The 43606-nt window shown below is 74.0% G+C and carries 32 protein-coding genes; 11 read left to right on the forward strand and 21 right to left on the reverse strand.

From position 1 onward, the window contains the following. Positions 1-122: 122 nt before the first annotated feature. The 5 genes from sucD to ACZ4UB_RS35705 form a co-directional block, all read right to left on the reverse strand. Entirely contained in the window at positions 123-1016 is an 894-nt protein-coding gene (gene sucD, locus ACZ4UB_RS35685) for a succinate--CoA ligase subunit alpha (protein WP_354383076.1), read from the reverse strand. Positions 1017-1037: 21 nt separating this feature from the next. Continuing rightward, positions 1038-2231, reverse strand: coding sequence for an ADP-forming succinate--CoA ligase subunit beta (sucC, locus tag ACZ4UB_RS35690; protein ID WP_468076807.1), 1194 nt, complete (start codon positions 2229-2231; stop codon positions 1038-1040). 298 nt (positions 2232-2529) lie between these two features. After that, the gene (locus ACZ4UB_RS35695) at positions 2530-3714 is read right to left on the reverse strand and encodes a VWA domain-containing protein (protein ID WP_468076864.1); all 1185 of its coding nucleotides are present in this window, start codon (positions 3712-3714) and stop codon (positions 2530-2532) included. Between the two features lie 23 nt (positions 3715-3737). Beyond that, positions 3738-6101, reverse strand: a complete 2364-nt coding sequence (locus ACZ4UB_RS35700; RefSeq protein ID WP_468076809.1) for a DUF5682 family protein — start codon at positions 6099-6101, stop codon at positions 3738-3740. After that, entirely contained in the window at positions 6098-7204 is a 1107-nt protein-coding gene (locus ACZ4UB_RS35705; protein WP_354383073.1) for an ATP-binding protein, read from the reverse strand. Before ACZ4UB_RS35705 ends, ACZ4UB_RS35700 begins: the two co-directional genes overlap by 4 nt. A 134-nt stretch (positions 7205-7338) precedes the next feature. On the opposite strand from ACZ4UB_RS35705, the gene ACZ4UB_RS35710 reads away from it, so the two are divergent. Further along, entirely contained in the window at positions 7339-8682 is a 1344-nt protein-coding gene (locus ACZ4UB_RS35710) for an SWIM zinc finger family protein (protein WP_468076811.1), read from the forward strand. 287 nt (positions 8683-8969) lie between these two features. Continuing rightward, the gene (locus tag ACZ4UB_RS35715) at positions 8970-10625 is read left to right on the forward strand and encodes a DUF5691 domain-containing protein (RefSeq protein ID WP_468076813.1); all 1656 of its coding nucleotides are present in this window, start codon (positions 8970-8972) and stop codon (positions 10623-10625) included. 48 nt (positions 10626-10673) lie between these two features. Here the strand turns inward: ACZ4UB_RS35715 and ACZ4UB_RS35720 are convergent, their stop codons facing one another. Next, on the reverse strand, positions 10674-11081 hold the full coding sequence (locus ACZ4UB_RS35720) for a cobalamin B12-binding domain-containing protein (protein WP_467965248.1): 408 nt from the start codon (positions 11079-11081) through the stop codon (positions 10674-10676). A gap of 183 nt (positions 11082-11264) precedes the next feature. Here ACZ4UB_RS35720 and ACZ4UB_RS35725 point away from each other — a divergent pair, with 183 nt between their 5' ends. Next, positions 11265-12071, forward strand: a complete 807-nt coding sequence (locus ACZ4UB_RS35725) for an esterase/lipase family protein (RefSeq protein ID WP_468076815.1) — start codon at positions 11265-11267, stop codon at positions 12069-12071. Positions 12072-12292: 221 nt separating this feature from the next. After that, a complete protein-coding gene (locus ACZ4UB_RS35730; RefSeq protein WP_468076817.1) occupies positions 12293-13813 on the forward strand; it encodes a M23 family metallopeptidase in 1521 nt (506 codons plus the stop codon). A gap of 94 nt (positions 13814-13907) precedes the next feature. Here ACZ4UB_RS35730 and ACZ4UB_RS35735 read toward each other — a convergent pair whose 3' ends face one another. Then, a complete protein-coding gene (locus ACZ4UB_RS35735) occupies positions 13908-16493 on the reverse strand; it encodes an ATP-dependent DNA helicase (RefSeq protein WP_468076819.1) in 2586 nt (861 codons plus the stop codon). Positions 16494-16630: 137 nt separating this feature from the next. On the opposite strand from ACZ4UB_RS35735, the gene ACZ4UB_RS35740 reads away from it, so the two are divergent. Together ACZ4UB_RS35740 and ACZ4UB_RS35745 are read left to right on the forward strand one after the other, a co-directional pair. Further along, positions 16631-17713 carry a C40 family peptidase gene (locus tag ACZ4UB_RS35740; RefSeq protein ID WP_468076821.1) on the forward strand — a complete coding sequence of 361 codons (1083 nt, stop codon included), beginning with the start codon at positions 16631-16633 and terminating at the stop codon, positions 17711-17713. A 348-nt stretch (positions 17714-18061) separates the two neighbouring features. Beyond that, positions 18062-19114: a C40 family peptidase gene (locus tag ACZ4UB_RS35745; protein WP_354383065.1), complete on the forward strand. Its 1053-nt coding sequence runs from the start codon at positions 18062-18064 to the stop codon at positions 19112-19114. 16 nt (positions 19115-19130) lie between these two features. Here the strand turns inward: ACZ4UB_RS35745 and ACZ4UB_RS35750 are convergent, their stop codons facing one another. Then, positions 19131-19826, reverse strand: coding sequence for a LuxR C-terminal-related transcriptional regulator (locus ACZ4UB_RS35750; protein ID WP_468076824.1), 696 nt, complete (start codon positions 19824-19826; stop codon positions 19131-19133). Then, positions 19823-21130 (reverse strand): ATP-binding protein, encoded by a 1308-nt coding sequence (locus ACZ4UB_RS35755; protein ID WP_468076826.1) that lies wholly within the window; start codon positions 21128-21130, stop codon positions 19823-19825. The genes ACZ4UB_RS35750 and ACZ4UB_RS35755 overlap by 4 nt, the downstream gene beginning before the upstream one ends. Positions 21131-21261: 131 nt before the next feature. Between ACZ4UB_RS35755 and ACZ4UB_RS35760 the strand changes: the two genes are divergently transcribed. After that, entirely contained in the window at positions 21262-22602 is a 1341-nt protein-coding gene (locus ACZ4UB_RS35760) for a PspC domain-containing protein (protein WP_468076828.1), read from the forward strand. Further along, complete coding sequence (locus ACZ4UB_RS35765; protein WP_468076830.1) at positions 22589-22813, forward strand: hypothetical protein; 225 nt, start codon at positions 22589-22591, stop codon at positions 22811-22813. Before ACZ4UB_RS35760 ends, ACZ4UB_RS35765 begins: the two co-directional genes overlap by 14 nt. On the opposite strand, the gene ACZ4UB_RS35770 is transcribed toward ACZ4UB_RS35765, so the two are convergent. The 6 genes from ACZ4UB_RS35770 to ACZ4UB_RS35795 all read right to left on the reverse strand — a co-directional run bounded on the left by ACZ4UB_RS35770 (position 22759) and on the right by ACZ4UB_RS35795 (position 28993). After that, positions 22759-23262, reverse strand: coding sequence for a DoxX family protein (locus tag ACZ4UB_RS35770; protein ID WP_468076832.1), 504 nt, complete (start codon positions 23260-23262; stop codon positions 22759-22761). The genes ACZ4UB_RS35765 and ACZ4UB_RS35770 overlap by 55 nt on opposite strands. Before the next feature lie 73 nt (positions 23263-23335). Beyond that, a complete protein-coding gene (locus ACZ4UB_RS35775; protein WP_468076834.1) occupies positions 23336-24586 on the reverse strand; it encodes a hypothetical protein in 1251 nt (416 codons plus the stop codon). 165 nt (positions 24587-24751) lie between these two features. Further along, positions 24752-25546, reverse strand: a complete 795-nt coding sequence (locus ACZ4UB_RS35780; protein ID WP_354383058.1) for a class II aldolase/adducin family protein — start codon at positions 25544-25546, stop codon at positions 24752-24754. A gap of 146 nt (positions 25547-25692) precedes the next feature. Next, positions 25693-27285 carry a glutamine-hydrolyzing GMP synthase gene (guaA, locus tag ACZ4UB_RS35785; RefSeq protein ID WP_354383057.1) on the reverse strand — a complete coding sequence of 531 codons (1593 nt, stop codon included), beginning with the start codon at positions 27283-27285 and terminating at the stop codon, positions 25693-25695. Positions 27286-27375: 90 nt separating this feature from the next. Next, positions 27376-28224, reverse strand: coding sequence for a helix-turn-helix domain-containing protein (locus ACZ4UB_RS35790; protein ID WP_468076837.1), 849 nt, complete (start codon positions 28222-28224; stop codon positions 27376-27378). Between the two features lie 22 nt (positions 28225-28246). Beyond that, the gene (locus ACZ4UB_RS35795; protein WP_468076839.1) at positions 28247-28993 is read right to left on the reverse strand and encodes a DUF6879 family protein; all 747 of its coding nucleotides are present in this window, start codon (positions 28991-28993) and stop codon (positions 28247-28249) included. Between the two features lie 172 nt (positions 28994-29165). Between ACZ4UB_RS35795 and ACZ4UB_RS35800 the strand changes: the two genes are divergently transcribed. From ACZ4UB_RS35800 to ACZ4UB_RS35810, 3 genes are all read left to right on the forward strand, one after another. Continuing rightward, complete coding sequence (locus tag ACZ4UB_RS35800; RefSeq protein ID WP_468076841.1) at positions 29166-29360, forward strand: hypothetical protein; 195 nt, start codon at positions 29166-29168, stop codon at positions 29358-29360. Continuing rightward, positions 29354-29620: a DUF7848 domain-containing protein gene (locus tag ACZ4UB_RS35805; RefSeq protein ID WP_468076843.1), complete on the forward strand. Its 267-nt coding sequence runs from the start codon at positions 29354-29356 to the stop codon at positions 29618-29620. The genes ACZ4UB_RS35800 and ACZ4UB_RS35805 overlap by 7 nt, the downstream gene beginning before the upstream one ends. 200 nt (positions 29621-29820) lie before the next feature. After that, entirely contained in the window at positions 29821-30090 is a 270-nt protein-coding gene (locus tag ACZ4UB_RS35810) for a chorismate mutase (protein ID WP_468076845.1), read from the forward strand. A gap of 271 nt (positions 30091-30361) precedes the next feature. On the opposite strand, the gene ACZ4UB_RS35815 is transcribed toward ACZ4UB_RS35810, so the two are convergent. The 6 genes from ACZ4UB_RS35815 to ACZ4UB_RS35840 form a co-directional block, all read right to left on the reverse strand. Then, entirely contained in the window at positions 30362-32041 is a 1680-nt protein-coding gene (locus ACZ4UB_RS35815) for a peptidase (RefSeq protein WP_468076847.1), read from the reverse strand. A gap of 150 nt (positions 32042-32191) precedes the next feature. Further along, positions 32192-34021, reverse strand: a complete 1830-nt coding sequence (locus tag ACZ4UB_RS35820; RefSeq protein WP_468076849.1) for a GMC oxidoreductase — start codon at positions 34019-34021, stop codon at positions 32192-32194. A 10-nt stretch (positions 34022-34031) separates the two neighbouring features. Then, positions 34032-35660: a succinic semialdehyde dehydrogenase gene (locus ACZ4UB_RS35825; RefSeq protein ID WP_468076851.1), complete on the reverse strand. Its 1629-nt coding sequence runs from the start codon at positions 35658-35660 to the stop codon at positions 34032-34034. A 181-nt stretch (positions 35661-35841) separates the two neighbouring features. Continuing rightward, positions 35842-37488: a serine/threonine-protein kinase gene (locus ACZ4UB_RS35830; RefSeq protein ID WP_468076853.1), complete on the reverse strand. Its 1647-nt coding sequence runs from the start codon at positions 37486-37488 to the stop codon at positions 35842-35844. Positions 37489-37612: 124 nt separating this feature from the next. After that, on the reverse strand, positions 37613-40909 hold the full coding sequence (locus tag ACZ4UB_RS35835; protein ID WP_468076855.1) for a protein kinase: 3297 nt from the start codon (positions 40907-40909) through the stop codon (positions 37613-37615). 169 nt (positions 40910-41078) lie between these two features. Then, positions 41079-43606: serine/threonine-protein kinase (locus ACZ4UB_RS35840; RefSeq protein WP_468076856.1), on the reverse strand; the 2528-nt coding region annotated here is incomplete at its 5' end.

The following is a 43606-nucleotide window of genomic DNA, read 5'->3' on the forward strand; positions in this document are numbered from 1 at the left end:
CCTCGCTCCCCCACCCCCCCCCCCCCCCCCCACCCCCCCACCCCCCCCCCCCCCCCCCCCCCCCCCCCCCCCCCCCCCCCCCCCCCCCCCCCCACGCCCGTACGCGTACTGCTGGGCCCGGATCAGGCGCCCGAGGCGCTCAGGATCTCGCGCGCCAGCTTCGCCGTCTCGGTCGGCGTCTTGCCGACCTTGACGCCGGCGGCCTCGAGGGCCTCCTTCTTCGCCTGCGCGGTGCCCGAGGAGCCGGAGACGATGGCGCCGGCGTGGCCCATGGTCTTGCCCTCGGGGGCGGTGAAGCCCGCGACGTAACCGACGACCGGCTTGGTGACGTGCTTGGCGATGTAGTCCGCCGCACGCTCCTCGGCGTCGCCGCCGATCTCACCGATCATGACGATCAGGTCGGTGTCGGGGTCCGCCTCGAACGCCTCGAGGGCGTCGATGTGCGTGGTGCCGATGACCGGGTCGCCACCGATGCCGACGGCGGACGAGAAGCCGAGGTCGCGCAGCTCGTACATCATCTGGTAGGTCAGCGTGCCCGACTTGGACACGAGACCGATGCGGCCGGGCTTGGTGATGTCGCCCGGGATGATGCCGGCGTTGGACTGGCCCGGCGTGATCAGACCGGGGCAGTTCGGGCCGATGATCCGCGTCGTGTTGCCCTTGGCGGTCGCGTACGCCCAGAAGGCGGCGGAGTCGTGCACCGCGATGCCCTCGGTGATGACGACGGCCAGCGGGATCTCGGCGTCGATCGCCTCGACCACGGCGGCCTTGGCGAAGGCCGGCGGGACGAAGAGGACGGAGACGTTGGCGCCCGTCTTCTCCATCGCCTCGGCGACGGAGCCGAAGACCGGGACCTCGGTGCCGTCGAAGTCGACGGTGGTGCCGGCCTTGCGCGGGTTCACGCCGCCGACGATGTTGGTGCCGTCAGCCAGCATCAGCTTGGTGTGCTTCATGCCCGTGGCACCGGTCATGCCCTGGACGATGACCTTGCTGTCCTTGTTGAGGAAGATAGCCATGTGAGTCTGTGACCTCTGCCCTTACTTCGCAGCCGCGAGCTCGGCGGCCTTGTCGGCCGCGCCGTCCATGGTGTCCACGCGCTGGACCAGCGGGTGGTTGGCGTCCGAGAGGATCTTGCGACCCAGCTCGGCGTTGTTGCCGTCGAGGCGGACGACGAGCGGCTTGGTGACCGCCTCGCCCTTGCTCTCCAGCAGCGCCAGGGCCTGGACGATGCCGTTGGCGACCTCGTCACACGCGGTGATGCCACCGAAGACGTTGACGAACACGGACTTGACGTCCGGGTCACCGAGGATGATCTCGAGGCCGTTCGCCATCACCTCGGCGGACGCGCCGCCGCCGATGTCGAGGAAGTTGGCGGGCTTGACGCCGCCGCCATTCACCGACTTGTACGCCTCGCCGGCGTAGGCGACGACGTCGAGGGTGCTCATGACGAGACCCGCGCCGTTGCCGATGATGCCGACCTCACCGTCGAGCTTGACGTAGTTGAGGTTCTTGGCCTTGGCGGCCGCCTCGAGCGGGTTCGCGGCGGCGTGGTCCACGAACGCCTCGTGGCCCGGCTGGCGGAACTCGGCGTTCTCGTCGAGAGACACCTTTCCGTCCAGGGCCAGGATGCGGCCGTCCTTGGTCTTGACCAGCGGGTTGACCTCGACGAGGAGCGCGTCCTCGGCGACGAAGGTGTCCCACAGGGTCACCATCGCCTCGGCGACGCCCTCGGCCACGTCGGCCGGGAACTTCGCCTGGGCCACGATCTCGCGGGCCTTGACGATGTCGACACCGTCGACCGCGTTGACCGGAACCTTCGCGAGGGCCTCGGGGGTCTTCTCCGCGACCTCCTCGATGTCCATGCCGCCCTGCACCGAGGCCATGGCCAGGAAGGTGCGGTTGGTGCGGTCGAGGAGGTACGAGACGTAGTACTCCGCCTCGATCTCCGGGGACAGCTCGGCGATCATCACCTTGTGGACCGTGTGGCCCTTGATGTCCATGCCGAGGATGTCCGTCGCACGGGCGACGGCCTCGTCCGCGTTGGCGGCCAGCTTGACGCCGCCGGCCTTGCCGCGGCCTCCGACCTTCACCTGCGCCTTGACGACCGACTTGCCGCCCAGCCGCTCGGTCGCCTCGCGGGCTGCCTCAGGCGTGTCGATCACTTCACCGGCCAGCACCGGTACACCGTGCTTGGCGAAGAGGTCCCTCGCCTGGTACTCGAACAGGTCCACGCGCGTCCGTCCCTTGTCTTCAAAGATTCGCAGTGATTCGCGGTTTTCTGCTATCTGCGTGGGCGTGCCGCGGAGGGCAACGTGACGGCGCTGTCACAAGGGAGGCGCACACGGTGACCGTGGACGCGGCATGTCCGTCTCGCAGGTTATCCCCGCGGGCCGTAGGTCCCTAAATCGCAGATCACACCTGAGCGGTGATACCTGTCACAGATCACCTCACGCTTGATCTGCGAATTCGTGCGATCCGCCCCTGTGCAGCGGACGGGAGCGTGGTCCACGGGTCGGCCGATCGGCCCCTTCACTCCGGGACCGGCAGCGGCTTCTTCTCGATCGCGGCGGCCATCACCTCCGGGAAGAGGTCGGGGGTGCAGGCGAAGGCCGGGGCGCCGAGGGCCGCGAGGGCCGCCGCGTGTTCCCGGTCGTAGGCGGGGGCGCCCTCGTCCGAGAGCGCGAGCAGGGTGACGAACTGGACGCCGGCCGCCTTCATCGTCGCGACCCGGCGCAGCATCTCGTTGCGGATGCCGCCCTCGTAGAGGTCGCTGATCAGGACGACGACGGTGTCCGCGGGCCGGGTGATCTTCGACTGGCAGTAGGCGAGGGCGCGGTTGATGTCCGTGCCGCCGCCGAGCTGGGTGCCGAAGAGGACGTCGACGGGGTCGTCCAGCTGGTCGGTGAGGTCCACGACGGCGGTGTCGAAGACGACGAGGCGGGTGGCGATCGAGCGCATGGAGGCGAGGACGGCGCCGAAGACCGAGGCGTAGACGACGGAGGCGGCCATCGAACCCGACTGGTCGATGCAGAGGATCACCTCCTTCTTCACCGATTGCGCCGCCCGGCCGTAGCCGATCAGCCGTTCGGGGACGACCGTGCGGTGTTCCGCCAGGTAGTTCTTGAGGTTGGCCCGGATGGTGCGGTCCCAGTCGATGTCCCGGTGCCGGGGGCGGCTGATCCGGGCGGAGCGGTCGAGAGCCCCGCCCAGGACGGCCCGGGTCCGGCCGGAGAGCTTCTTCTCCAGCTGCTCCACCACCGCGCGGACCACCATGCGGGCGGTCTCCCGGGTGGTGTCGGGCATCGCCTTGTTGAGCGAGAGCAGGGTGCCGACCAGGTGGACGTCCGGCTCGACCGCCTCCAGCATCTCCGGTTCCAGCAGCAGGGCGGAGAGGCCGAGCCGCTCGATGGCGTCGCGCTGCATGACCTGGACGACGGAGGCGGGGAAGTACGTACGGATGTCGCCGAGCCAGCGGGCCACGGCCGGGGCGGAGCCGCCGAGGCCGGCGGAGCGCTCCCCGGTGCGGCCGGGCGCCTTGCGGCCGCCGCCCGCGGGGCCGCCGTAGAGGGCGCCGAGGGCGGCGTCCATCGCCGCGTCCCGGCCGGTCAGGGCGTGTCCCGTGCCGTCCGCCTCGCCCCCGCCGAGCACCAGCCGCCAGCGCCGCAGCCGCTCCCCCGCCGGGTCCGCCGCATCCGTCGCGTCCGTCGTGTGCATCGTGTCCGTCGTGTCCGTCGTGTTCACCGGGCCACCCCCACCAGCTCGTCGTCTTCGCCGCGGGCGCCCGCCAGCAGCATCCTGACCATGGCCACCACCGCGTCCGCCCGCTCCGCGTCCAGCTCCGGTGCGAAGCCCTCGGGCGCCGACCCGGCCGTGGCCGCGGCGCCGCCCGGCGCGGCGGGTCCGCGCCGCACCAACTCGCCCAGGGTCCGCTTCACCCCCGGCTCATAGGCGCCGAACGTCCGCCGCAGCAGCGGCAGTACGTCGACGAACGCGCGCTCCGGCACCCCGGCCAGCCAGCCGTCGATCAGGCCGAGCAGGCGTTCGTCGTGCACCAGCAGCGTGCCGCCACCGGACGCCCCGCCCGCGAAGCCCTCGATCCAGCCGGCCGCATCGGCGGGCCCGGCCGCCGGGGAGAGCGCGAGGCCCATCAGCCGCGCGGTCTCCTCGGCGGTGAGGGCGCCGTCGTCGAGCAGCAGCCGGACCGCCCGGCCGCGGATCAGCCCGGGCACCGTGTCCCGGCCCGCCAGCGTCCGCAGCACCCCGGACCAGCGCCCGCGCAGCCCGTCCGCGGCGTCCGCGGCGTCCGTGGTGTCCGTGGTGTCGTCGCGGTCGAGCATCCCGATCGCCCCGTGGACCGCGTCCACGTGGCCGCGCAGCTCGGCCGCGGCGTCGGCGTCGAGCCCGGTGGCGCAGGCGGGCGGCAGCGCGACGCAGATCCGCTCGGCGAGCCCGGCCGCGACCGTGCCCAGCGCGGCCGTGTCCGTACCGCGCACGTCGCCGTAGCGCAGCGACCGGGCGAGGGCGGGCAGCGCCCGGGCGAGCCGGGCCACGTCGGTGTCCAGCGCGGCCCGGTCGGCCAGCGCCCGCAGCACGGCCGGCAGTGCCTGCCCCAACCCGGCCAGCAGGCACTGCTCTGCCAGGGCCGTCACCTCGCCCAGCTCCGCCGCGGCCGCCGCGTCGGCCTCGGCCTTGGCGGTGGCCGCGGCGAGCACGGTGGTGCCCCAGATCCCGGCTTCGGCGACCCGTACCGACAGTTCCGGCTCCCACCGCAGCCGCCAGCTCTCGCGGAAGGTGCCGGTGCTGCTCCGGGAGGCGGTGGGCGCGCCCCACCCGATGCCCAGCAGCCGCAAGCGGTGCAGCAGCAGGCTCTTGGCGCCGTCGGTGTCCTTGCGCAGGTCCAGCTCCAGGTCGCGCTGCTGGGCCTCCGCCTTCAGGCGCAGGGAGCGCTGGAGCCGGGTCAGGTCCCGTTGCAGCGGTACGACGGGCGCCCCGTCCGGGACCTCGCCGAGCACGTCGCCCACGACCAGCCGGTCCTCGATGAGCCCCAGGGGCACGGTGGAGCCCTCGCACATCACCGCGGTGGCCGCTTCGAGGGTTTCGCCGAGCCCGGCCAGCGGGCGGCCGCGCAGCGCGGCCAGGGTCTCCGCGAGCCGGACCGCCTCGATCACGTGCGCCGAGGAGACCTGCCGGTCCGCTTCGCGGAGCAGCCCGGCGACCTTCGTCAGCCAGCGCTCCACGGGCCGGTCGCGGGCCGCGAAGAGGTGCGCGTACCAGCCGGGGGAGGTGATGCCCGCTCCGTAGCCGCCGGCCCGGGCCAGCCTGCGGTGGGTCCAGGGCACCCAGGTGGTCTCCACCTTGACCTTGGGCAGGCCGGTGAGCAGCGCCTTGTCGGCGGCCGCCGTGGTCTTCGCGCGCAGCGCGGGCACGTGCCAGGCCCCGCACACCACCGCGTAGTCGTCGCCGAACTCGCGGCGGGCGGCCCGCATCCGCTGGCGCATGTACGCCTCGCGGACCGCGTCACGGGGGTGGCCGCCGTCGCCGTACTCCTCGCGCAGGGCGGCCATGGCCTCGCCGAGAGCCTGGAAGGCGGCCAGCGGCTCGGCCCCGCCGCCGCTCCCCCGGTGTTCGACGACGTCCTCCCACCACTGCTCCGGGTCCTCGTAGCCGGCGGCCCCGGCGAGCGCCGCGAGCGGGTCGAGCCGGATGCCGGGGACCGGCGCCCCCTCGGTCCCCGGCCCGGACTCCGGCTCCGCATCGGCCCCCGGCACGACCGCGAGGGAGTGGGCGGCCGGCAGGTCGATGAAGCGGACCGGGATCCCGCGGGTCTGCGCCCAGCGGATGGCGACCCACTCCGGGGAGAAGCCGGCCAGCGGCCAGAAGGCGGCCCGGCCCGGGTCGTCGGCGGCGTGGGCCAGCAGAGCCACGGGCGGCCGCATCCCCGGGTCGGCGGCCAGCGGCAGCAGCGCGTCCCCCTCCGGCGGGCCCTCGATCAGCACGGCCCGCGGCGCCGCCGCGTCGAGGGCGGCGCGCACCGCCCGGGCGGAGCCGGGCCCGTGGTGCCGCACGCCCAGCAGGAGCGGGCCCACGGCGTGCGGGCTCACGCCGTCACCTCCCGGCAGGCGCGGTAGAAGTCCTTCCAGCCCTCGCGCTCGCGGACCACGGCCTCCAAGTACTCCTGCCAGACCACCCGGTCGGCGGCCGGGTCGCGGACGACCGCGCCGAGGATGCCGGCGGCCACGTCCGAGGGGCGCAGTACGCCGTCGCCGAAGTGGGCCGCCAGGGCGAGTCCGTTGGTGACGACGGATATCGCCTCGGCGGTCGACAGGGTCCCGCTCGGCGACTTCACCTTGGTGCGGCCGTCGTCGGTGATGCCGCCCCGCAGCTCGCGGAAGACGGTGACGACGCGGCGGATCTCGTCCAGGCCCTCGGGGGCGGGCGGCAGGTCCAGGGCGCGGCCCATCTGGTCGACCCGGCGGGCGACGATGTCGACCTCGGCGTCGGCGGTCGCGGGCAGGGGCAGGACGACGGTGTTGAAGCGGCGGCGCAGCGCGCTGGAGAGCTCGTTGACCCCGCGGTCGCGGTCGTTGGCGGTGGCGATGAGGTTGAAGCCGCGGACGGCCTGCGCCTCCTGGCCCAGTTCGGGGATGGGCAGGGTCTTCTCGGACAGCACGGTGATCAGGGAGTCCTGGACGTCCGCCGGGATCCGGGTCAGCTCCTCGACGCGCGCCGTCATGCCCTCGGTCATGGCCCGCATGATCGGGCTGGGGACGAGCGCCTCGCGGCTCGGGCCGTGGGCGAGCAGCCGCGCGTAGTTCCAGCCGTAGCGCATCGCCTCCTCCGGGGTGCCCGCGGTGCCCTGGACGAGCATCGTGGAGTCCCCGCTGACCGCGGCGGCCAGGTGTTCCGACACCCAGGTCTTGGCGGTGCCGGGGACGCCGAGCAGGAGCAGGGCGCGGTCGGTGGCCAGGGTGGTGACGGCGACCTCGACGATGCGGCGCGGGCCGACGTACTTGGGCGTGATCACGGTGCCGTCGGCGAGTTCGCCGCCGAGCAGGTACGTCGCGACGGCCCAGGGCGAGAGCTTCCAGCGGACCGGGCGGGGCCGGTCGTCGGCGGCCGCGAGGGCTTTCAGTTCGTGGGCGAAGGCGTCTTCGGCATGCGGGCGCAGCACCTCGGCGCCGGCGCCGTTCTCGGGCATGGTCATGGTCCCCCTCCAATGCTCGGCAGCCGCTCCCGACTGCTGTGACCACGGTGCACCACGCCACTGACAACACCCCTTGTCCAGCACGTCGTTGCAGGTCAGGGCGATTGTCAGTGGGGGTGCCTACGGTGGAACACATGACTGAGCAGGGGGTCCGCTGGACAGCGGAACAGGTACTGGCTCTGGCTCCTGACGTGGCGTCACGCAAGGCGGGGGCCAAGCTGGGCGGGGCGGGTCCGTGGTCACAGACCGGAGGTTCCGCTTCCGGTGCGGTGTGGGGGTGGTGCAAGGGCAGCGGCAGTACGCCGTACCGGACGGTCGTGGACCTGACGGGCCCGGCGTACACGTGCTCCTGCCCGAGTAGGAAGTTCCCGTGCAAGCACGCGTTGGGGCTGCTGTTGCTCTGGGCGGCGGAGGGCTTCGGCGAAGCGGTGGAGGCTCCGGAGTGGGCCTCGACCTGGCTGACCGAGCGGGCGGCGCGGGCCGCCCGGTCCGCCGCCCCGGGGGCCGCCGCGGCGGTCGCCGACCCGGAGGCGGCCCGCCGGCGCGGCGAGCGCAGAGCGGCCCGGATCGGCGCGGGCGTGAGCGAATTGGAGCAACGGCTGGCCGATCTGCTGCGCGGCGGTCTGGCCGGTCAGGAGCACGCCGGATATTCCCTGTGGGAGGAGACGGCGGCCCGTATGGTCGATGCACAGGCACCCGGACTGGCCTCCCGCGTAAGGGAGTTGGGAACCATACCGACCTCCGGTCCGGGTTGGCCCGGCCGGATGCTGGAGGAGTGCGCGCTCCTCCATCTGCTGGACCGGGCCTGGCTCGGGGTGGGGGAACTTCCCGGGCCGCTGGCCGCCACGGTCCGGGCCAGAGTGGGCATCACGAGCACCGCGGAGGGGGACGCGGTGCGCGACCGCTGGCTGGTGCTGTCCCAGTACGACACCGTCTCGCCGGACGGCCGGCTCACCACGCGCCGGATCTGGCTGCGCGGGGCGGAGAGCGGACGGGCGGCGCTGGTCCTGGACTTCGGTCCGCCCGGGCGGCCGCCGGGGCTGGCACTGCCGGTCGGCCTGGCACTGGATGCGGAAGCCCGCTTCCGGCCCGGGTCGGCGGGGCTGCGGGCGGATCTCGGGGAGCGGTTCGCCGCGCCCGTGCCGTGGCCGCTGGCCCCGGCGGGGATCTCTACGGGGGCCGCGCTCGACGCCTATGGAAGGGCGCTGCGCGAGGACCCGTGGCTGGACGCCTGGCCGGTGGTGCTCGGCCCGGTGGTTCCGGTCCCCGGAGAGCGCGGCTGGCAGCTGGCGGACGCCCGGGGAACGTCCGCCCTGCCCGTGCCGGCGGCCGCGGGACGGTCCCGTTCGGGGCTGTGGCAGCTGGCGGCGCTGTCCGGGGGCGACCCGGTGACGGTGTTCGGCGAGTGCGGACACCGCGGGTTCACTCCACTGACCGCCTGGGCCGCGGGCTCCGACGAGCCCGTCGCCCTGGGCTGAACGACGGCGCGGCGCGAGCCGCGCGCAGTACCGGTGGCGCGGGGGCGCCAGCGGGCAACGAGCAAGCCGGGGGGCTTCTGTGAACGACAACCACGCCAGCTAGCGGGCCGAAAAGGCCGGCGGACGGCACGACACGTACGACACATACGACACGACACGACCACACACGGGGAGGACTGCTCCGGTCCCGCGGAGGGGGCGGGACCGGAGCGCACCACCCACCAGCAAGGCCGAGGCCGAGGCCGAGGCCGAGGCCGAGGGCAAGCACAAGCACGAGGGAGGGGCACGTGAACGGGAACGGGCACGGGGACGAGCACGGGGCCGGGCAGGCGCCCGGGGGCGAGGCGTGGGAGGAGCTGGTCAGCGCCGCACTGCTCGGCACCGAGCGGCGGCGCGGCAGCGGGGCGACCGGTTCGCCGCAGGCCCTGCTGGACGCGGCGGCCGTCGCGGCGGTGCGCCGCCGGGCCGGGCTGCGTCCGGCCGAGGCGGGCCCGCGGCCCGAGCCCGCGGCGCCGGATCCGCGCCCCGCGCCGCCCGATGCCGCGCGGCGGCGGCTCGCGCAGCTGCTGGCGGGCCGCACGGGCGGGGGCGGCGGGAGGCGCGGATCGGCGCCGGACCTGACCGAGCTGCTGCCGCAGTGGCTGGCCGCCGCCGTGCGGCACGGCTACCGGGCGCCCGCCGCCCAGGTGCCCGCGCTACTGGACGCGGCGAAGGCCCGTACGGATCTGCGCCCGCAGGCCCTGGCGCTCGCCGGGGGGCGGGGGCGGTGGCTGGCCCGGCTCAACCCGGAGTGGCGGTTCGCGCTGCGCAGCGGGGCCGGGGGCGGCGAACTGCCCGCCCCCGACGATCCGGTGGCCGTGGCACGGCTGTGGCAGGAGGGGCTGTTCGCGGAGCGGGTGGCGCTGCTGGGGGCGGTCCGGGCCCATGAGCCGGCGGCCGCGCCGCTGCTCCTGGCGACCACGTGGTCCACCGAGCGGGCCGAGGACCGACTGATGTTCCTCGATTCGCTGCGCTCGGGGCTGTCGGAGGCCGACGAGCCCTTCCTGGAGCGGGCGCTGGGCGACCGCAGCCGCAATGTCCGGGCGACGGCGGCCGAGCTGCTCTCCGCGCTCGTGGGGTCCGCACTGGCGGGCCGGATGGCCGAGCGGGCCCTGGCCTGCGTGGGGCCGGAGGGCGTGGTCCCGCCGGCCGCCTGCGATGCCGGGATGCAGCGGGACGGCGTGGTCGAGCGCCCGCCGGCCGGTCGCGGGGAGCGGGCCTGGTGGCTGGGGCAGCTGGTGGAGGCGGCTCCGCTGTCGTGCTGGCGGGAGCGCTTCGCCGGCCTGGACCCGGCCGGGATCCTGGCGCTGCCGGTGGCCGAGGGCTGGGCCGAGGAACTGCACGCGGCCTGGTGCCGGGCGGCGGTCCGCCAGCGTGACCCGCTCTGGTCGAAGGCCCTGCTCGGCTCGGCGTCCGCGCCGCCCGCGGCGGGCCCGGCCACCGCCTCGCTCGCCGAGCGGGCGAAGCTCCTGGAGACCCTGCCCGAGGAGGAACGGGCGGCGTGGGTCGCCGAGTTCGTCCGGGCGCACGGGCTGTCGGAGGCGTTCCAGCTGCTCGGGGTGTGCGTGGTGCCGTGGGCCGCCGAGCTGGGCGACGCCGTGGTGGACGCGCTGGACTCGGCCCGCTTGGCGGGGAGTTACCCCTGGAGCTTCAGCGGGGTGATGGGGCTCGCGGAGCGCTGCCTGGACCCGGCGGCGGCCGACCGGCTGGAGTCCCTGCTCTCGGTGGCGCTGGCCGCGGAATCGGCCGGGGCGTCCGGGGCGGACGCCCCCGGCGGCTCGGCGGCCGCGGAGGTCACGCCGGGCGCCGAGGCGTACTGGGCCGAGGCGTTCCAGCGGCTGGTGTCCACCCTGCGCCTGCGCGCGGCGATGCTGGCGGAGCTAGCCCCCGCCCGGGCGGCCTGACCCGCGGCGCTGCGGGGGGCCGGGGCGGGGACGCGGTGGTCCGGTGGCTCAGGCCGACTGGCGGACGTGCGCGCGGACCCAGTCGACGATGGCGGTGGTCGTGGCGCCCGGGGTGAAGATCTCGGCCACGCCCTTCTCCTTGAGCGGACCGATGTCGTCCTCCGGGATGATCCCGCCGCCGAAGACCTTGATGTCCTCCGCCTCGCGCTCGCGCAGGAGTTCCAGGACCCGCGCGAAGAGCGTGTTGTGGGCGCCGGAGAGGATCGAGAGGCCGATCGCGTCGGCGTCCTCCTGGATGGCGGTGTCCACGATCTGTTCGGGGGTCTGGTGGAGGCCGGTGTAGATGACCTCCATGCCCGCGTCCCGCAGCGCACGCGCGATCACCTTGGCACCGCGGTCGTGGCCGTCAAGACCCGGCTTCGCCACCACCACACGGATCGGACCGGTCACACCCATCGCACTGCCTCCCGAGTGAACGAACGTTAAGTACAGCATCGCGCACACCTCCGTTTCGCGGTGAACCGGGAGGGGGAAATCACACGTGGGACAGCATTGATTTCACTCGGGACGTCCGGCCCAGGGCAGCTGCGCCCGGAGTGCCGACGGCCACACCCGGAAGCCGCCAGGGGGAGGCCGTCGATGGGGCTGCCATTCGTCTTCACGTCCGTACCCGCGTCCGGCGCCGCACTGCGCGCCGCCGCGCTCGAAGTCGTCGTCCTCGCCGGACACCTGCTGCTCTACCCGACCGGGATCCTCCCGGAACGGCCGGAGCGGGCATGCCGCGCGCCCGGGGTCGCGACCCCGGGGGCTCGGCCGCCGGCGCTGCTGCTGCACGGCTTCACCGACAACCGCTCCGTCTTCGTGCTGCTGCGCCGTGCCCTCGCCCAGGGCGGCCGCCGCCGGGTGGAGACGTACAACTACTCGCCCCTCACCTTCGATCTGCGCGCGGCCGCCCGCCGGCTCGCCGAGCACGTCGAGGAGGTGTGCCGGCGGACCGGGGCCCCGCGCGTGGACCTGGTGGGGCACAGCCTCGGCGGGCTCATCGCCCGGTACTACGTCCAGCGCCTCGGCGGGGACGCGCGGGTGCGCACCCTCGTCACTCTCGGTACTCCCCACGCGGGCACCCGGGTGGCTCCGTTCGCGGGCGCGCACCCGGTGATCCGGCAGATCCGCCCGGGCTCCTCGGTGATGGCCGAACTGGCCGCGCCCGCGCCCGGATGCCGGACCCGGTTCGTCGCCTTCTGGAGCGAGTTCGACCAGTTGATGGTTCCGGTGGAGACGGCCCGGCTCGACCATCCCGACCTGCGGGTGGAGAACGTGCAGGTCACCGGCATCGGACACCTCGCGCTCCCGAAGCATCCGGCCGTCATCGCGGCCGTCCACCGGGCCCTCGACGGTCCGTCGCTCGTCGCCCCGGCCGCCCCGGGAACCGCCTCCGTCGCCTGAACGGCGAACACCCCACAGTCGAACGGATTTCGAACCCAGGGCCAAGGCTCCGTCTCCGCACGACCGAAAGACGGCCGAATGCCCGGTTCCGGAAACTCGAGAACCCCTAGAAGATTGTCGTTGCCAGTAACCGACGGGTACAGTCACGCCACTGCTCTCCTCCGGGGTCCCCGACCCCCCGGCCACCCAGGCTCCCCACCGCCGAGGCGAAAGAGAAGTTGGTGAACGACAGCACCACGTCGGGCCAGTATCCGGACAACGGATACGACGGCCTCTCCACCACCACCTTCGCCAGCGAGGTGCCGTACCCGTCCTTCGACACGCAGGGCCAGGGGTACGACTACGCGGCCTACGCCGCTCCCTACGACACCGGCGCCTACGACACCACGGCGTGGAACGCCCCCGTCCAGGACGGCTACCTCTCCAGCATCCCCACCCAGAGCGCCGCCGACGACGTCAGCGGCCAGTGGGACGCCAGTGCCTGGAACACGGAGTACCAGCCGACCTCCTTCGGCTACGACGGCGGCGCCGCCCCCGTCGGCGCGAGCACCGGTGACGCCTCGGGCCACTGGGCGATGCCCGGTTACGGCACGGCCGGCGCCGAGACCGGCGCCTACGACGCCACCGCCTGGAACACCGTGGCCCCGGAGGAACTGCCGCAGCAGCTCCAGCCCGAGGCGGCCTACGCGTACTCCTACGCCTACGAGGCCACCACGCTCACCCCGGCCTACGACTCCGGCGCCTACGCGGCCCCGGCCTACGAGGGCGACTACGCCGCGCACCACGACGCGCACCACGACGGCGGATACGAGGCCGGCTACGAGGCCGCGCCGGAGTCCGGCCCGGCCACCGCGGTCTTCGACGCCGTGCCCGCCGAGGACACCGCGGCGGAGCGGGACGACGTTCCGGCCACGGCCGCCCACGCCGACCTCCCCACCCAGACCATGGCCACGACGACGCCCGTGCCGCGCTCCGCGCGCCGGGCCCCCGCCAAGGCGAACGGCGGCCGCCGGTCCCCGGCGAAGCGGTCCGCGCTGCTGACCGTCGCCGTTCCGTCGGTGTGCGTCATAGGGGTCGCGGGCGTGGCCGCCGCCGCGGTCGGCGGGTTGCCCTCCGGTGACAAGCCGTCCGGCGACACGACCACGATGGCCGCGCCCGACCCGGCGTCCGTCAAGCCGGTCGCCGCGAACAGCAAGCTCGACACCCAGCTCACCGCACTCAGCGCCGACGCGGGCGACTTCGCGGACCGGGCCAGCCGTACTCAGGAGCGCATCGACCTGAAGGAACGGCAGGACCTGGAGAAGAAGAAGCGCGCGGAGGAGGCGGCGGCCAAGGAAGCGGCCCGCCCCAAGTTCTCCCTCCCGGTCGACCAGCACGGCCTCAGCGCGGGCTTCGGACAGGCCGGCGGCATGTGGATGTCCGTGCACACCGGCATCGACTTCCCGGTCTCCTACGGCACGCCGGTCATGGCCGCCACCGACGGCACCGTGCGCACCCAGTGGAACAGCGCCTACGGCAACATGGCCATCGTGGTCTCGCCCGACGGCACCGAGACCTGGTACTGCCACCTCAGCAGCACCAAGATCCGGTCCGGCAAGGTGAAGGCCGGTGACGTCATCGCGTACTCGGGCAACTCCGGCAACTCCACCGGCCCGCACCTGCACTTCGAGGTACGGCCGGACAGCGGCTCCCCGATCGACCCGCAGGCGTGGCTCCGCAGCCACGGCCTCGACCCCAACTAGACGGCACGAAGAAGGGGGCGGGGCCCGGGGACTTCACCCCGGGCCCCGCCCCCTTCTCCATGCGGCCGGCGGCCGGCGGCCGACGGCCGACGGCCTACAGCTTCTGGACGGGCGCGTACCGCAGCAGCAGCCGCTTCGGCTTCTCGTCCCCGAAGTCGATGGTGGCCTGCGCGTCGGCGCCGGTCCCCTTGACCTCCATCACCGTGCCCAGCCCGAACTGGTCGTGCGTGACCCGGTCCCCCACCAGCAGGGTGATGACCGGCTTGTCCGAGGTCCGGCGCGTCGCGAAGCCCGAGGGGCCCGACTTGGACCGCGAGGACGACAGGAACGACTCGGGCGAGGTGCCGAAGGAGGCCCCGCCCGCGCCGCCCGAGCGGGAGCCGGTGGAACTGCGCATCGGGCCCGCGGGCTTCTGCGCCCCCGTCCGCTTCCACTGGAGGTACTGGTCCGGGATCTCCTCCAGGAACCGCGAGGGCGGGTTGTAGGAGGGCGTGCCCCAGGCGCTGCGCATCGAGGAGCGGGTCAGGTACAGCCGCTCGCGCGCCCGGGTGATCCCGACGTAGGCGAGGCGCCGCTCCTCCTCCAGCTCCTTGGTCTGGCCGAGCGCCCGCATGTGCGGGAAGACCCCGTCCTCCATGCCGGTCACGAAGACCACCGGGAACTCCAGGCCCTTGGCGGTGTGCAGGGTCATCAGGGTGATGACGCCCGTGCCCTCGGTGTCCTCGTCGGGGATCTGGTCGGAGTCGGCCACCAGCGCGACCTGCTCCAGGAACTCCGCGAGCGTGCCCGGTCCCGGGGCCGCTGGTGGGGCCGCGTCCGGATCGGCGTCCGCGCCCGCGTCGGCCGCCGCCTGCTCCGCCTGCGCGTCGGCCTCGGGCGCCGCCGGCGCCGCGTCCGCGGCGGCCGCCCGCGCCTGCTCGAACTCCAGCGCCACGGCCGCGAGTTCCTGGAGGTTCTCGATCCGCGTCTCGTCCTGCGGGTCGGTCGAGGCCTGGAGCTCGGCGAGGTAGCCCGTGCGCTCCAGGACCGCTTCCAGCACCACGGCCGGACCCGCGCCCGAGTCGACGATCGTGCGCAGTTCCTCCATCAGCACGTTGAACCGCTTCACCGCGTTGGTCGAGCGCGCGGCCATGCCGTACGCCTCGTCCACCCGCTTGAGCGCCTGCGGGAAGGTGATCCTCTCGCGCAGCGACAGCGCGTCGATCATCGCCTCGGCGCGGTCGCCGATGCCGCGCTTGGGCACGTTCAGGATCCGGCGCAGCGGCACCGCGTCCTCGGGGTTCGAGAGCACCCGCAGGTAGGCCAGGACGTCCCGGACCTCCTTGCGCTCGTAGAACCGGACGCCGCCGACGACCTTGTAGGGCAGGCCGACCCGGATGAAGATCTCCTCGAACACGCGGGACTGGGCGTTGGTGCGGTAGAAGACGGCGACGTCGCCCGCCTTCGCGTCGCCCGCGTCCGTCAGCCGGTCGATCTCGTCGGCGACGAACTGCGCCTCGTCGTGCTCGGTGTCCGCGACGTAGCCGGTGATCCCGGCGCCCGAACCGGCCTGCGTCCACAGGTTCTTGGGGCGGCGGTTCTCGTTGCGCTCGATGACCGCGTTGGCGGCGGACAGGATCGTCTGGGTGGAGCGGTAGTTCTGCTCCAGCAGGATCGTCGTCGCGTTCGGGTAGTCCTCCTCGAACTGGAGGATGTTGCGGATGGTCGCGCCGCGGAAGGCGTAGATCGACTGGTCCGCGTCACCCACGACGCACAGCTCGGCGGGCGCGAGGTCCGGGTACCCGGTGCCGACCAGCTCGCGCACGAGCGTGTACTGCGCGTGGTTGGTGTCCTGGTACTCGTCGACCAGGACGTGGCGGAAGCGGCGCCGGTAGTGCTCGGCGACGTCCGGGAACGCCTGGAGCAGGTGCACCGTGGTCATGATGATGTCGTCGAAGTCGAGGGCGTTGGCCTCGCGCAGCCGCGCCTGGTACATCGCGTACGCCTGGGCGACGGTCTTCTCGAAGCCGTCCACCGCCTGCGCGGCGAAGGCGTCGGCGTCGATCAGCTCGTTCTTGAGGTTGGAGACCTTCGCGCTGAAGGACTTCGGCGGGAAGCGCTTGGGGTCCAGGTCGAGGTCCCGGCAGACGAGCGCCATCAGGCGCTTCGAGTCCGCCGCGTCGTAGATCGAGAAGGACGAGGTGAAGCCGAGGAGCTTGGACTCGCGGCGCAGGATGCGCACGCACGCGCTGTGGAAGGTCATCACCCACATCGCGTTCGCGCGCGGGCCGACCAGCTCCCCGACGCGCTCCTTCATCTCGCCGGCGGCCTTGTTGGTGAAGGTGATCGCCAGGATCTGGCCGGGGTGCACCCCGCGGGCGCCCAGCAGGTGGCCGATGCGGTGGGTCAGCACCCGGGTCTTGCCGGAACCGGCGCCCGCCACGATCAGCAGTGGCGAGTCCGCGTGCACGACGGCGGCGCGCTGCTCGTCATTGAGGCCGACGAGCAGCGCCTCCGGGTCGATGACCGGCCGGGGGGACCCGCCCCGGTAGTACGCGTCCCCGCTCGGGGGCGCGTCGAAGCGACCCCCGAAGAGGTCGTCGGCGCCCGGCTCGGGGGCGTGGTCCTCGGGCGGCGGCGGAGGCTCCTCGTGGGAGGGGGTGAGGTCCGCCAGGAAACTGTCGTCAAAGAGGCTGCTCATCGCCTTCCGAGTCTAGGGCCCGGGACCGACAGCCGGTCCCGGCCCCGGAAATTCGGTCCCGCATATGCTCCCGGACCCTTCCCAGCCCCGCGCGGCGGCGCTAGCGTCCAGCGCCAACCGGAAGGAGGTGCCGGCCCGTGTCCCACCCCGCTCCCTCCCCCCACCGCAAGCCGCGCACCCGATCTCACCCGAGCATCCCGGCGGCCGCGGGCCGACTGGGCGTCGTCACCACCGCCGCCGTCGCCGCGCTGGGGCTGCTCCCCCAGCAGCCGGTCCTCGCCGCCCCGGCCGTCCCGGCCCCGCGGCCCTCCGTGGAGGAGGTGCGCTCCCGGGTGGACGCGCTCCAGCGGCAGGCCGAGGTCGCCACCCAGGAGTACGACGCGGCCGCCGAGCGGGTGGCCGTGCAGCGGGCGAAGCTGGTCGCGCTGATGGACCAGGTCGCCCGCACCACGCAGCGGCTGAACGAGACCCGGCGCCTCCTGGGCAGCCTCGCGGCGGCCCAGTACCGGGGCGCCGATCCCTTGGGCGGCGCCGCCACCCTGCTGCTCGGCTCCGATCCGCAGGGCTTCTTCGCCCAGGAGCACCTGATGTCCCGGCTCGGTGACCGCGGCGAGCGCCTCCTGGCGGACGCGCGGCAGCAGCGGCTGGACTCCTCGAAGAGAAGGGCGGAAGCGGCCGGGGCGCTGAGCGAAGTGGAGTCCTCGCAGGCGGAGCTGCGGCGGCGCAAGCAGGCGGTGCAGGACCGGCTGGCCGAGGCGAACGCCCTGCTCACGGGGTTGACCCGGGCCGAGCGGAGCCGGCTCGCGGAGCTGGCGGCGGGCGCCGGGGCCGAGGCCCCGGGCGGCCCGCTGCCCGCGGACGCACCGGCCTCGGCGCACGGCACGCGGGCGGTCGCCTTCGCCCGGGCCCAGCTGGGCAAGCCGTACGTGTGGGGGGCCACCGGACCCGGCTCCTACGACTGCTCGGGGCTGACCCAGGCCGCCTGGCGCGCGGCGGGCATCGACCTGCCGCGCACCACGTGGGACCAGGTCAAGGCGGGCCCGCGGATCGCGACGGCCGATCTGCGCCCCGGTGACCTGGTCTTCTTCTACGACGACATCAGCCACGTCGGGCTGTACATAGGCGGCGGCCGGATGATCCACGCCCCGCGCCCCGGGGCGTACGTCCGCGAGGACTCGATCCACTACCAGCCGATGTACGGGAGCGTCCGGCCCGGCTAGGTCCTGTCGTCAAAGTGCCGTCGTCGCCCGAAGGGCGGCCCCGCGGCGTCTGGTGCGTGCTCTCGCCGTGCCGGGCGGAGGCCCGCGTACTGGACGTACTTGGCTTTCGCCCGGTGCGGCGAGAGTGCGTGCCAGGCGTCGCGAGGCAGACGGCACTTTGACGACAGGACCTAGGTCCCGTCGTGCGGACAGGAGGCGGATCCGAACGGTCGTCGGACGACAAACAGAATCAGTGTGGATCAGCTCCGGGCAGTTCGGATCATCTCGACATCTTCCCGTTACCTCCAGGTTTAGCGTCCTCCCCCAAGACCCGCACGACGGATCAGCAGGGAAGGACGTGAGGCCCCCGTGGCCAGTCATCGAAAGCCCAGGCAGCGCCCGCTCCTCTCCGGCGGCACCCTCCGCACCGCCGCCACCCTCGCCCTGGCGGGCGCTGCCACCGCCACCGCCTACGAAGGCACCTCGCAGGCCGACCCCCAGCCCACCCCGGAGCAGGTCAAGGCCCAGGTGGACCGGCTCTACGAGGAGGCCGAGGCGGCGACGGAGCAGTACAACGGGGCGAAGGAGAAGGCGGAGGCCGCGCAGAAGTCGCTGACCGAGCTGCGCGACGAGACGGCCCGCAAGACCGACCGGCTGAACACGGCGCGCAACGCCCTCGGGTCGCTCGCCGCCTCGCAGTACCGCAGCGGGAGCCTGGGCACCGCCGTCCAGCTCGCGCTCGCCGACGACCCGCAGGACTACCTCGACCGGGCCGCCTTCATCACGCGGGCGGGCGACCGCACCGCCTCGGAGGTGGCCTCCGTACGCCGCCAGCTCGACGAGGTCGGGCGGCTGCGCGACAAGGCGGCGGGCCGGCTCTCGGAGCTGCGCGCCCGCGAGGCCGAACTCTCCGACCGCAAGTCCGTCATCGAGGGCAAGCTCGACGCCGCGAAGCAGCTGCTGGCCAAGCTCACGGCCGAGGAGCGCGCGCGGTACGAGGCCCAGGGCGGCGCGGGACCCGCCGCCGCGACCGGCTCCGCCACCGCCCTCGCGGCCGCGCCGGCCGGGGACGGTTCGCGCGCGGCCAGGGCGGTGGCCTTCGCCTACGGGGCGCTCGGCAAGCCGTACGTCTGGGGGGCCACCGGGCCCGGCTCCTTCGACTGCTCGGGGCTGACCCAGGCGGCCTGGAAGGCGGCCGGGGTCTCCCTGCCCCGCACCACCTACACCCAGATCAATGCCGGCCACCGGGTCTCCCGCGACCAGCTCGCCCCGGGTGACCTGGTGTTCTTCTACTCCGGGATCAGTCACGTCGGCCTGTACATCGGCAACGGCCAGATGATCCACGCCCCGCACCCCGGCGCCCCGGTCCGGATCGCCCCGATCGCCTCGATGCCCTGGGCCGGGGCCTCCCGCCCGGTGTGAGCGGCGGGCCCGACCGTCAGACCAGGCGGCGCGCCGTCGCCCAGCGGGTCAGCTCGTGCCGGTTGGAGAGCTGGAGCTTCCTGAGCACCGCCGAGACGTGCGACTCGACCGTCTTGACCGAGATGAAGAGCTGCTTGGCGATCTCCTTGTAGGCGTAGCCGCGCGCGATGAGCCGCAGCACCTCGCGCTCGCGCTGGGTCAGCCGGTCCAGGTCCTCGTCGACCGGCGGCGCGTCCGTCGAGGCGAAGGCGTCGAGGACGAAGCCCGCCAGCCGGGGCGAGAAGACCGCGTCGCCGTCCTGCACCCGGAAGACCGAGTCGACCAGGTCGGTGCCGGTGATGGTCTTGGTGACGTAGCCGCGCGCGCCGCCGCGGATGACGCCGATGACGTCCTCGGCGGCGTCCGAGACGGACAGCGCGAGGAAGCGCACCGGGTTCTCGGCGGCCGTCATCAGCGGGGCGCAGCGCCGCAGCACCTCGACGCCGCCGCCGCCGGGGAGGTGGACGTCGAGGAGCACCACCTCGGGTCGGGTGGCGGTGATGACGGTGACGGCCTGGTCGACGTCGGCGGCCTCGCCGATGACCTCGACGCCGGTGCGCTCGGTCTCGCCGATCTCGGCCTGCACTCCGGTGCGGAACATCCGGTGGTCGTCGACGAGGACCACCTTGACCCTCCTGGTCTCGCCTCCGGTGGTCGCGTTGTCCTCGGTCATGCCGGCATCGCCGCCCTCTCCATCTCCAGTTCGACTTCCGTGCCGCCGTCGGGCGCGGACCGCAGCCGCGCGGTCCCGCCGTTGCGCTGCATCCGGCCGATGATCGATTCTCGTACGCCCATGCGGTCGTCGGGTACCGCGTCGATGTCGAAGCCGGGGCCCCGGTCCCGTACGGACACGAACACCGTCCGTCCCTCGACCTCGGCGTAGACCTGGACGGGCCCGCCCTCGCCACCGTACTTGGCGGCGTTGACCATCGCCTCGCGCGCGGCCTGGACCTGCGCGACCAGCTTCTCGTCGAGCGGGCAGTCGCCGACGACGACGACCTCGATGGGAACGCCGTGGTGGTCCTCGACGTCCGCGGCGGTCTTCTTGACGGCCTCGGCGAGGGTGTCGGGCTCCTCGGCCTCGTCCTTGCCGGTGCCCTCGGGCTTGTAGAGCCAGTTCCGCAGCTCCCGCTCCTGGGCGCGGGCCAGGCGCCGGACCTCGCCGACGTCCTCGGCGTTGCGCTGGATCAGGGTGAGGGTGTGCAGCACCGAGTCGTGGACGTGGGCGGCGACCTCGGCCCGCTCCTGGGCGCGGATGCGCATGAGGCGCTCCTCGGAGAGGTCCTGGGTCATCCGGATCAGCCAGGGTCCGGCCAGCAGGGCGACCCCGACCAGGACGGCGAGGGTCGCGGTGAGGACGTTGCCCAGCTGGGCGGCGGAGCCCCGGACGACGATGAAGACGGTGAGGCCGACGCCGACCAGGACGACCCCGGCGAGCGCGCGGGCGATCTGCAGGAGCTGGCCGTGCCGGCCGTCCGCGGAGTTCCAGTGGGCGCGGCGGGCGTTGTCGGCCTGGCGCCACACCAGCACCACGCCGGCGCCGACCAGCAGGGTCGGCCAGATGTAGCGGTCGGCCTTCTGGTCGCCGGCCTGGAGCTTCGAGATGAAGATGCCCGCGCCGACGAAGAGCGCGATCAGCGCGGTGATCTGCCCCCGGTCGGGCTTGCGCAGCCGCCGGCTGCCGTCGGCCAGGGTCTCGAAGAAGGACCGGTGCCCGGTACGGCCGCCGACGCCGAGCGGTACGAACACCCAGAAGGCGGCGTAGAGCAGCACGCCGAGGCCGTCACCGAAGAGGAAGGTGCCGAGGAAGGCGAGCCGGACCCAGAGCACGGGCAGCCCGAGGTGCCCGGCCAGCCCGCGGGCGACGCCGCCGAGCATCCGTCCGTCGGCGCTGCGGTAGAGCTTGCGCGGCGGGGTGTCGGCGGTCTCGGCGGCGGCGTGGGCGTGCGGTGTGCGGGGGGCGGCTGGTGCGGGCATGTCACCGATGGTCACACGCGCGGGGGGTCCGGGACATCAGGGCAGCCCCCCAGTTCCGTCGGGGGGATATCAGGGTCGCGCCAGGGTCGGACCCGGTGCCGCTCGGCCGGACCGCCCGGCACCATGGACCCATGACCGAAGTGCACGACTCCCCTCCGCCCACGGCGACGGATCCCGTCGAGCGTCCGCCGCTGCGCCGCAGCAGGCGCGACAAGGTCCTCGCGGGCGTGTGCGGGGGCCTCGGCCGGCACTTCGCCCTCGACCCGGTGGTCTTCCGGGTGGTGTTGGGCGTCCTCGCCGTCACCGGCGGCGTCGGCCTGATCTTCTACGGCTTCGCCTGGCTGCTGCTGCCCCAGGAGGGCGAGGAGGACAGCGAGGCGAAGAAGCTGCTGACCGGACGGGTCGAGGGCGCGACGCTGGCGGCGGTGTTCGCCGCGCTGGTGGGCTGCGCGCTGTTCCTGACCATGGCGGACAACGGCGCGATGGCGGTGTTCTCGGTCCTGGTCGTGCTCGCGCTGGCCGGGGCCGCCTACTGGTCCCAGCGCCGCCGCCACCTCCAGGCGCCGGAGGCGGACGCGCCCGATCCGCAGGGCGCCGCGGCGGCGCGCGCCGCGCAGCGTCCGGCGCACCGACCGGTCCCGCCCGAGACCCAGGCCCCGCCCGCACCCGGCGGGCCGTCCTGGTGGCGCGACCCCCTGGTCAAGGACGGTACGACCGGACCGGTCGGGTCCAGCGGCTACCTGTGGGGGCCCGCCGACGCGGTCGCCCCGGCGGACGGCCCGATCCCGTCGCGCGGGGCGGTCGGAGCCCCGGCGCCGCGCGATGCCGCCCCGCGCGTCCCGCGCGGCGGCATCGGCGGCCGGGTCTTCGTCCTGGCGCTGCTGGCCGCGATCGCGGGGACCGCGAGCGAATGGCGCACCGGGCCGCTGGGGCACGCCCTGGAGATCGGCTTCGCGTGCGCGCTGGCCGTCTTCGGCCTGGGCCTCGCGGTCAGTTCGATCCGGGGCCGGACCGGTTTCGGCACGGTGCTGCTGGGTCTGATCACCGCGGTGCTGCTGGCCGGGGCCACCGTGCTGCCGCAGGAGATCGGCACCGACTGGCGCCGGGTCGAATGGCGGCCGGCGGCGGTGGCGGACGTACGGCCCGCCTACGCGGCGGGCACCGGGTTGGCCACGCTGGACCTGAGCCGGCTGGACGTGCCGAAGGGGACCACGCTGCGCGTCGGCGTCTCGCTCGACGCGGGTCGGCTGAAGGTGATCCTGCCGCGCGAGGTCACCGCGAAGACCGACGTCCGCCTCTCCTGGGGCGAGGTGCGCCTGCCCGGGGACACGCGCGACTACCTGCGCATCCAGCGCCCCGCGGTGCGGACGGCGACCGCAGCGCCCGCTCCCGGCACCGAGGCCGGCGGGACGATCGAGCTGCACCTGGAGACGGGTGTCGGACAGGTGGAGGTGGCCCGTGCCGCGTCATGAGTTCCAACCGGGACGGCTGCTGGCGGGCCTGGTCCTGCTGGCCGGAGGCGTGCTGTACCTGCTCGACGCCGCGGGCGAGCGGGACGTCCCCTGGTACCTGATCCTCCCGCTGGCCTTCGGCGGGCTGACCCTGGCGGCGCTGGTGGGCGTGACGACCTACGCGGTGCGGCGCGACCGCAGGGACCGGATCCGGGAGTCCAGCGAGAGGTAGGGCGCCCCGGCCAGGACCAGCGGCAGCCAGGCCATCAGGTACACGAGGTCGTTGCCGTAGTAGTACGGGGTCGCCGTCCAGGAGACCGTCAGCCACAGGCTGAGCGAGATCAGGGCGCCCCCGGCTGCCGCGAGCCGGGTCAGCAGCCCGGCCAGCACCGCGAGACCGACCAGCAGCTCGCCGACGGCCAGCAGCACCGCGAAGCCGACGGGCGCCTTGAGGGCCAGGTCCACCAGGGCGGGGACCGCGGAGGTGTCGCGCACCCCGCGCATCAGGTCGCCGATGGAGCCGTCGCCCGAGGCCGAGAGGAACGCGGAGTCGGTCAGCTTGTCCAGACCGGCGTAGACGAAGGTGACGCCGAGGAAGATCCGCAGGGGCAGCAGCGCGTGGCGCACGCCGGCGGCGCGCAGCTGGGACAGGCGGTCGGCGACCTCATCAGTTCGGCTCACGCCTCATTGTGTACCGCGTGCGCGCCGGGCGTACCCCGGCGGGAGACCACCTTCGCCCGATCCACCCAGCGCCTCACTCGGCCACGTCGATGCTGCACCGGTTGGATTCCACCCCGGCCGCCGTGACCACCTGGACGTCGACCCGCCCCGGTTCCACCTCCGCCGGGACCGGCACGGTCAGCACCGTGTCGGACGGGGTGGTGAACCCGCCCGTGACGGGGACCAGCGGCACGTGCACGTGCACCGTCCCGATCCGCACCACCAGCCGCGCCAGCATCTCGGGCGTCTGCGCGCCGGGCGGTACGAAGCCCACGCCCCGGATCTCGATGTCGTCCCCCGGCCGCACGGAGGCGTCGATGTCCCCCGGCTCCCGGGTCCGCACCACCGACAGCACCAGGGGGCGGCTGCCCTCCGCGTACTTGGCCGCCAGGTACACCGCCGCCGACAGCGCGACCAGCAGCGCCAGCGCCCACGGCAGGCGCGGGAGCCGGTCGGGGAAGCGGGCCAGCGTCACCGCCGCGAAGGCCAGCACCACCGTGGACACCAGCGCGTACTGGGCGTCGGGGAAGCTGCCGCGCCCCGCGTCGTCGGTCAGCAGGTCCGCCCCGCGCGGCCGGTCCGCGGGCAGCTTCTGCAGCCGCTGGCCCATGATCCGTACGGCGACCACGCGCCGGACCAGTACGGCCACCCCCGCGGTCAGCGCCACGACCGCCAGCAGCGGCAGCGCGCGCCACAGCCCGAGCCCGGAGTGGAGCGCGACCCGCTCCGACCCGGGCGCCCCGGCGGCCAGCCGCAGCGCGGGCAGCAGCGCCGCGAAGGCGGTGAGCACGAGCCAGGCGCACGCCACCGTCTTGGAGGTGGACAGCCGGTTGTCCTCGCCGACCATCGGGGCCAGCAGCCCGCCCCGCACGGTCTGGGCGCGGGCGGCCACGGTCAACAGCCCCGCGAGCACCAGCGCGGCCAGCAGCCCGGCGGTGCGCGCCGCGCTCCACCCGTTGCCGACGGCGGCGGCGACCTGGACGAGCAGCAGCACCCCGGCGGCGATCCACACGCCGAGGACCGCGCGGCGCGAGAGCAGGTAGAGCCAGGAGTGCCCGGCCTCCCGGCCGCGGGCGGCCACCGTCCGGGCGGACAGGGTCAGTTCGTCGGACACCCACTGGCGGGAGGCCCCGGCCGAGCGGGCGACGGCGGCGGGCAGGCCCTGCCCGGCGGCGAGCCCGTCACGCTGCTCCAGGAAGGCTTCGACCGCGCGGCGGTGGCCTTCCCGGGCGCCGTGTGGGCAGTCGTCACACGTACAGCCGCCGCCGTGGGTACTTCTGTGCATCTCTTGGACAGCCACGTGCGTGCCGCCTCTCTGACTACTTTCGCGCAACTACCGGGGAATGCCAGCGAATTGTGCACCACTGCGGCAGTGCTCCGGATTGCGCACGATGTCAGAGCAGGTGATTAACCGTTCATGATGTTGACGCCACCCCCGCGGAGCGGGGCGTCACGCCTCCTCCCGCTCCTCCCGCTCCACCTGCTCCCACAGCGGCTGGCAGTTCACCCACGCCGCCAGGTCGGTGCCGAACCGCTGCCGGGTCAGGGTCGCGCCGTGGTGGTCGATGAGCACCGGCTTCCCGGCCGCCCGCGCGATCAGTTGCACCTGCGCGGCCCGCTCGGCCGCGACGAACCACCACAGCGCCGCGTCCACCGAGTCCCCGACGGTCAGGACCCCGAGGTTGCGCAGCACCAGCGCCTTGTACGGGCCCAGCGCGCGCCCGATCCGCCCGGGGTCCGCCCCGGCGCCCGCGTACTCGTCCAGGAGCGCGTGGTCCTCGTAGAAGGCGCAGGCCTCGTGGGTAATCGGGGCCAGCAGCTCGCCCAGCGCCGCGAGCGCCCTGCCGTACGGGGCCTGCGCGCGGACCACGGACACCACCTCGGGCCGGGCCCGGTGCACGGCGGCGTGCACGGCGAAGGCCAGTTGGTTGACCCGGCGCTCCCCCCGGACCACCCGGCCCTCCCCGTCGACGAGCAGCAGGTCCTCGGGGCCGAGGCCGGCGAAGGCCCGACCGAAGGGGTTCACCCAGTAGCAGTCGTCGTGCTCCGGGTCGCGGGCGGTGACGTGCCCGCCGACCCCGTCCTCGTACCCGAGCCGCCCGAGCAGCCGCAGCGCGCCCGCCAGCCGCCGCTTGCGGTGCGCGCGGCTCTCCTCGGCGGTGGCGAAGACCGGCGGCAGCTCGAAGCCCAGCCGCTCCACGGGCACGGGTGCGGGTGCGGGCGTCCGTACGTGCCCCTCGGCCATGGCCCCTCCTTCACGATCGCGTCCTTCGAGGTCGCGGCGCAAGGTACCGGTGGCCGCGCGAAGTGGCCAGAGAGAAGGGGCCGGGGAAACGGCGGAGCCGCCGTCCCGGGAGGGGACGGCGGCTCCGGTCGTGCGAAGGGGGAGTCCTACTCCCACTCGATGGTGCCCGGGGGCTTGCTCGTGCAGTCCAGGACCACGCGGTTCACGTCCGGCACCTCATTGGTGATGCGGGTCGAGATCTTGGCGAGCACCTCGTAGGGCATGCGCGTCCAGTCCGCGGTCATCGCGTCCTCGGAGGAGACGGGGCGCAGCACGATCGGGTGGCCGTAGGTGCGGCCGTCGCCCTGGACGCCGACGCTGCGGACGTCCGCGAGCAGGACGACCGGGCACTGCCAGATCTCCCGGTCCAGACCGGCGGCGGTCAGCTCGTGGCGGGCGATGGCGTCGGCCTCGCGGAGCAGGTCCAGGCGCTCCTTGGTGACCTCGCCGACGATGCGGATGCCGAGGCCGGGGCCCGGGAAGGGCTGGCGCTGGACGATCTCGTCCGGCAGGCCGAGCTCCTGGCCGACCATCCGGACCTCGTCCTTGAACAGCTGGCGCAGCGGCTCGACGAGCTCGAACTCGATGTCGTCGGGGAGCCCGCCCACGTTGTGGTGGGACTTGATGTTGGCGGTGCCGGTGCCGCCGCCGGACTCGACGACGTCCGGGTACAGGGTGCCCTGCACGAGGAAGGCGACCGCGGGGCCGTCCTCCTGGAGGATCTCCAGCTGGGCCTGCTCGAAGACGCGGATGAACTCGCGGCCGATGATCTTCCGCTTGGTCTCCGGGTCCGAGACGCCGGCCAGCGCGGTCAGGAAGCGCTCCTGCGCGTCGACGACCTTCAGCTGCACGCCGGTGGCGGCGACGAAGTCCTTCTCGACCTGCTCGGTCTCGCCCTTGCGCATCAGACCGTGGTCGACGTACACGCAGGTGAGCTGCGAGCCGATGGCCTTCTGGACGAGGGCCGCGGCGACCGCGGAGTCCACGCCGCCGGAGAGGCCGCAGATGGCGCGCTTGTCGCCGACCTGCGCGCGGATGAGCGCGATCTGCTCTTCGACGATGTTGCCGGTGGTCCAGGTGGGGGCCAGGCCCGCGCCGCGGTAGAGGAAGTGCTCCAGGATCTGCTGGCCGTGCGTGGAGTGCATGACCTCGGGGTGGTACTGGACCCCGTACAGCCGCTGCGCGTCGTTCTCGAAGGCGGCGACCGGGACGACCTCGGTGGAGGCGGTGACGGTGAAGCCCTCGGGAGCGGCGGAGCAGGCGTCGCCGTGCGACATCCACACCGACTGCTCGACCGGGGTGCCCTCGAAGAGCGTGGAGCCGGACTTGGAGACGGCCAGCGCGGTGCGGCCGTACTCGCGGGCGCCGCTGTTGTCGACGGTGCCGCCGAGGGTGGTCGCCATCAGCTGGAAGCCGTAGCACATGCCGAAGACCGGGATCCCGGCCTCGAAGAGGGCGCGGGCGTCGTCCAGGCGCGGCGCGCCTTCCTCGTACACGGAGGACGGGCCGCCGGAGAGGATGATCGCCTTGGGGTTCTTGGCCAGCATCTCCCCCACGGGCATCGTGCTGGGCACGATCTCGCTGTAGACCCGGGCCTCACGGACGCGGCGGGCGATGAGCTGGGCGTACTGGGCGCCGAAGTCGACGACGAGAACCGTGTCCGGGGCGCTGTCGTGGGCGGCGGAGGGTGCTTCTGGCACGGGGCGGCCTTCCGGCGGGAGAGGGTGGCTGTTTTGTCGATTCTACCGGTGGCGCGGGCCCCCGCTTTGTCGCACCATCCGAGGCGCACGTCACCGCCCGAGCGCCCGCCGCGCCTCCCCGATCACCCGCTGCGCGTCGCCGCCGTAGACGGCGGACTCCCGCAACGTCTCCCAGACCCGGAGGTGGGTGGCGACGCTGTCGGAGTCGTCCAGCCACAGCTCCGCGTGCCAGGTCTCCACGATCACCTGGCGGTCGTCGTAGATCCAGAACCCGGTGGCGGGCGGGATCTTCAACGCCGCGTCGAAGGGGACGATCCCCAGCTCGACGGTGTCGAGCCCGATGACTCCCAACAGCCGGTCGAGCTGCGCGGCGAGCACGGCGGGCGGGCAGATCCGGGCGTGCAGGACGCCCTCCCACAACAGGATGTGGTACTTCCGCGTCGAGTCGTAGAGGCCCTCCTGTCGCTTCATCCGGGAGCGGACGGCGTCCTCGATGCCCCGGGGGGCCCTGTGAAGTTCGGCGAAGCGGCTGAGGATCGCGCGCGCGTAGTCGGGGGTCTGGAGCACGCCGACGACCCAGGATGATTCCCAGGCGCGCAGAATCCGGGAACGGGCCTGGGCCTCATTGTGCGTGTCCTGCACAGCCTTGTGACCAGCCGCGAGTTGGCGACGCCACGACCGGATGTGGGATTCCAGCCCGCGCAGTCGCGCCAGCAGCTCATCCAGGGATTCAGGCTGTTCGACGCCCTGCGCCCATGACTCCAGGTCTTCCGCCGTGGCTGTCTGCCGACCGTTCTCCAGCTTGCTGACCTTGGATTGCGTCCACCCCAGCCGGGCCGCCAGAGCCGTGCCAGTGAGCCGACCTCCGGGGCATGCTTCGCGGAGCTCTCGAAGCCTCACCCCGAGAGCTGCCCGAGCCTGCTGGAAATCCGTACTCACTGGCGCGCTCTCACTGCTGCGGCTACTCCCCCAGGCCCGAGACGAACGTCTTGTACGGGACCGCGTAGTGCCAGGCCGCGTCGCGCACCTGGCAGTAACGGTTGACCTCGGCAGGCTCGGTGATCAACTCCGCGCCGAGCAGGTTGTCATCGTCGTCGAAGTTCAACAGGGCGACCAGCCGCGAGTCGAAGATCCAGAAGTCCTCGACAGGCAGCCTCAGGCGGTCGGCGTCCGCGCGCCACAGGTTACGGATGTCCTCGCCGAGCGAGGCGTTCCGCTCCGCGTACGCCAAGAGGTAACGCTGCCCGTCGGTCGGCGGGTTGTCTACGATCCGCACCCGGCCGACCGTGGCTCCGCCCCCCGTCTTCCCGAGGATGGTCGTGGACCACTCCGTTTCCACATCCCACGTCGGGTCCTCGCCCCTCAGGAACTGGGCGTAGGTGCTGGTGGCCTCGTCGGACGCGAAGCGTCGGCGGGTTTCCAGCCGCCAGGCGGTGTGCTCGAAGTTCTCGAAGAGCTTCCCGAACGCTTCCAGATCGATGATGCGCGGCACGCGGGTGACCTCCTTGGGTCCGAAGTCGACCAGCAGCTCTCGCGGGACGACGATCGACACCTCGCCCGGCGACAGGTGCTGGAGTTGGGCAAGGTCTTCAGGCTCCGTGAGCGGCGGCCCGTGGACGATGATCTCTCCGCTGTCCAGATCTTCGTGCACGGACGGGCACCCGCCCTCGCCGCTTCCAGTTCCGTTGAATCGCAGTCGACGCGCCATCAAATGCTGCCTTCCTCGTAGGCCGGTCAGCTCAGGATTGCGGCATCCACCGCTTCTCAGCTACAGCGTGACGGCCATCGCACGAGAATGCCAGGGCATAGCGTTCCACCTCACGGGAATAGTCGAGAATAGTCCCTCGCGCGCGCAACAGGCCGCCCCTAGCGTCCAGTTCATGGCCACGCAGACCACCATGAGTCCGCCCGTCCACCTCTCCCTCCCCGCCGCGGCCCCCAGACCGGCCCCCGGGTGCGACGTGTGCGCGGCGCTGGCCCGGCAGCGGGCCGCGGCGTACCGGCGGGGGGACCGGTCGGCGGTGTCGGACTGCAACGTGGAGATCGCCGCCCACCGCGGGCGGGACCGGTGCTGAGGCCCCGCGCGACGTTCCGGTTCGTCGCCCACACCATCCGGCACGCACCGGAGGGCGGGGTCACCTACGAGGTGTTCTGCGCGGCATTCGGCTGCGCCGCCGAGTCCGGGCCACAGGACGCGCAGGAGGCCGGGCAGGACTGGGCGCTGCGGCACACCGGGCGGACGGGCCACGATCTGTTCCGGCGCGTCTTCACCGACCACGCACGGGTCAGCCGCGCGGACGCGGCGTCTCAGCATCCGAATGCGCTTGGCGGATAGGGGGACGGATGGTAATAATCGCTCCCATGCGCAAGCAGCTGAGCTTCCTGTTTACCTATGGCACCGGCCGGTCCGGTCGCCATGGGTCATCGTGATGCTCGCTTGAGCCGCTGACTTCCCAGAGCGCCCCGGTCCGACAGGACCGGGGCGCTCTGGCGTTCCTCCGGTCCCGCGGATCCCCCACCCCACCGGAGGAAAACATGTCCGTCACCACCGTCACCACCACCCCCGCCCAGCTGATCGCCGATTCCCGTGAGCGGATCGACGCCCTCGACGACCGGATCATCGGGCTGATCCAGGAGCGGATGGCCGTCTCGGCCGTCATCCAGGACGCGCGGATCGCCGCGGGCGGGCGCCGAGTGCACCTGTCACGGGAGAACGAGGTGCTCTCGCACTGGAGCAGTGCTCTCGGCAAGTCGGGCACCGCGCTGGCCCTGACCCTGCTGGAGCTGTCCCGCGGCCGGGTGTGACGCGCCTGTTCGTCACTCGTCCGGGCCGTGACCGGCCCCCGCCCCGCCGCGTTGAGTGGATTGTCCGTGCCAGCCAGGCGCGGGCCCGCAAGAACCACGCGTGGCTCCGCTGGAGCGATGGAGACGCCCGCCCCGTGGAGCGCGCGTCGTGGGACCTCGCTCCTTCGTATGACCGGACGGCAGGGGACAGCAGCCCGGTCACAGAAAAGAACGGCCGGCCCAGGGGACGCCCCGGGCCGGCCGTTCTTCGGTTCCCCCTCGACCTACGCCGCTACGCGCGCCCGCCGCGGCGGCGGAACGCCACGAACAGCGCGCCACCGGCCGCCAGCAGCATGGCCGCGCCCAGCGCGAGCGGCGCGGCGGAGCTACCGGTGGAGGCCAGCGGCCCGTTCCCGCCCTGGGCGCCCGCGGCGCCGCCGGTCGAGACGTTGCTCGACGGGCCGGCCGAGACCGAGGTGGACGGGCTCGGCGAGGCGGACGGGCTCGGGCTGCCGCTCGGCGAACCCGAGGGGGCCGGGCTGGCCCCGCCCTTGGCGTCCAGGACGATCTCGGCCGTGTTGTTGCCCGCCTTCGGGTCGAAGCGGTGCGGGGTGACCCCCTGCGGTCCGGCCTCGCCGACGGAGACGGAACCCTTGCCCGCGGCCCCCTCGACGACCTTGTCCACGCGCAGCTCGAAGGCGTAGCCCTCCTTGCCGTTCTCCAGCACGGTCGCCGCGCTCTCGCAGAAGTAGCGGGGCGCGCCGAGCTGCTGCTGCGCCGTGCGCTCGCTGCCGTCGGCGTTCACGGCGCGGCAGGCTTCCGGCTTCTTGGTGACGGAGGTACCGGCCGGGACGCGGACGTCGGTGCGGGCCACGGCGACCGGCGCCTGGCCGACGCGCGCGCGGCTGATCCAGGCCGGGCCCTGGTTGCGGAAGCCGAATTCGGCCGTGACCGTCTGGCCGGCCTTGGCCGGGACGGTGGCGCCGGCGGCGACGAAGTCCGCGGTGTTGGCGGTCCGGAAGGCGAACTCGCGCCGGTTGTCGCCCGGTTCGAGGTCGGTGGCGGACTTGCTCGTCACGGCCCCGTGCTTCTTGACGGCCAGGGTCTTGCCCGTGCCCTTGCCGGCCGGGACCGCGAGGGCGGAGGCCGCGTCCGGGCGACTGCCCGTCTCGTAGATGCCGTAGCCGAGCTGGTCCTCGTACGCCCGCTCGGTGGCCTTGAGGGTCAGCGGGTCGGCCAGCTCCCAGGCTTCGCCGGGGGCGAAGTCGCCCTCGAAGGAGCAGAGGGTGACGGCCGTCCGGCCGCCGCCGCGGGTGACGCAGTTGTCGTAGCTCTCCACGAACTCCATGCCGCGGGTGGCGGCGAGTTCGAGGACCACGCCGTGGGCGGCGCGGTTGCCGGTGTTGGCGAAGGCGAGCGCCACGGGCTGCTTCTGCCCGGGCACCAGGTCGGCCTTGAGCGGGAGCTTCTCCATCACCAGGTCGGGGCCGCCGACGCTCACCTTGGTGGTGACGGGTCGGAGGGTGGCGCCCGGGAGGGTCGCGGTCACCGCGAGGTCGGCGGCGGCGCCGTCCACGCTGCCCTTGGCCGCGCCGATCAGCAGGTCGATCCCGGGGCGCGCGCCCGCGGTACCGGGGTCCTTGCACACGAGGGTGGTGGCGGCGCGCACGCACTCGGGGTGGGCGACGGCCGGGTTCTCCCGGACGTCGGCGATCCCGGCGAGCTTGCCGAGGTCGACGGTGAAGGTGACCTCGCCCCGGGGGAGCTGGGCGACGTCCCCCGCCGCCGGTTCGGGCAGGGTGAAGACGAGGCGGGATTCCTTCGCCACTCCCGTCGGGGTCCCCGGGTGGAGCCGGAGGCCGACGGCGGACGGACCGATGAGCGGAAAGACGGGGTCCGCGGCGGCGGCCGGGGTGGTCAGCCCCAGGGCCACCGAACCGGCCGCGGCCAGCAGGGAGATGCTCTTTCTCATGACCATCGAGACTGCCGAACGTCTGTGGCAGTTGCCTGGTTCCCCCTGTGACAGGCATCACTCGCAACCATCCGGAGCCGTCGCGTGTCACTTGTGTACGGGGTCTGCCCTCGGAGGGGGAGAGCAGACCCCGTTGTCATGCCCGCAGACTCAGTCGTTCCGCTTCTTCGGCGGGACCGGTGGAACGGCCAGGAACGGCAGGCGGAGGGCCCCGAAAGCCTCCTTGGGGACCGCCGGACGGGCCGGTTCCACGGCCGTCAGGCGCTCGTAGGCCGCGCCCTGGTCGGGGCGGGGGTCGCGCTCGCCCTTGTTGGGCCAGTACGACATGGCCCGCTCGGCCTGGGCGGTGATCGTCAGCGACGGGTTCACGCCGAGGTTCGCGGAGACCGCCGAGCCGTCCACCACCGAGATGCCGGGGTGCCCGTGGAGCCGGTGGTACGGGTCCACCACGCCCTCCTCGGGAGAGGCCCCGATGGGACAACCGCCCAGGAAGTGCGCGGTCAGCGGGGTCCCCATCAGCTCGCCGATGTTGCTGCCGGGGAAGCCGTTGATCTCCTCGGCGAGCAGGGTCGCGGCCTGCGTGGCCTCCGCGATCTGGACCGGGTTGGGCGCGCCGTGGCCCTGCCGGGCGGTCAGCAGGCCCTTGCCGATGCCGCCGGGCTTGCGGTACGTCGTCAGCGAGTTGTCCAGCGACTGCATCACCAGGCCGATGATGGTCCGCTCGGACCAGCGGCGGTTGGAGAGCGAACGGGCCAGCTGCAGCGGGTGCTTGGCGGTGCGGGCGAACCAGGCGCGCACCCGGTGCGGGGCGTAGGGCACTTGCAGGATGGTCATGAACCCCATTGCGTTGGAGCCCTTGCCGTAGCGCACCGGTTCGATGTGGGTGTCGGCGTTGGGGTGCACCGAGGAGGTGATGGCCACGCCCCGGGTGAAGTCGGCGCGCGCGTCCTTGCCGTGCCGCTTGCGGTAGCGGCGGTCGTCGGTCTGCGCGCCGACCAGGCCCTCGGAGTTGGTCCGGGTCAGGTCGCCGAGCCGGTCGGAGAGCCGGGGCAGCTCGCCGCGGTCCTTCATGGTGTGCAGCAGCGTCTGGGTGCCGTAGGTGCCCGCCGCGATGACGACGTACCGGGCGCGCAGGACCTTCGCCCGGCCGCCCTTGCGGCGGGCGTCGGTGGGGACCGTACGGACGCGGTGGCCGCCGTCCGGGTGTTCGGCGACGGCGGTGACGGTGGTCATCGGATGAATGACGGCGCCCGCGCGCTCGGCGAGGTGCAGGTAGTTCTCGTTGAGGGTGTTCTTGGCCCCGTGGCGGCAGCCGGTCATGCACTCGCCGCACTCCGTGCAGGCCTTGCGGGAGGGGCCCGCGCCGCCGAAGTAGGGGTCGGCGACCTCCTCGCCGGGGCGGACCCCCGGCTGGCCGTCGGCGTCCGCGCCGTCGCCGAAGTAGACGCCGACGGGGGCCATGTGGAAGGAGTCCGCGACGCCCATCCGGGCCGCGGCGGCCTTCAGGTGCACGTCGGAGGGGGTCATCGTCGGGTTGAGCCGGACCCCCAACATCCGCTTGGCCTGGTCGTAGTAGGGCGCCAACTCGTCGTGCCAGTCGGTGATGGCCGCCCACTGCCGGTCCTCGAAGAAGGCCGTGGGCGGGACGTAGAGCGTGTTGGCGTAGTTGAGCGAGCCGCCGCCCACGCCGGCGCCGGCGAGCACCATCACATTGCCGAGCAGGTGGATGCGCTGGATCCCGTACAGCCCGAGGGCCGGGGCCCACAGGTAGTTGCGCAGGTCCCAGCTGTTCTTGGGCAGGGCCTCCCGGGTGAAGCGGCGCCCGGCCTCCAGGACGCCGACCCGGTAGCCCTTCTCCGTGAGCCGCAGCGCGGAGACCGCGCCGCCGAAACCCGAACCGATGACGATCACGTCGTAGTCGTACGCGTCGTCCTGCCCGTCGTACACGTCGTTGTCCTGCACGTCGTTGTCCTGCGGCACAGCCGTGCTCCTAGCGCAGTCGGAGAGCCTTCATGACCTTGAGGCTGCGGGTCATGAACGCCGCGTACGTCTCGTCGTCCATGCCCAGCGAGGGCGCCATGGGGAGCAGTCGCTGGTGCGCGACGGTCTGGGCCTCGGTGTACTTGAGGATGCCCTCGGAGCCGTGCCGGCGGCCGAGGCCCGAGTCCTTCATGCCGCCCATGGGGGCCTGCGCGCTGCCGTAGGCGGGCGCGTAGCCCTCGTTGATGTTGACGGTGCCGGTGCGCAGGCGGGCGGCGACCGACAGGCCGCGGCGGGCGTCCTTGGTCCACACGCTGGCGTTGAGCCCGTAGGCGGTGGCGTTCGCCTGCTCGACGGCCGTGTCCTCGTCGCCGAAGCGGTAGATCGAGACGACCGGGCCGAAGGTCTCCTCGGCGCACACCGCCATCGGCGCCTCGACGCCGTCGAGGATGGTGGGCTCGTAGAAGAGCGGGCCGATGTCGGGGCGGGCGGTACCGCCCGCGACCAGGGTCGCGCCCTTGGCGACGGCCTCGTCGACGTGCCGCTGTACGGTCTCCAGCTGGCGCTCGCCCACCAGCGAGCCCATGTCGGCGCCGTAGGCGAGGGAGCTGCCGAGCCGCATGGCCTTGGTGCGGGCGGCGAACCGCTCGACGAAGGCGTCGGCGATCGACTCGTGGACGTAGAGCCGCTCGATGGAGATGCACAGCTGGCCCGCGGAGGAGAAGCAGGCGCGCACGGCGCCCGCGGCGGCCTTCTCCACGTCGGCGTCGTGCAGCACCAGCATGGCGTTCTTGCCGCCGAGTTCGAGGGAGACCCCGACCAGGCGGGCGGCGGCCCCCTGGGCGACCTCACGGCCGGTGCGGGTGGAGCCGGTGAAGGAGACGTAGTCGGCGTGGCGGACCACCTCGGGGCCGACGACCGGGCCCTCGCCGAGCACGACCTGGAAGACGGCCGCGGGCAGCCCCGCCTCGATGAGCAGGTCGCGCGCCCACAGGGCGGTCAGCGCGGTCTCGGTGTCCGGCTTCATCACGACGGCGTTGCCGGCGACGAAGGCGGGCAGCGCGTCGCCGACGGAGAGTTCGAGCGGGTAGTTCCAGGGGGCGATCTGGCCCACGACCCCGCGCGGCTGACGCAGCTCGACGACCTTGGTCAGGACCGGCACGGCACCGGTGTGGCTCTTGGGCCGCAGGTAGGAGGGGGCCTGGCGGCCGTAGTGGCGGGCCGCGATGGCGACGGCCTGCACCTCCTCGGCCGCGTGCAGGCGCGCCTTGCCGGTCTCCAGCTGGATCAGGTCGAGGACCTCGGCCTGCCGGTCGAGCACCAGGTCGTGGAAGCGCAGCAGGACGGCGGCGCGGCGGCGCACCGGCACGGCGGCCCAGGCGGCCTGCGCCGCGCGGGCCCGCGCGAAGGCCTCGGCGACGTCCTCGGGGGTGGCCTCGGGCAGCTCCGCCAGCCGGTCACCGGTGAAGGGCGTGTGGTTGGCGGTGCGGCCGGAACCGAGCACCCCCCGGGTGAGCCGGGCCACCAGGTCCGGGGTCACGACGTCGGTGGCGGTCCGGGCGCCGGGCGGGGCGGGAGCCACCGGATTGGTGGGGGCCGGAGCGGCGCGGAGGGGGGCGGGGGCCTGCGAGTCCGTCATGGCGGTGAGCGTATTGCGCCGGGAGGGCTTTGGGTACCCGTGGGTAACCGGATTTTGCCATTTCCGCCAGTGATCGCTGGCAGGATCGCTCCGATTGGCGTGATCGCCGCGCCCGCGCCCGGCGCACCGGGGGCGGACCCGGGCGCCGGCCCGGGCGCGGCGGGGGGCCGACCCGGCCCGCTCAGCCCTTCGCGCCCGGCGGCTCCCAGCCGGTGAGCACGATGTCGAACTGCTGGCGCAGCGTGGCCCAGCCCTCGACCGGCCCCGACATGTAGACGGCGTACTCGGTCTCGTTCGGGGCGATGTACATCTGCTCGATGGCCCGGCGCGGCCCGGCGTGCGTGCCCTTCTCGGTCCAGGTGAAGTCCCACAGGGCCGCGCGCGTGCTGTTGCGGAAGGTGTTCTGGTTCAGCAGCTGGCGCTTGTAGTCCGTCCGCTGGCGCACCTGCTTCTCCAGGTCGAGCACGTGCGCGTACGGGTTGACGTAGTCCGGGGAGCTGTCGACGGCGATCCGGATGAAGTGCTTGCCGTTGTCCGGGGTGTAGTCGATCTGGTCGCCGTTCATCTGGCGCGTCCAGCCGTTGGGCACCAGCAGGGTGAAGCCCGTCGGGTCCTTCACCCGCTGCCAGCCGTCCGGGACGGGGACGACCTGGGACTGCGCCTGGGCGCTCCGGCCCGAGCCGCCGTCCTTGCCGTCCGCGCCGTCCCGCGACTCCGTGTACTTGAGGATCCCGAAGGCCCCGGCCCCGCCCAGCAGGGCCGCCACCACGGCCACCACCGCCGCGCGCCGGATCCGGCCGCCGGTGGGGCGCGGCGCCGGGTGCGGCGCGGTACGGGGCTCCGCGGACGCGGTCGGCGCCTGCGTACGGAACCCCGCGGGCGCGGCGGCGGGCGCCGCGGGCTCCGGCTCGGGCACCGGAGCGGCAGCGGGCACGGGGGTGGCCCGCTCCTCCGGGGTCAGGGCGCGCGTGGGCACGTACGCGTGCGCCGACTTCGGCTCGCGCCCCTCCATCGCCTGGAGCAGCATCCGCTCGGCCTCGGCGGCCGAGGGTCGCTGCGCCGGGTCCTTGCGCAGCAGCGCCGTGATGACCGCGCCCAGGGCGCCCGCCTGGCGCAGGGCCGGCGGTTCGTCGTTGACCACGGCCTGCAGGCTGGAGATGGGCGAGGTGCGGCGGAAGGGCGAGCGCGCCTCGACCGCCGTGTAGAGGGTGGCGCCCAGCGACCACAGGTCGGAGGCCGGGTCCGGCGCCCCGCCGGTGACCCGCTCGGGGGCCAGGTAGTCGATGGACCCGACGAGTTCGCCGGTCCGGGTGATCGAGGTGTCACCCTCGATCGCCGCGATCCCGAAGTCCGTGAGCAGGACCCGGCCGTCCTTGGCCAGCAGGACGTTGCCGGGCTTGACGTCGCGGTGCAGCACGCCGACCGCGTGCGCGGCGCGCAGCGCGCCCAGCACGTGCAGCCCGATCCGGGCCGCCTCGCGGGGCTCGATCCGCCCGGCCGCCTTGGCCGCCTCGGCGAGGGAGGGCCCGTCGATGTACTCCATGACGATCCACGGCCGGTCGTCGTGCTCGAAGACGTCGTGGACGGTGACGACCGCCGGGTGGGCGATCCGGGCCGCGGCCCGGGCCTCCTTCTTCGTCCGGGCGTGCAGCACCGCACGGTCGGCCTCGGCGACGTACAGACCCGCCGTCAGTTCCTTGACGGCGACCGTCCTGCTGAGGAGTTCGTCGTGCGCGCGCCACACCTTGCCCATGCCGCCGCTGCCGATCGGCTCGCCGAGCCGGTACCGGCCCGCGAGTACCGCGCCCGCGCCTGTCCTGTGTTCCACTCAACCCCGCCGCTCTCTGCCTACGGGCCAGATTACGGAGCGCGCGGGCGCTGCCGGAACCGCGCGGGGCCGGTGAGACAGCACTGTGACGCAATCGCCGTACTGAGCACCTGTCAGCGGGGCCTCAGGAACCCGGCCGGTAACTCCCCGTGGCCTTGTCGAAGACTTCGGTCACCTTGTCCTGGGCGTCCTGCGGGCCGATGACCATCACCACGTGGTAGCGGCCGCCGAGGGCGACGACGCGGTTGCGCACGTAGACGGAACGCCCGCCGCCGTCGGTCCAGGTGTACTGGCCCTCCGCCATCAACTGCTGACCGACCTTCGTCTGCTTCACCCCGGTCGAGGTCGCCCAGGTCGAGGTGCGGAAGGGCTCCAGCTCGCGCTCCTTGTCGCGCTGGTAGCTGAGCGGGTCCGGGTTGCCGTCGACGGCGTCCCGGCCGGGGGTCACGATGAGCACGAAGTCGCCGTTGGTGTAGCGGACCTGACTCATGTCATTGACCCCGTGGCGCTCCCAACCGCTGGGGACGAGGACCTGGAAGCCCTCCGGGTCCTGCTCGGCGGTGTAGCCGGCGGGCGCGCTCGCGGGCGGGGCGGAGGGGCTGCCGCTCTGCGGGGCCGGCTTGGACTGCGGGGTTCCGGTGGGGGTGTTGGCCCCGCCCGGTGCCGGCGTGGAGGCGGAGGGAGTCGGCTTGCCGCCGCCCCGGGCCTGGGCGCCGTCCCCGTCCCCGGTCGTCGCCTTGGGCAGGAAGACCATGGCGTACGCGACCCCGCCCGCCAGCGCCACCAGGACGAGCAGCAGCAGGGTCCGGCCGAGGGAACGCCCGCCGCGGGGGCGGGAGGTGGCGTGCTGGGTGCCGCGGTGGCGGCCGTGCGAGAGGTCGCCCTTGCGGCGCACGACGGGCAGCCGGGCCGGGTCGGGGTCGGGCAGCGGGAAGGCGAAGCCGCCGGCTCCGTCCGGCTCGGGGGCCGACCGCACGAGCGAGCGCAGCCAGCCGCGCAGCTCCTCGAAGTCGGGCCGCTCGGTCGGGTCCTGGCGCAGCAGCGACTCGACGATCGGGCGCAGCGGACCGCACTCCTCCGCGAAGGCGGGCGGCTCGGTGCACACCATCTCGACGAGCTCGGCGGCGCTGTCCTCGGGGTAGGGGGCGTGCCCCTGGACGGCCCGGTAGAGCAGCGCGCCCAGGGCCCACAGGTCGGTGGCGGGCCCGATGGGCGCGGCCAGCTGCCAGTTGTCGTGGACGGGGCCGGCCTGTTCGGGCGCCCAGCGCTCGGTGACGGCCCCGACGACGGCCATGCGGGTGAGCCGGGCGCGCTCGGCGTCGAGCGCGGTGACGGGCCCCGCGGCCACGGCCGCGGCCCAACCGCCGGCGGCGACGGGCCCCGTCCGCTCCCCCGCCGGGGGCACCTCGGCCTCGCGGAACCCCTGCGGCAACGCCAACCGACCGGGCAGCCCGGGTGCGTGGGGGCCGCCCTGGCCGGGGCCTTGCGGGGGCCCGTACTCGGGGCCCGGAGCAGCCGCGTACCGCGGTCCGTCATCGCCCGTCCCGGTCCGGTCGGGGACCGGGGTCCAGCCGCGGTCCGGGTCCGCCGCGGTCCGGGGCTCCAGCGAGCCGAACTCCGGGCCGGGGTCCGGGGCCGCCGCGGTCCGGGGCTCCGGCGAGCCGAACTCCGGGCCGGGGCTCCGGTCCCGGTCCGGGGTCGGCGCGGCCGCGCCGCCCGCGCCACGGCTGCCGCCCGGCGCGACGGACACCTCGTCCCCGGCGTACGGCGACCACACCACCTCCGGCTCCGGGGAGCGGCCCGAGAACCCCTCGGCCCCGCCCCGGAGATACGGCTCCGGGGTCGGTTCGCCGCCGGACTCCGGACCCAGCGCCCAGGCCAGGGCGGGGGCCGACGGTGTCCCGGCATCCGGGGTCGGGTCGGAGGGCGGGGTGGTGGCGTGGGGGGCGGGCAGGTTTCCCTCGGCCCCGCCGTGCAGATATGGGTCGGGGGCCGGGTCGGCGCCGGGCTCCGGGCCCAGGGCCCAGGCCAGGGCGGGGGCCGACGGTGTCCCGGCAGCCGGGGTCGGGTCGGGGGGCGGGGTCGTGGCGTGGGGGGCGGGCGGGTTTCCCTGCGGGGTGGGCCCCTGGTCCGGGGGCGGGGGGAGGGCCGCCGGGGTGGTGGTGCGGCGGGGGGTGGCGCCGTGCCAGGTGGCGCCGGGGCCGCCGTACGGGTACGAGTACCCCTGCGGCAGGTTGGAGCCCTCGGGCCGGTTCTCCTCCGGGGCCGCCCCGCCCCGCCGTTCCTCCGTCAGGCGCGCGGCGGCCTGCGCCCCGGCCCGGTAGGCCGCGACGGACCCGGCGCGCGCGGCGGCCTTGAGGTCGGGGCGCCCGGCCGTCGCGTCGGGGGTGATGTGATCGGTGTACGTCGGCCCGCCGCGCGGCCCCGGCAGGGTCCCCGACAGCGGCGCGGTGTCGTAGCCGGGCGCCACCAGCGGCGCGTACGGCGGCGCCTCGCCCCGACCGGCGTCCGGCTCGGGCGCACCCTCGCGCTCCGGCTCCGGCTCCTCGGAGGCGAAACGGCCCAGTCCGGGGCCCTGGTTGCCGTCCCCGTCACCCTCGGATCCGGCGAGGGGGGCGTCGTAGCCGTAGTGGCCGCCCGGCTCGGGCGCCTCGGAGGGGGCCTGGCCGCGCCCGCCGAAGCTCGGAGCGCCCAGGTCGGGACCGCCGAACTCCGAGGCCCCGTACGGCTGACCGGTCGGCGGCTGTTGCCGCGGCACCGGCACGCCCCGCGCCCACGCCGCGTCCTGGCGCGCGCCCTCGGCGCCACCCGGATCCACCGGGGGCTCCGCCGGGTCGGCCGCCGGCACGGGGTCGTAGCCGCACAGGGCTTCCTCCGCCGCCCCGGCCGCCAGGCCGGTCAGCACGATGCGCCCGTCCTCGCAGACGAGCACCGTCCGGGCGGTGATGTTCCGGTGGGTCCAGCCGTGCGCGTGCAGCACCCGCAGCGCCGTCAGCACGTCCGCGGCCACCTCCGCCGCGCGGTACGGACTCAGCGGCTCGTCCGCTATCAGCGCGGCCAGCGACCGCGCGTACACCAGCTCGCTCACGATCCACAGCGAGTTGCCCTCGGCGAAGACGTCGAAGACCTGGTCGAGGCGCGGATGGTCGGGCACCCGCGCCGCCGCCTGCGCCGCGGCGATCGCGCGCCGCACCGCCGGGAGTTCGTGCACGGGCCGCCGTCCGGCCACGGGCGCCCGGTGCCCGTCGAGCATCTCCGCGTCGACGATCTCCGGTAACGGCACCTGCCGGACCAGCACTTCCTGCCCGCTGCGCGTGTCGAAGGCCCGGGTTTCGACCAGTTCGTACTCGTCCGGCGCATCCGGCGGGGGCAGCGGTAGGCGGTACCGCTCGGCCAGGATCCGGCCCGCGTACTCGTCCATGTCGCCTCCCCCGAGCGCGTTGGTGAGCGGGCGCCCCGGGTCTGCGCGGTGTGCGCTCCCGTGGCCCCGCTGACACGATACGTCGCCCGGGGCGCCCGCGTCCCGGGCCTTCCCAGGCCCGTGACGCCGCCGCGACATTCAGTGCGGCGCGGGGAACTCCGTCAGGGGGTCAGCCGACCGGCTGGAAGGTGTCGAAGGCCGTGTTCCGCATCTGCGTGCACTCGGGTCCGTCCCACTGGTCCGACGCGCAGCTGATCATGATCGCGTAGCCGTGCGTGGCGTCCATCTTGAAGCCGCGGTTCAGGACGCGGACCTTCATGCCGTTCTGGGTGCGCTCGAACTCCCAGTCCGCGACGGTCGGGTAGCCGCGGTACTCCACGCCGCGCAGCCCGAGCAGCTTGTAGTCCTGGCTGTCGCTCGCCACGCCCGGAGCCGCCTTGGCCCAGGCGAGGCGGGCATCGCCCCCGGGGCTGTCGGTGTAGTCGACCTGGATCCGCGGGAAGCCGCCGTCGCGGCTGAAGATGCCGCCGGAGTTCCTGCCCGCGACGCCGGTCTGGTGGAAGCCCTGCGGCATGGTCATGGAGAAGCGGAACTTCTCGCTCGTCACCGGGGCGTAGCCCGCCGGTACGCCGTTCCCCGTGCCCTGGCCCGGGAGCTGACCCGTGTTCTGGCCGGGGGTCTGCGCCTGGCCCTGGCCCTGGGTCTGGCCCTGGGTCTGCTGTCCGGTGCTGCCGTCGGGGCTGGGCGAGGTGCCGCCGGTGGTGCTGGCGTTGCCGGTGCCCTTGCCGTCGCCGCTCGCGCTCGCGCCGGTCTTCGGGCTGGCCGAGGTGCCGCTGCCGCCGGCGTTCTTGCCGTTGTCCTTGCCGCCGGGGTCGTCGTCACCGCTGAAGGCGTAGACGACGAGCGAGCCGATGACCGCCAGGACGACGATCAGGCCGGTGATCGCCAGTGCGATCGTGCGGCGCGACATGACGTCGGTGAGCGGGGCCGGGACGAAAACCGGGCGCGGCATACGGGCCGGGATGGCCGGGGTGGCCGGGGCGTCGGCCGCGGAGGCCGTGCTCGCCGCCGCTGCCGCCTTCTGTTCGGCCGCGGCCGCTGCGGCGGCCTTGCGCGCCGACTTCAGCGCGGCGCGGGCGCGTTCGCGCTGCTCGCGGTCGCGCTCCTTCTGCTCGGCCTTCTCCGCCTTCTCGGCGGCGCGTTCGGCGGCCTTCTCCGCGACCTTGTCCGCGGCGGCCTGCTGGGCGTCCGCGAGCGATATCTGGCGGGTCTCCTCCACGGCCGGGATGAGCGGCGCGGGCGGTTCCTCCGGGGCGTCGAGGACGGCGTTCAGCAGGGCGCGGGCACCGGTGTCGTCGAGCCGGTGCGCCGGGTCCTTGGCGAGCAGGCCGTAGATGACCTCGGTGAGCGGGCCCGCGTTCTTCGGCGGGTCGACGGGCTCGGTCATCACGGCGGTGAGCGTGGCGAGCGCGGAGCCCTTGTCGTACGGCGGGGTGCCCTCCACGGAGGCGTAGATCAGGCCGCCGAGGGACCACATGTCGGCGGGCGGGCCCGGCTTGTAGCCGCGGGCTCGCTCGGGCGAGATGTAAGACGGAGCGCCGACGAGCATGCCGGTGGAGGTGACGGAGGGGTCGCCCTCGACCTGGGCGATGCCGAAGTCGGTGAGGACGACGCGGCCGCTCTCCGCGATGAGCACGTTGGACGGCTTCACGTCACGGTGCAGGATGCCTTCGCCGTGCGCGGCCTTGAGCACGTCGAGCACGGCGAGGCCGACCTCGGCGGCGCGGCGGGGGGTGAGCGGGCCGCGCTCGCGGATGTACTCGGCGAGGGAGGGTCCCTCGATCAGCTCCATCACGATCCAGGGGCGGTCGTCCTCGTCGACGACGTCGTACACCGTCACGGCGCCGGCGCTGCGGATCCGGGCGATGGCCTTGGCCTCGCGCAGGGTACGGGTGACCAGGCGGCGCTTCTCGTCCTCGTCCACGCCGTGGCCGAAGCGGAGTTCCTTGACGGCGACGGTGCGGCCGAGGGTGATGTCCTTGGCCCGCCACACGGTGCCCATGCCGCCCTTGCCGAGCACTGCGCCGAGGCGGTAGCGGCGGGCGAGCAGCCGCCCTTCGTCGGTGGTGCCGGTCGGCGGCACCGGGGCGCCGCCCACGCCCGGCTTGCGCCCGGCACGCGACGCCGCGGAATCCGCCTCGCCCGAAGCCGCCGCCCCGGACCGCGCCCGCACGATCCCAGGCACCTCCAGCACCTCGTCCTCGGGCACGACATCCTGCGGCGGGGCGTCCTTCGGCGCGGCGTCCCGCGGCCCGACAGCCGCGGGCTCCGCGACCTTCGACTCGGCGACGCCGTCCGGCGCGGCGTCCTTCGGCTCGGCGTCCTTCGGCGCGGCGGCCTCGGACCCGGCCGCCTTGGCGCCGGCGCCCTTCGACGCGGCACCCTTCGGCCCGGCGGCCACCGGCTTCGCGTCCGTCGGCTCCGCGGCGACGACCGGCTCGGCGCCCTTCGAAGCGGCACCCTTGGACAACCCGACCGCAGGAGCAGCGCCCTTCGGCCCGACAGCCGCGGGCTCCGCGACCTTCGACTCGGCGACGACGTCCGGCTCGGCGCCCTTCGAAGCGGCACCCTTGGACAACCCGACCGCAGGAGCAGCGCCCTTCGGCCCGACAGCCGCGGGCTCCGCGACCTTCGACC

Source organism: Streptomyces sp. NPDC028419 (assembly GCF_055565515.1).

Coding starts and splice junctions, on each gene's coding strand:
- sucD (WP_354383076.1), bottom strand. CDS start 1,016: ATGGCTATCTTCCTCAACAAGGACAGCAAGGTCATCGTCCAGGGCATG.
- ACZ4UB_RS35695 (WP_468076864.1), bottom strand. CDS start 3,714: ATGCACACGACGGACGCGACGGATGCGGCGGACCCGGCGGGGGAGCGG.
- ACZ4UB_RS35705 (WP_354383073.1), bottom strand. CDS start 7,204: ATGACCATGCCCGAGAACGGCGCCGGCGCCGAGGTGCTGCGCCCGCAT.
- ACZ4UB_RS35710 (WP_468076811.1), top strand. CDS start 7,339: ATGACTGAGCAGGGGGTCCGCTGGACAGCGGAACAGGTACTGGCTCTG.
- ACZ4UB_RS35720 (WP_467965248.1), bottom strand. CDS start 11,081: ATGGGTGTGACCGGTCCGATCCGTGTGGTGGTGGCGAAGCCGGGTCTT.
- ACZ4UB_RS35725 (WP_468076815.1), top strand. CDS start 11,265: ATGGGGCTGCCATTCGTCTTCACGTCCGTACCCGCGTCCGGCGCCGCA.
- ACZ4UB_RS35735 (WP_468076819.1), bottom strand. CDS start 16,493: ATGAGCAGCCTCTTTGACGACAGTTTCCTGGCGGACCTCACCCCCTCC.
- ACZ4UB_RS35750 (WP_468076824.1), bottom strand. CDS start 19,826: ATGACCGAGGACAACGCGACCACCGGAGGCGAGACCAGGAGGGTCAAG.
- ACZ4UB_RS35755 (WP_468076826.1), bottom strand. CDS start 21,130: ATGCCCGCACCAGCCGCCCCCCGCACACCGCACGCCCACGCCGCCGCC.
- ACZ4UB_RS35760 (WP_468076828.1), top strand. CDS start 21,262: ATGACCGAAGTGCACGACTCCCCTCCGCCCACGGCGACGGATCCCGTC.
- ACZ4UB_RS35775 (WP_468076834.1), bottom strand. CDS start 24,586: ATGCACAGAAGTACCCACGGCGGCGGCTGTACGTGTGACGACTGCCCA.
- ACZ4UB_RS35780 (WP_354383058.1), bottom strand. CDS start 25,546: ATGGCCGAGGGGCACGTACGGACGCCCGCACCCGCACCCGTGCCCGTG.
- ACZ4UB_RS35795 (WP_468076839.1), bottom strand. CDS start 28,993: ATGGCGCGTCGACTGCGATTCAACGGAACTGGAAGCGGCGAGGGCGGG.
- ACZ4UB_RS35800 (WP_468076841.1), top strand. CDS start 29,166: ATGGCCACGCAGACCACCATGAGTCCGCCCGTCCACCTCTCCCTCCCC.
- ACZ4UB_RS35810 (WP_468076845.1), top strand. CDS start 29,821: ATGTCCGTCACCACCGTCACCACCACCCCCGCCCAGCTGATCGCCGAT.
- ACZ4UB_RS35815 (WP_468076847.1), bottom strand. CDS start 32,041: ATGAGAAAGAGCATCTCCCTGCTGGCCGCGGCCGGTTCGGTGGCCCTG.
- ACZ4UB_RS35825 (WP_468076851.1), bottom strand. CDS start 35,660: ATGACGGACTCGCAGGCCCCCGCCCCCCTCCGCGCCGCTCCGGCCCCC.
- ACZ4UB_RS35835 (WP_468076855.1), bottom strand. CDS start 40,909: ATGGACGAGTACGCGGGCCGGATCCTGGCCGAGCGGTACCGCCTACCG.